This window comes from Streptomyces naganishii JCM 4654, from assembly GCF_014650575.1.
Taxonomy (GTDB): domain Bacteria; phylum Actinomycetota; class Actinomycetes; order Streptomycetales; family Streptomycetaceae; genus Streptomyces; species Streptomyces naganishii.
This window is the reverse complement of record NZ_BMVF01000017.1, coordinates 114,255-155,260: the sequence shown is the minus strand read 5'-3', so window position 1 is coordinate 155,260 and position 41,006 is coordinate 114,255. Positions and strand designations below refer to the sequence as shown.

38 protein-coding genes and 1 riboswitch (1 of these 39 only partly in view) are annotated in these 41,006 nt (G+C 73.3%); of the genes, 13 read left to right on the top strand and 25 right to left on the bottom strand.

Going from position 1 to position 41,006, the window contains the following annotated elements:
* The 4 genes from IE217_RS27155 to IE217_RS27140 form a co-directional block, all read right to left on the bottom strand.
* A partial coding sequence (locus IE217_RS27155; protein ID WP_190180576.1) for a glycosyltransferase occupies window positions 1-1,206 on the bottom strand: 1,206 nt, incomplete at its 3' end.
* Complete coding sequence (locus IE217_RS27150; RefSeq protein WP_190180575.1) at window positions 1,203-2,330, bottom strand: glycosyltransferase family 4 protein; 1,128 nt, start codon at window positions 2,328-2,330, stop codon at window positions 1,203-1,205. The genes IE217_RS27155 and IE217_RS27150, both read right to left, overlap by 4 nt.
* A 157-nt stretch (window positions 2,331-2,487) precedes the next feature.
* Window positions 2,488-3,906, bottom strand: a complete 1,419-nt coding sequence (locus IE217_RS27145; RefSeq protein WP_190180574.1) for a HEAT repeat domain-containing protein — start codon at window positions 3,904-3,906, stop codon at window positions 2,488-2,490.
* A gap of 324 nt (window positions 3,907-4,230) precedes the next feature.
* Entirely contained in the window at window positions 4,231-4,623 is a 393-nt protein-coding gene (locus tag IE217_RS27140; RefSeq protein WP_190180573.1) for an ankyrin repeat domain-containing protein, read from the bottom strand.
* Window positions 4,624-4,952: 329 nt separating this feature from the next.
* On the opposite strand from IE217_RS27140, the gene IE217_RS27135 reads away from it, so the two are divergent.
* On the top strand, window positions 4,953-5,147 hold the full coding sequence (locus IE217_RS27135) for a hypothetical protein (protein WP_190180572.1): 195 nt from the start codon (window positions 4,953-4,955) through the stop codon (window positions 5,145-5,147).
* 43 nt (window positions 5,148-5,190) lie between these two features.
* Entirely contained in the window at window positions 5,191-6,771 is a 1,581-nt protein-coding gene (locus IE217_RS27130) for a P-loop NTPase family protein (protein WP_190180571.1), read from the top strand.
* Window positions 6,772-6,790: 19 nt separating this feature from the next.
* Here IE217_RS27130 and IE217_RS27125 read toward each other — a convergent pair whose 3' ends face one another.
* A complete protein-coding gene (locus IE217_RS27125; RefSeq protein WP_190180570.1) occupies window positions 6,791-8,290 on the bottom strand; it encodes an SCO1417 family PLP biosynthesis transcription factor in 1,500 nt (499 codons plus the stop codon).
* Window positions 8,291-8,354: 64 nt separating this feature from the next.
* On the opposite strand from IE217_RS27125, the gene yczE reads away from it, so the two are divergent.
* From yczE to IE217_RS27105, 4 genes are all read left to right on the top strand, one after another.
* Window positions 8,355-9,044: a membrane protein YczE gene (gene yczE, locus IE217_RS27120; RefSeq protein ID WP_190180569.1), complete on the top strand. Its 690-nt coding sequence runs from the start codon at window positions 8,355-8,357 to the stop codon at window positions 9,042-9,044.
* Window positions 9,041-9,808 carry a glycerophosphodiester phosphodiesterase family protein gene (locus tag IE217_RS27115; protein ID WP_190180568.1) on the top strand — a complete coding sequence of 256 codons (768 nt, stop codon included), beginning with the start codon at window positions 9,041-9,043 and terminating at the stop codon, window positions 9,806-9,808. The genes yczE and IE217_RS27115 overlap by 4 nt, the downstream gene beginning before the upstream one ends.
* A 61-nt stretch (window positions 9,809-9,869) precedes the next feature.
* Window positions 9,870-11,216, top strand: coding sequence for an MFS transporter (locus IE217_RS27110; protein ID WP_190180567.1), 1,347 nt, complete (start codon window positions 9,870-9,872; stop codon window positions 11,214-11,216).
* A 279-nt stretch (window positions 11,217-11,495) separates the two neighbouring features.
* Complete coding sequence (locus IE217_RS27105; RefSeq protein WP_003977404.1) at window positions 11,496-11,870, top strand: RNA polymerase-binding protein RbpA; 375 nt, start codon at window positions 11,496-11,498, stop codon at window positions 11,868-11,870.
* 118 nt (window positions 11,871-11,988) lie between these two features.
* Here IE217_RS27105 and fxsA read toward each other — a convergent pair whose 3' ends face one another.
* The 4 genes from fxsA to IE217_RS27085 all read right to left on the bottom strand — a co-directional run bounded on the left by fxsA (window position 11,989) and on the right by IE217_RS27085 (window position 16,070).
* Window positions 11,989-12,555, bottom strand: a complete 567-nt coding sequence (fxsA, locus tag IE217_RS27100) for an FxsA family membrane protein (protein WP_190180566.1) — start codon at window positions 12,553-12,555, stop codon at window positions 11,989-11,991.
* 41 nt (window positions 12,556-12,596) lie between these two features.
* Window positions 12,597-13,397 (bottom strand): polyprenol monophosphomannose synthase, encoded by an 801-nt coding sequence (locus tag IE217_RS27095; RefSeq protein WP_190180565.1) that lies wholly within the window; start codon window positions 13,395-13,397, stop codon window positions 12,597-12,599.
* Between the two features lie 555 nt (window positions 13,398-13,952).
* The gene (locus IE217_RS27090) at window positions 13,953-15,551 is read right to left on the bottom strand and encodes an amidohydrolase (RefSeq protein ID WP_190180564.1); all 1,599 of its coding nucleotides are present in this window, start codon (window positions 15,549-15,551) and stop codon (window positions 13,953-13,955) included.
* A gap of 78 nt (window positions 15,552-15,629) precedes the next feature.
* Window positions 15,630-16,070: an Lrp/AsnC family transcriptional regulator gene (locus tag IE217_RS27085; RefSeq protein ID WP_016827147.1), complete on the bottom strand. Its 441-nt coding sequence runs from the start codon at window positions 16,068-16,070 to the stop codon at window positions 15,630-15,632.
* A 198-nt stretch (window positions 16,071-16,268) separates the two neighbouring features.
* On the opposite strand from IE217_RS27085, the gene IE217_RS27080 reads away from it, so the two are divergent.
* Together IE217_RS27080 and IE217_RS35465 are read left to right on the top strand one after the other, a co-directional pair.
* Window positions 16,269-16,703, top strand: a complete 435-nt coding sequence (locus tag IE217_RS27080) for a hypothetical protein (RefSeq protein ID WP_190180563.1) — start codon at window positions 16,269-16,271, stop codon at window positions 16,701-16,703.
* A gap of 559 nt (window positions 16,704-17,262) precedes the next feature.
* On the top strand, window positions 17,263-17,514 hold the full coding sequence (locus tag IE217_RS35465; RefSeq protein WP_373298139.1) for a hypothetical protein: 252 nt from the start codon (window positions 17,263-17,265) through the stop codon (window positions 17,512-17,514).
* On the opposite strand, the gene IE217_RS27075 is transcribed toward IE217_RS35465, so the two are convergent.
* The 5 genes from IE217_RS27075 to IE217_RS27055 form a co-directional block, all read right to left on the bottom strand.
* Window positions 17,477-18,649: an acyl-CoA dehydrogenase family protein gene (locus tag IE217_RS27075; protein WP_190180562.1), complete on the bottom strand. Its 1,173-nt coding sequence runs from the start codon at window positions 18,647-18,649 to the stop codon at window positions 17,477-17,479. The genes IE217_RS35465 and IE217_RS27075 overlap by 38 nt on opposite strands.
* A gap of 229 nt (window positions 18,650-18,878) precedes the next feature.
* The gene (locus IE217_RS27070; protein WP_190180589.1) at window positions 18,879-19,577 is read right to left on the bottom strand and encodes a TetR/AcrR family transcriptional regulator; all 699 of its coding nucleotides are present in this window, start codon (window positions 19,575-19,577) and stop codon (window positions 18,879-18,881) included.
* A gap of 123 nt (window positions 19,578-19,700) precedes the next feature.
* Entirely contained in the window at window positions 19,701-21,089 is a 1,389-nt protein-coding gene (locus IE217_RS27065; RefSeq protein WP_190180561.1) for a C39 family peptidase, read from the bottom strand.
* A 212-nt stretch (window positions 21,090-21,301) separates the two neighbouring features.
* Complete coding sequence (locus IE217_RS27060) at window positions 21,302-22,861, bottom strand: amino acid permease (RefSeq protein WP_190180560.1); 1,560 nt, start codon at window positions 22,859-22,861, stop codon at window positions 21,302-21,304.
* Between the two features lie 36 nt (window positions 22,862-22,897).
* The gene (locus tag IE217_RS27055) at window positions 22,898-23,854 is read right to left on the bottom strand and encodes a hypothetical protein (RefSeq protein WP_190180559.1); all 957 of its coding nucleotides are present in this window, start codon (window positions 23,852-23,854) and stop codon (window positions 22,898-22,900) included.
* A gap of 278 nt (window positions 23,855-24,132) precedes the next feature.
* Here IE217_RS27055 and IE217_RS27050 point away from each other — a divergent pair, with 278 nt between their 5' ends.
* Together IE217_RS27050 and IE217_RS27045 are read left to right on the top strand one after the other, a co-directional pair.
* Window positions 24,133-24,780 (top strand): uridine kinase family protein, encoded by a 648-nt coding sequence (locus IE217_RS27050; RefSeq protein WP_190180558.1) that lies wholly within the window; start codon window positions 24,133-24,135, stop codon window positions 24,778-24,780.
* 443 nt (window positions 24,781-25,223) lie between these two features.
* The gene (locus IE217_RS27045) at window positions 25,224-27,092 is read left to right on the top strand and encodes an AAA family ATPase (protein ID WP_190180557.1); all 1,869 of its coding nucleotides are present in this window, start codon (window positions 25,224-25,226) and stop codon (window positions 27,090-27,092) included.
* A 43-nt stretch (window positions 27,093-27,135) separates the two neighbouring features.
* Here the strand turns inward: IE217_RS27045 and IE217_RS27040 are convergent, their stop codons facing one another.
* The 9 genes from IE217_RS27040 to IE217_RS27000 all read right to left on the bottom strand — a co-directional run bounded on the left by IE217_RS27040 (window position 27,136) and on the right by IE217_RS27000 (window position 34,587).
* A complete protein-coding gene (locus IE217_RS27040; protein WP_190180556.1) occupies window positions 27,136-28,221 on the bottom strand; it encodes a hemolysin family protein in 1,086 nt (361 codons plus the stop codon).
* Window positions 28,218-29,564, bottom strand: a complete 1,347-nt coding sequence (locus IE217_RS27035; RefSeq protein ID WP_190180555.1) for a hemolysin family protein — start codon at window positions 29,562-29,564, stop codon at window positions 28,218-28,220. Before IE217_RS27035 ends, IE217_RS27040 begins: the two co-directional genes overlap by 4 nt.
* Before the next feature lie 282 nt (window positions 29,565-29,846).
* On the bottom strand, window positions 29,847-30,323 hold the full coding sequence (locus tag IE217_RS27030; RefSeq protein ID WP_190180554.1) for a PH domain-containing protein: 477 nt from the start codon (window positions 30,321-30,323) through the stop codon (window positions 29,847-29,849).
* 13 nt (window positions 30,324-30,336) lie between these two features.
* Entirely contained in the window at window positions 30,337-31,185 is an 849-nt protein-coding gene (gene hisG, locus IE217_RS27025) for an ATP phosphoribosyltransferase (RefSeq protein WP_190180553.1), read from the bottom strand.
* A gap of 50 nt (window positions 31,186-31,235) precedes the next feature.
* Window positions 31,236-31,508 carry a phosphoribosyl-ATP diphosphatase gene (locus IE217_RS27020; protein WP_128789165.1) on the bottom strand — a complete coding sequence of 91 codons (273 nt, stop codon included), beginning with the start codon at window positions 31,506-31,508 and terminating at the stop codon, window positions 31,236-31,238.
* Between the two features lie 34 nt (window positions 31,509-31,542).
* Window positions 31,543-32,028, bottom strand: a complete 486-nt coding sequence (ribH, locus tag IE217_RS27015; RefSeq protein ID WP_190180552.1) for a 6,7-dimethyl-8-ribityllumazine synthase — start codon at window positions 32,026-32,028, stop codon at window positions 31,543-31,545.
* Between the two features lie 23 nt (window positions 32,029-32,051).
* Window positions 32,052-33,341 (bottom strand): bifunctional 3,4-dihydroxy-2-butanone-4-phosphate synthase/GTP cyclohydrolase II, encoded by a 1,290-nt coding sequence (locus IE217_RS27010; RefSeq protein WP_190180551.1) that lies wholly within the window; start codon window positions 33,339-33,341, stop codon window positions 32,052-32,054.
* Entirely contained in the window at window positions 33,338-33,982 is a 645-nt protein-coding gene (gene pnuC / locus IE217_RS27005; protein WP_189710090.1) for a nicotinamide riboside transporter PnuC, read from the bottom strand. The genes IE217_RS27010 and pnuC overlap by 4 nt, the downstream gene beginning before the upstream one ends.
* Entirely contained in the window at window positions 33,979-34,587 is a 609-nt protein-coding gene (locus IE217_RS27000; RefSeq protein WP_190180550.1) for a riboflavin synthase, read from the bottom strand. The genes pnuC and IE217_RS27000 overlap by 4 nt, the downstream gene beginning before the upstream one ends.
* Window positions 34,588-34,742: 155 nt before the next feature.
* Window positions 34,743-34,873: riboswitch (FMN riboswitch) on the bottom strand.
* A 486-nt stretch (window positions 34,874-35,359) separates the two neighbouring features.
* On the opposite strand from IE217_RS27000, the gene IE217_RS26995 reads away from it, so the two are divergent.
* Window positions 35,360-36,106, top strand: coding sequence for an SDR family oxidoreductase (locus tag IE217_RS26995; protein WP_190180549.1), 747 nt, complete (start codon window positions 35,360-35,362; stop codon window positions 36,104-36,106).
* 257 nt (window positions 36,107-36,363) lie between these two features.
* On the opposite strand, the gene IE217_RS26990 is transcribed toward IE217_RS26995, so the two are convergent.
* On the bottom strand, window positions 36,364-37,569 hold the full coding sequence (locus IE217_RS26990; protein ID WP_190180548.1) for an ROK family transcriptional regulator: 1,206 nt from the start codon (window positions 37,567-37,569) through the stop codon (window positions 36,364-36,366).
* Window positions 37,570-37,801: 232 nt separating this feature from the next.
* Between IE217_RS26990 and IE217_RS26985 the strand changes: the two genes are divergently transcribed.
* Window positions 37,802-39,013 (top strand): MFS transporter, encoded by a 1,212-nt coding sequence (locus IE217_RS26985; RefSeq protein ID WP_190180547.1) that lies wholly within the window; start codon window positions 37,802-37,804, stop codon window positions 39,011-39,013.
* Here IE217_RS26985 and IE217_RS26980 read toward each other — a convergent pair.
* Window positions 38,973-39,431: an acyl-CoA thioesterase gene (locus IE217_RS26980; protein WP_190180546.1), complete on the bottom strand. Its 459-nt coding sequence runs from the start codon at window positions 39,429-39,431 to the stop codon at window positions 38,973-38,975. The genes IE217_RS26985 and IE217_RS26980 overlap by 41 nt on opposite strands.
* A gap of 195 nt (window positions 39,432-39,626) precedes the next feature.
* Here IE217_RS26980 and IE217_RS26975 point away from each other — a divergent pair, with 195 nt between their 5' ends.
* On the top strand, window positions 39,627-41,006 hold the 5' portion of the coding sequence (locus IE217_RS26975) for a uracil-xanthine permease family protein (RefSeq protein ID WP_190180545.1). The gene runs 21 nt beyond the window's last position; only the first 1,380 of its 1,401 coding nucleotides appear in the window; its start codon is at window positions 39,627-39,629; its stop codon lies off the right edge, out of view.

Sequence of the window (41,006 nt, the reverse complement as noted above, 5' to 3'; positions counted from 1 at the left end):
CACAGCCGGTCCCAAGACGGCCGGGTCCGGCACAGCCGGTCCCAAGACGGCCGGGTCCGGGACAGCCCGCGCGTCGTGGGCGGCCAGGAACGCCTGTACGGACGCTGACCAGCCGAAGCACTCGGCACGGGCGCGTGCCGCCTCGCGCCGCTCCCGGTGCGGGCGGGACAGCAGTCGCTCCACGGCGTCGGCGAAGGCTTCCCCGTGGTCCGCCGCGCTCGCGCCGGCCGGGCCGATGACCTCGGGCAGCGCGGAGGACGCGCTCGCCACCACGGGCGTGCCGCAGGCCATCGCCTCCAGCGCGGCGAGCCCGAACGTTTCCGCCGGTCCGGGCGCCAGGCACACGTCGGCGGAGGCCTGGAACGCGGCGAGCAGGGCCCGGTCGGTGACGTGCCCCAGGAAGGCGACCGGCAGGGCGCGCTCACGGGCCCGCTGTTCCAGCCGGGCCCGCAGCGGGCCGTCCCCGGCCACCACCAGCACCGCCCGCCTGCCCCGCCGCAGCAGCGCCTCCAGTGCGTCCAGCGCGTGGCCCGGCCGCTTCTCCACCGACAGCCGGGAGCACATCAGCAGCAGCGCCTGGTCCGCGCTCGCGTACCGGTCCCGCAGTGCCGCCGACCGCAGCACCGGGTGGCGTTCCGTCAGGTCGACGCCGAGGGGGGCGCGTACGACGTTGCGGGCGCCGATCCGGACGAACTCGCGCTCGGCGAACCCCGTGGTGCACACCACGCGCGCGTAGGTGTGCGCGGTGCGGGTGTTGAGCGAGTCGGCGGCCCGTCGGGCGAGGTCCTCGGGCAGGCCCCAGGTGCGCAGCACGCCGTAGGCCGACTCGTGGGACACCATCGCGGCGGGGATCCGGGCCCGTCTGGCCCACTTGCCGGTCCACCTCAGCGTCGTGCGGTCGGACACCTCAAGGCGGTCCGGGGCGAGCTCCTCCAGGAGGGCGGCAAGGCGGCGTGTGCCGGTCAGGACGCGGTAGCCGCCGGTGCCGGGCAGGAGCGGTCCCGGCAGGGTGATCACCCGGCCCTGCTCGGTGTCCCGGTCGGTGTGCCGTTCGCCGGGGACGACGAGGACCGGGTGGTGCCCTGCCGCCGCGTAGCCCTTGCCGAGTTCGCGCAGGGCGGTGCGCAGGCCGCCGGAGGCGGGGGCGACGAAGTTGGCGAGCCGTACGATCGTCAGCGGTCCGCCGCCGCGGGTGCCGGCGCTCATGCGGCCACCGCCGTCCGGCGGGCGGCGAGGACGTCGTCGTAGTGGCCGAGGAGACGGTCGCCGACCGCGGCCCAGGTGCGGCCCTCCACCGCGGCCCGCCCGGCGGCCCCGTACGCGGCGCGGCGCGCGGGGTCCGCGGCCAGCGTCCGCACCGCCTCGCGTACGGCGGCCGTGTCGCGCGGCGGGACCAGCAGGCCGGTGCGGCCGTGGGCGACCAGGTCGAGCGGGCCGCCGGCGGCGGGCGCGACGACGGGGACGCCGCTGGCCATGGCCTCCTGCACGGTCTGGCAGAAGGTCTCGAAGGGGCCGGTGTGCGCGAAGACGTCCAGCGAGGCGAAGATCCGGGCGAGTTCACCGCCGGTGCGGCGGCCCAGGAAGACCGCGTCCGGCAGGGCGCCGGCCAGGTGTGCCCGGCTGGGGCCGTCGCCCACCACCACGACCCGGACGCCGGGCAGGCCGTGGACGCCGGTGAGGAGTTCGACCTGCTTCTCGGGGGCGAGCCGGCCGACGTAGCCCACGATCAGCTCGCCGGCGGGGGCGAGTTCGCGGCGCAGTGCCTCGTCGCGGTGGGCGGGGTGGAAGCGGACGGTGTCCACGCCGCGCGGCCACAGGCCGACCCTGGGCACGCCGTGCGCCTCCAGGTCACGCAGGGCGGCGGTGGAGGGGGCCAGGGTGAGGTCGGCGGCGCGGTGCACGGAGCGCAGGCGCCGCCAGGCGGCGGCCTCGCCCGCGCCCATGTAGGTGCGGGCGTAGCCGGCGAGGTCGGTCTGGTAGACGGCGACGGCCGGGATGCCGAGCCGGGCCGCGGCGGCCATGCCGCGGACGCCGAGCACGAAGGGGCCGGCCAGGTGGACGAGGTCGGCGCGGTGCTCGGTGAGCGCGGCGGCGACGCGCCGGCTGGGGAGGGCGACGCGGACCTGGGGGTAGCCCGGGAGCGGGAGGGAGGGGACGCGGACCACGGGGCAGGGCGCCTCGGCGTCGGGCCCCGTCGCGGCGGCGGTGGCCGGAGCGACGACGAGGGGGGCGTGACCGCGGTCGACGAGGTGCCGGGCGGTCTGGAGCGCGCAGTGGGCCACGCCGTTCACATCGGGGGGAAAGGATTCGGTCACGATGACGACACGCATACCGGTGTTGTCGCCGCACCGGACGTGGCCCCGTCAACGTCGATCTTTCCACCCGGGGAACGCCCCGTGAGCGTTGCCCCGCACGACCGCTCAAGGGCGCCGCACCGCCGGCCGGCGCCGTCGGTTCGGGGGGCCGTCGTCCGGTCGGGCGGGTTGGTCAGGCCGCGGGGGTGTCGGGGCCGATCCGGCTGCGCACGGCTGTCTGGACCTCAGCCTCCTCGGCCGGGTCGGCGGCGAGTCTGCGCAGGCGTTCCACCACGCGTGTGTCGCCGGTCTCGGCGTGCCGGGCGGCGAGTTCTCGGGTGCTCTCCTCGCAGTCCCACAGGCATTCGACGGCGAACCCGGCCGCGAAGGAGGGGTCGGTCGCGGCGAGCGCGCGGGCCGCGCGGCCGCGCAGGTGGGACGAGGCGGTCTCACGGTAGACGTGGCGCAGGATGGGGGCGGCGCAGGTGATGCGGAGCCGGCCGACGCCGTCGACGAGGGTGCACAAGGCGGGCGCGTCGGGGCTCTCGCCGCGTACGGCCTCCCTGAGGGCCGCGAGGACCAGCTCACGGTCGCGGGTGCCGCCGCGGCAGGCCAGCATGCGGCCGGCGGCGGCGCCGAGCGCGTCGGGACGCCCGGCCCAGCGCCGGGCCCGGTCGACGGCGACGGCGCCGCGCATGCGCTCGAAGGCGCCGACGGCGGCCTCCACCACGGTCACCGAACCGTCGGACACGGCAGCCTCGATCAGGTCGAGGGCCTCGGGGTCGTCGCCGTCGGCGAGGTAGCGCAGGGCGGTGCAGCGGGCGCCGTCGGAGCCCTCACGGGCGGCCCGAAGGATCTCGGACCGGTCCTCGGGGCCGGCGACGGCGACCAGGCAGCGGGCGGCCGGCACGTGCAGCGCGGCGCCCCGCTCGAAGCCCTGCTGGGCCCACTCGAACACGGCCCGCACGCTCCAGCCGGGACGCGGCCCGGTGGGCCGCATCTGCCGCTGCCAGCGGTCGAAGCACCCGGTCTCGTGGGCGGCACGCACGCGCGTGGCGATCGATTCCCGCGGGTCCTCGGCCCACAGCCGCCAGGGCCGCGGTTCGAAGGCGTCGCGTACGGCGGCGGCGAGTTCGGCCTCGCCCTCGGCGTCGGTGGGGAAGCGCGCGAGGACGGGCGCGGCCAGGGAGCGCAGGCCGGCGTCGTCGTCCCTGAGCGCCAGCTCGTCCAGGGCCCAGGCCCAGTTGGAGCCCGTGGCCGCGTACCGCCGCAGCAGGGTGAGGGCGTCGCGCCTGCCGTACGAGGCGAGGTGCCCGAGGACGGCGAGGGCGAGCCCGGTGCGGGACTCGTCGGTGTCGAGGACGTCCTCGGGGTCGAAGAGGTGCGCCTCAAGGGCGTCCAGCTCGCCGTTCAGGTCGAGGAAGAGCCGGGCGTAGTACAGGGAGCGGTTCTCCACCTGCCAGTCGTGGCGGGGGTCGTGCAGCACGCACTGGTTCAGCGCCGCGAGCGCTTCGGCGCGCGGTGCGGTGAGCGCGTGCAGGGTGCCGTCGCCGCGGCCCCGCTGGAGCAGGCCGAGCAGCGTGCCACTGGGCGCTATGACCGGATCGAACATGGGAAACAGCCTCACATCAAGCGTCGACGCAACCGGGGAACACGCATTACCTGGCTACGCGACAACACGTCGGTGCGCCCGCCGTCTCTTGCTTGCTGTAGACCATCTTCCTCTGCCTCTCGTCGGTGGCCCATGCGGACCGCGTCACGGGCCGCGCGGTGCGGCATCACCTGCCCAGCCATCGCGTCCGTGAACCACGACGTCATGATGACCCGGCCCGCAAGCTGCCGCGACCGATATTTCCGGCGGCCCCGTACCGCCTCCCCCGTTTTCCTTGTCGTGCCTGTTCAAAGGGGTCGCGGCGGCTGTCCGCGGCCCCGGGGATCACTGCTCGCCGAACAGCCGCAGCAGCTCCGTCTTGCCGAACATCCTGGCCGTGTCGACGGCCGACGGCGTGCCCGCGCCGGGGTCCGCGCCGGCCTCGAGCAGGACCTCGATGACGTCCTGTTCGCCCTTGAAAACCGCCCCCGCGAGGGGTGTCTGGCCGCGGTCGTTGACGCGGTCGGCCTCGGCGCCGCGGGCCAGCAGGGCGCGGACGGCGTCGGCGTGGCCGTGGTAGGCGGCGAGCATGACCAGGCTGTCGCCGCGGTCGTTGGTGAGGTCGGCCGGAACGCCCGCGTCGACGTAGGCGACGAGCTCCTCGGTCCGGCCCTGCCGGGCCAGATCGAAGATCTTGGTCGCCAGCTCCACGACCTCGGGGTCGGGGGCTTCACTCATCGGACGGACCGCCTCTCACTGCGAACGTCGGCACTGCGGGAGCAAGCGTACGGGCGGTGTGCGGCCGCAGGCCGGTGCCGTCCGTACGAGTGAATCGCCAGGGTACTGGCTCGTAGGACACATGACCCGATGTGCCCGAGGCAGAGATCATCCACGCCGCGCGTGAACACGGTCGGGCGCATCCGGCCGCTCAACCACCCGGTCCGATACCGCCAGAGGAAGGAAATAGGAGGAAATTCACCCAGTTGCACCTTTTGTCATATGGATACATGCTGTGATGCTGGAAGAACTCAGGGTGACTGTCCCCTCTCGACACCAGGAGACCCCCCATGATCCTCTCCATCTCAGGCGTCGTCCTGTTCGGCACCATCGGCTTCATCTTCTTCCGCAAGGACGGACTCAAGCCCTCGCACGCGTGCGTGTCGATCCTGTTCGGGTTCTACCTCGCGAGCACGACCATCGCGCCGACCATCAGAGCCGGCGGCGAGGGCCTGGCGAGCCTGCTCGGCGGCATGAGGTTCTGACTCCGCCGCACGTCACCCCACGCAGCACACACAGGAGGCAGCAGTGGCCCGGCGTCCCCTCCCCCGCATTCTGAGCACTGGCGGCGCGCAGCTCGCCCGGAGCCGGGAGCTGGCCCGGACGGCGGCCGACAGTGCCACCGACATCCTGCACCCGCTGATCACCGTGTCCCGGGGTCTGCGCCGGCTGGCCTCGGCCGGGCGGCGCAGGTGGGCGGAGACCCCCAAGGACCGGCGCGGGCCACTGCTGTTCCTGGTGGGTTCCCTGATCCTGGTCGTGGCGTTGGTGCCGTACGGCCCCCTGCTCGCCGGCCTCGTGATCACGGCGGCGGCCGCCTGGCAGGGCCGCGAACGCACCCCGGCGCGGCCCAAGGGCCCCGACGAGGCGCGCGCGCAGCGGCTGTCCGCGCTGTACGAGGCCCTGGTGCCGTACTTCTCGGCCGCCGACGACCCGGCGCCGCTGTACGCGCACGGCGGCGAGTGGGAGAAGGCCTTCCCCTCCTACGAGTTCGACGACTCGGGCCGCGTGTCCCATCTGCTGATCCGCTACCCCGCGTACTTCACCGACGGGGAGGCGGAGTCCCGCGCGCGCGTGGAGCACCTGCTCACCGCCAAGGCCGGCCGCGGCCGGGAGTACCTGTTCGGCTGGGACGAGGAGGGCAACCAGCTCACGGTCACCGCGCTGTCCCCGCTGCCCGCCGACGTCCCCGCGCAGCGCTTCGTGACCGCGCCGGGCGAGACGGTGCTCGGGTTCACCGACCCGAGCGAGGTGCAGCGCACGGTGCCGCTCGCCTACGGCGAGGAGAAGCGCGACGTCCCGCCGGTGCTGTGGCGCACGGGGCTGCGCTCCACCGAGCCGCACCTGCTGGCGATCGGCCAGCCGGGCAGCGGCACGTCGACGCTGCTGCGCTCCATCGCGCTCCAGGCGCTGCAGAACGGCGACGTGCTGATCGTCGACGGCGGCGGCACCGGTGAGTACGCCTGCCTGACCGGGCGCGACGGGGTCCTCGCGGTGGAGTGCGGGCCGGCCGGGGTGGTGGCCAGCCTGGAGTGGGCGGCCACGGAGACCGAGCGCCGCCTGATCGCCGTCAACCGCGCGCGGCAGGCGGGGCATCCGCCGCCGGACGACACCAAGCGGCCGCTGTGGCTGCTGCTCGACCGGCCCACCGCCTTCACCCACCTCGCGGACGCGGACGGCCGCAAGGACCCGCAGTCCCTCCTCCAGGTGCCACTGCGGCACGGCCGCGCGGTCAACGTGACCGTGGTCGTGGCCGAGCAGTTCGACAACGCGGACGCGCTGGGCGACGCGGTACGGCAGCACACGCGCGCGCGTGTCGTGCTCGGCCCGGCGACGCCCGAGCAGCTCAAGGCGGTGCTCGGGGCGCCGCCGCACACCACCCCGCTCTCCGTCGTCCCGCCCGGCCGCGGATACGCCCGGCTGGGCACCGGCCCCGTGCACCGCCTCCAGGTCCCGGCGACGCCCGACCCCTACGACGACTCGGCGAACAAGGTCCACCGCGAGGCGGTACTGGACCTCCTCCCCCCGAAGACGACCCCGGCGGACGGGGAGACCGTCCCGGAGGACTCCCCCGTTCCCAGGGAGGCCGCGGTGCCGGAGCCTTCCTGACGCGCCCGGGACCGCCGGGCTACGCCACGAACGTCCTGGGCGGCTCGCCGCCGCCCGGGGCTCCCGTGGTCACCAGGTGGGCTGCTGCCGCGAGGCGGGTCGCCGCTTCCTCGGCGACTGCTCCGGACACGGTGAACGGCAGCCGGACGTAGCCCTCGAAGGCGCCGTCGACGCCGAAGCGCGGCCCGGACGGGACCCGGACGCCGACGCGTTCGCCGGCCTCGGCCAGGCGGGAGCCCGAGAGGCCGCCGGTGCGCACCCACAGGGTGAGGCCGCCCCGGGGGACCTCGAACTCCCAGTCGGGCAGCTCGCGCCGGACCGCCGCGACCAGCGCGTCCCGGTTCTCCCGGGCCTGTCCGCGCCGCACCTCGACGGCCTGCTCCCAGCCTCCGGTGCTGAACAGCCAGTTCACGGCCAGCTGCTCCAGCACCGGCGTGCCGAGGTCGGCGTAGGCACGCGCGGCGACGAGGCTGCGGATCACGTCGGGGGCGGCGCGCACCCAGCCGATGCGCATCCCGGCCCAGAACGCCTTGCTGGCGGAGCCCACGGTGATGACCGTGGAGCCGGCCGGGTCGAAGCCGCATACCCGCCGGGGCATCTCCAGCCCCGGCTCCAGGTACAGCTCGCTCATGGTCTCGTCCACGACGAGCACCGTCCCCGCCGACCGGGCGGCCTCCACCAGGCGGCGCCGCTGGTCCTCGTCGGCGAGGGCGCCGGTCGGATTGTGGAAGTCGGCGACGACGTAGGCGATCCGGGGCGCGGCCTCGCGCAGCACCTGGCGCCAGCGGTCCAGGTCCCAGCCGGTGAGCCCCTCGGCCATGGCCACCGGCACCAGCCGGGCGCCGGCCTCGCGCATGAGCTGGAGGATGTTGGCGTAGCTCGGCGACTCCACGGCGATGCGCTCGCCGCGGCCGCCGAAGAGGTGGCAGATGGCGTCGATGGCGCCCATGGCGCCGGTGGTCACCATGATCTGCTCGGGCATGGTGGGGATCCCGCGCGCGGTGTAGCGCTCGGCGATCATCGCGCGCAGGGCGGGCAGCCCGGCCGGGTAGTCGCCGTGCGTGTGGGCGTAGGGCGGCAGCTCCTCAAGGGCGCCCTGGACGGCGCGGGTGAGCCAGGGCTCGGGGGCGGGCAGCGCGGCGGTGCCCAGGTCGATCATCGAGCCGAGGGCCTCCGGCGGCAGCGGTTCGAGGCCCCGCGCGGGAAGCGGGTTGCCGGCCGGCACCGCCGTCCAGCTGCCCGCGCCGCGCCGGGACTCCAGGAAGCCCTCGGTGCGCAGCGCCTCGTAGGCGGCCGCGACCGTGGTGCGGCTGACGGACAGGGCGAGGGCCAGCTCCCGCTCGGCGGGCAGCCGGGCGGCGACCGGCACACGGCCCTCGAGCACCAGCAGCCGCACTCCGTCGGCGAGCGCCCGGTAGGCGGGCGGGCGGCGCATGCCCGGTCCCGCCGGGCGGTCCTGCTGGGAGTTGAGCAGCCGGGCGAGTTGCGCGGCGCCCACCGCCGAGGTCCACTGCGCCATGCCGATCAGTCCACCTTCCCCGGATTGGCCATGGATGGGTCCCCTCCCCACGCCACAGAGTGTCATGCACCAGGCCACTTCCACCACCAGGGGGGACACTTTGTCCACGCAGGCCCGTCTCGGGCGCCGACTGGTCCAGCTCTACACCGGTCTCGCGCTGTACGGCGCGAGTTCCGCGCTGCTCGTGAGGGCCGGCCTCGGCCTGGAACCGTGGAACGTGCTCCATCAGGGCCTGGCCGAGCTCACGGGCCTGACGATCGGCGTGGTGTCCATCGTCGTGGGCGCGGCGGTGCTGCTGCTGTGGATCCCGCTGCGTCAGAGGCCGGGCCTGGGCACGATCTCCAACGTCTTCGTGGTGGGCCTCGCCATGGACGGCACGCTCGCCGTGCTGCCGGACGCCCGCACACTGGCCGTGCGCATTCCCTTGATGCTGGCGGGCATCGTGCTCAACGGGGTGGCCACCGGCCTCTACATCGCCGCCCGCTTCGGGCCCGGCCCGCGCGACGGCCTGATGACCGGTCTGCACCGGCGCACCGGCCGCTCGATCCGCCTGATGCGCACGGTCGTCGAGGTGGCGGTCGTCGTCACCGGCTTCCTCCTCGGCGGCACCATCGGCGTCGGCACGCTGCTGTACGCGGTCGCGATCGGCCCGCTCGCCCAGCTCTTCCTGCGCGTGTTCGACGTCCCGGCTGCGGCCGCGGGCAGCGCCGTCGTTGCCGCGGGTACACCCGAAAGGGTGATACTGCGTCCGTGACCACGCACGTACGCCACCCCTACCTCGACCACCCGGGCCCCATCGCCTTCGCGCACCGCGGCGGCGCCGCCGACGGCGTGGAGAACACGGTGGCGCAGTTCGGGCGCGCGGTCGCGCTCGGCTACCGCTACATCGAGACGGATGTGCACGCCACCGCGGACGGCCGGCTGGTCGCGTTCCACGACACGACCCTGGACCGGGTCACCGACGGCTCGGGCCGGATCGCGGACCTGCCCTGGGAGGACGTGCGCCAGGCGCGCGTGGGCGGCCGGGAGCCGGTGCCGCTGTTCGAGGAGCTGCTGGAGACCTTCCCCGAGGTGCGCTGGAACATCGACGTCAAGGCGGAGCCCGCGCTGCTTCCCCTGCTGGACCTGATCGAGCGCACGGGCGCGTGGGGGCGCGTCTGCGTCGGCTCGTTCTCCGAGGCGCGGGTGGTCCGGGCGCAGCGGCTGGCCGGGCCGCGCCTGGCGACGTCGTACGGCACGCGCGGGGTGCTGGGTCTGCGGCTGCGCTCCTGGGGTGTGCCGGCCGCGCTGCGCCGCTCGGCCGTCGCCGCTCAGGTGCCGGTGTCGCAGTCGGGCGTCCCGGTGGTCGATCCGCTGTTCCTGCGCGCCGCCCACGCGCGCGGGCTGCAGGTGCACGTGTGGACGGTCAACGAGCCCGAGCGGATGCACCGGCTCCTGGACCTCGGGGTCGATGGCATCATGACCGATCACATCGACACGTTGCGCGAGGTCATGGAGGACCGGGGCGTCTGGGCCTGAGCCCGCGCCGCCGCCCTCGGCGGGCCCGCGCGGCGACTTGAGCGGGGAAGCGAGGGCACGGGTGGGCACCGACACCGTGCGGGCACAGGCGGACGACGAGACCGCCGGGCGGCGGCGCGAACAGCGCGGCTGGTACTTCTACGACTGGGCCTGCTCGGTCTACTCGACGAGCGTGCTCACCGTGTTCCTCGGCCCCTATCTCACCTCGGTGGCCCGGGCGGCCGCCGACGCGGACGGGTTCGTGCACCCGCTGGGGATACCGGTGCGGGCCGGGTCGTTCTTCGCCTACTGCGTCTCGGCGTCCGTGATCCTGGCGATCCTGGTGATGCCGCTCGCGGGCGCCGCCGCCGACCGCACCGGGCGCAAGAAGCCGCTGCTCGCGGCCGCCGCCTACACGGGCGCGGGCGCCACCACGGGCCTGTTCCTCCTCGACGGCCACCGCTATCTGCTGGGCGGCTTTCTTCTGATCGTCGCCAACGCCTCGGTGGCCGTGTCGATGGTCGTCTACAACTCCTACCTGCCCCAGATCGCCCCGCCCGAGGAGCGTGACGCGGTCTCCTCCCGGGGGTGGGCCTTCGGCTACGCGGCGGGGTCGCTGGTGCTGATCGCGAACCTGGTGCTGTTCACCGCCCACGGCTCCTTCGGCGTGTCCGGGGCGATGGCGGTGCGGATCTGCCTGGCCTCGGCCGGCCTGTGGTGGGGGCTGTTCACGCTCGTACCGCTGAAGCGGCTGCGCGACCGCCGTACGGCCGCCGTCGGGCCGCCGGTGCACGGCTGGCGTCAACTGGCCGCGACCGTCCGGGACATGCGGGGCAAACCGCTCACCCTGGCCTTCCTGCTCGCCTATCTCGTCTACAACGACGGCATCCAGACGGTGATCTCCCAGGCCTCCGTCTACGGCTCCGAGGAACTGGACCTGAGCCAGTCGACGTTGATCACGGCGGTGCTGATGGTGCAGGTGCTCGCGGTGGCGGGAGCGCTCGGCATGGGGCGCCTCGCCCGGACGTACGGGGCGAAGCGCACGATCCTCGGCTCGCTGGTGGCCTGGACGGTGACGCTGGCGGCGGGGTTCTTCCTCCCCGCCGGACGGCCGGTGTGGTTCTTCGTGCTGGCGGCCGGGATCGGACTGGTCCTCGGGGGAAGCCAGGCGCTGTCGCGGTCGCTGTTCTCGCACCTGGTGCCGCCGGGCAAGGAGGCCGAATACTTCTCGGCGTACGAGATGAGCGACCGGGGCATGAGCTGGCTGGGGCCGCTGCTGTTCGGCGTGACCTACCAGCTGACCGGGAGCTACCGGGACGCGATCGTCTCGCTGGTGGCGTTCTTCGCCATCGGGTTCGTGCTGCTCGCGCGGGTGCCGGTGGGGCGGGCGATCCACGACGCGGGCAATCCGGTCCCCGATCGGATTTAGCACTCGCGGCGAAAGGGCTGTAGTGTACGCGTTTGGCCTGCCAGGCGTACCGTTACTGCGCGTCAAAGATGCCGAAACGCTGGGTGACATCTCCTAGCAGATGTGACAAACCGGGCGCCGGTGGGTACTGCACTGGTTGACAAGGCTGCGGCTACGACGGCGACGCATGACCCGGAACGGGAGATCGGAACGGGAATCTTCACGGCCGACCGGACGTTGACCGGATGACGACGACAGCGACACCTGTCCTGTGGGCGACAAGCCCGGGAGGCACGATTCATGAGTGAGCGAGCTCTTCGCGGCACGCGCCTCGTGGTGACCAGCTACGAGACCGACCGCGGTATCGACCTGGCTCCGCGCCAGGCCGTGGAGTACGCATGCGAGAAGGGGCACCGCTTCGAGATGCCCTTCTCGGTCGAGGCGGAGATCCCGCCGGAGTGGGAGTGCAAGGTCTGCGGGGCCCAGGCACTCCTCGTGGATGGCGACGGACCTGAGGAGAAGAAGGCCAAGCCTGCGCGTACGCACTGGGACATGCTGATGGAGCGGCGCACCCGTGAGGAGCTCGAAGAGGTCCTCGAGGAGCGTCTGGCCGTGCTGCGGTCCGGTGCGATGAACATCGCCGTTCATCCTCGGGACAGCCGCAAGAGCGCGTAGTTCCCGCGGGCGGCCGGTCCGGTCCACCAGCGCACGTGAGTTGCCGAGGGCGCCGTACGTTTTCACGTACGGCGCCCTCGGCTTGTCCGGGTGACCCCCAGCGGGTCGGCGGGCACGGTCAGCGGGTCAGCGGGCGGCGCGGGTCCTGAGGGTCGTCGTCCTGCTGCTCCCTGATGACCTCGCCCGGGACGACCTTGCCGTCCGGGCGGTGGATGCGGACCTGCTGGAAGGCGTCGCCCAGGGTGCCGGGGGCGGCGACGCGCAGCTTGCGCTCCACCGTCCGCTCCGCAGAGCGGCCGACCGCGCGCTGCACCGGCGGGATCAGCAGGAGCAGACCGAGCGCGTCCGAGATCACGCCGGGGATCATCAGCAGCAGACCGGCCAGCATCAGCCAGCCGTTGCCACCGCGGCGCGAGGACGGGGTGCCGCCGCGCTGCACCGCCTCGTTCAGATTCCGGAACGCGCGGCGGCCGGCGCGCTTCATCACGGTGGCGCCGGCCACGAACCCGGCCACCAGCAGGAGGAGGACGGTCAGGCCGCCCGCCGCACCCGCGACCACCGTCAGCAGCCAGATCTCCAGCACCAGCCAGACGGCGACCGCGAGCGGCAGATACCTGCGCGCGCGGGAGCGCCGCGGCCGGGCCGGCCGGGTGGAGTGCGAAGAGGTCGGAAGGCCTGTCGTCATGCTTCCAGTGTGCCTGGGCCCCGCTCAGTGCGGGATAAGCGCTAGCGCGAGGTTCCGCCGCGGCGGCCGGTGAGCTTGCTCACCCTCTCCCCCACGCCCCAGGACGTCACCCGCCACAGCGCCTCGACGACGATGTCCCGGCTCATCTTGGAGTCGCCGAGCTCCCGCTCCACGAAGGTGATCGGCACCTCGACCACGTGGTAGCCGGCCCGGACCGCGCGGCGGGCCAGGTCCACCTGGAAGCAGTACCCCTGCGAGGCGACCTGGTCGAGCCCGAGGCCCTCCAGGGTCTCCCGCCGGAACGCCCGGTAGCCGCCGGTGACGTCACGGATCGGCACGTCCAGCATGAGCCGCGAGTAGGTGCTGCCGCCGCGCGAGAGGAACTCGCGGGAGCGCGGCCAGTTCACCACGCGGCCGCCCGGCACCCAGCGGGAGCCGAGCACCAGGTCGGCGCCCTTGAGCGCGGTCAGCAGCCGGGGCAGCTCCTCGGGCTGGTGGGAGCCGTCGGCGTCCATCTCGATCAGGACGCCGTAGTCGCGCTCCAGGCCCCAGCGGAAGCCGGCCAGGTAGGCGGCGCCGAGACCCTCCTTGCCCTTGCGGTGCAGCACGTGCACCTGCCCGTCCTCGGCGGCCAGCTCGTCGGCGAGCTTGCCGGTGCCGTCGGGGCTGTTGTCGTCGGCCACGAGGACGTGCGCCTCGGGGACGGCCTTGCGCACCCGGCCCACGATCGCCTTGATGTTCTCCGCCTCGTTGTAGGTCGGAATGATCACCAAAGCGGTGCCGAGCGGACCGAACCGCCTGTCCTGGGCCCGAGCCGCGAGGGTGCCGTCGCCGTCGTTCACTGCTGCCCCTTCATTTCCGTACGCAGGGGACCACCATAGTGGTCACGGCCTGCGAGGACGTGACACCACGTTCGTACGGGGGTGTCGGTTCCACAAGAGCGGGGTAAGAGTGCTCTCTTGGGACGATCACGAAGATGATCACCGCGAGCGGTCTGCGGATGGGGGCCCGGCGCCCTTCGGGCCGACCTGGGACCCGCTGGCTGCGGATCTACCGAAAGCCGTTGTCTACTGAGCGGCCGGGCCCCACCCGGGTCACACCTTGCCGACCGTCCGGAACGTTCCCCCGCCGACGCGGACGCTGAGCCTGGCTCCCAGTGACGGTGACCCGGTGCGGCACACCGTCCCTGACCCAGCGGCACTGCGACGCGGGTACGGAAGTTCCCCGGCCGGGCGTGGCGGTGGTGGACCCGGCAGAACCTACCGGCCCCCTGCCGTCGCCTGTCAAACACGCCGCTGACCTGCGCGGACCATGCTGCGCTCCGGGCCGGCGCCGAGGATGCGCAGGTCGTGCGACGGGGCGGCGGACGATCTTCGCCGCCGCGCCACCCCGGCAGATCACTCGCCCGGCCGTACGAACACCGTCCGTCCGCCCACCACGGTCCGCAGACAGACGGGCAGGTCACCGCCCGGGTCCAGGCCGGGCAGGCCGGGGGTGCCCGAGCGCGGGTCGGTCGACCAGCGCGCGACCCGGTCGTCGGGGGCCTGGACGACGAGCTCGCCGGTGCGCCAGACGGCGTAGTCGGCCGGGGCGCCGGGCACCAGGACGCCGGCGTCGTCGCGGCCGACGGCCCGCCAGCCCCCGCGCGTGTGCGCGGTGAACGCGGCCCGCACGGAGACGCGGTGCTCGGGTGTGTGGTGGAAGGCGGCCGCGCGCACCGTGCCCCACGGGTCGAGGGGCGTGACCGGGCTGTCGGAGCCGAAGGCGAGCGGGACGCCCGCGCGCAGCAGGGCCGCGAAGGGGTTGAGGGTGCGGGCCCGTTCCGCGCCCAGGCGCTGGGCGTACATGCCGTGCTCGCCGCCCCACAGCGCGTCGAAGGCCGGCTGCACGGACGCGGTCAGGCCCAGCTCGGCGAAGGCCGCGACGGTCTCGGGGGTGAGCATCTCGGCGTGTTCGACGCGGTGCCGGGCGGCGCGGATCCGGGGCAGGCCGACCTTCTCGGCGGCGGCGCGCACACCGTCCACGACGGCCGTGACGGCGGCGTCGCCGATGGCGTGGAAACCCGCCTGGAGGCCGGCCTCGGTGCAGGCGGTGACGTGGGCGGCGACCGCGGCCGCGTCCAGGTAGGGGGTGCCGGAGTGGTCGGCGTCGGCGTACGGGGAGTGCAGGCAGGCGGTGTGCGAGCCGATGGAGCCGTCCGCGAAGAGGTCGCCGGCCGCGCCGAGCGCGCCGAGTTGACGGACCTTGTCCACGTCCTGCTCGGCCCAGTAGCCCACCACGCGGGGGCCCGGCTCCTCGGCGGCCAGGCGCAGCAGGCCGGTGAAGTCGTCCTCGGAGGAGATGTGCGGGCCGCCGCACTCGTGCACCGAGCCGATGCCGAGGGAGGCCGCGTGGGCGAGCGCGGCGCGCTGCGCCCCGGCGCGCTGGACGGGGGTGACGGCGCCGAACGCGGCGGCGCGCACGGTGTGGTGGGCGTCACCGGTCAGCGGGCCGTCCACCGGGCCGAGTCCGGCGAGGTCCAGCAGGGCGGTGGTGACGACCGCGGAGTGGACGTCGATGCGGCTCAGGTAGAGCGGGCGGTTTCCGGTGGCCTCGTCAAGTTCGGCGCGCGCCGGGGGGCGGCCGCCGGGCCAGCGGGCCGCGTCCCAGCCGTGGCCTAGCAGCACCCGGTCGTGGGGGCGGGCGGCGGCGAACTCCCGTACGCGGGCCAGGGCCGCTTCCAGGGAGGGGGCGCCGGACAGGTCGAGGCCGGTGAGCGCGAGTCCGGTGGCCGTGGTGTGCACGTGCGCGTCGGTGAACGCCGGGGTGACCAGGGCGCCGTCCAGGTCGATCACCTCGTCGACGCCGCCCGCGAAGGCGTCGGCCGCCCCCTCGGAACCGACCCACGCCACGTGCCCCGCCTCGACGACCATGGCGGTCGCGAACGGGTCCGCGGGACTGTGGACCTCGCCACGGCGCAGGAGGACGGTCTGGGGCTCGGCGGTGTGCTCACTCATGGGCACCAGTCTCGCGCCTGCGCCGGGGCGCCCGGCACGCAGGGCGGCCGCCGCGGCGCCCCGGGCCGCCCGGACGGGTCAGATGCGGGGCGGCCGGGCCTCGTAGGGAGTGGAGAGGACGACGGTGGTGCGGGTGGAGACGCCGGCCAGGGTGCGCACCCTCGCGAGGAGTTCCTCGAGTTCGTGCGGGGTGGACACGCGGACCTTGAGGATGTAGTTCTCGTCGCCGGCGACGCTGTGGCAGGCCTCGATCTCCGGTACGCCGGCCAGGCGGTCCGCGATGTCGTCCGGGGCGCTGGGGTCGAAGGGTTTGACCGAGATGAAGGCGGTCATGGGCAGGCCCACGGCCTCGGGGTCGACGACCGCGGCGTAGCCGCGGATGACACCGCGCTGCTCCAGCCGGCGCACGCGCTGGTGCACGGCCGAGGTGGACAGGCCCGTGGCCTTGCCCAGGTCGGTGTAACTCATCCGCCCGTCCTTGACGAGCAGCTGCACGATCTGCCGGTCCAGCTCCTCCATGGCGCAAGAACCTACCGTGTGCTTGATCTCCGCGGATAGCTCGGCAGCCCGGGCACCTGCGCGCGGCATGTGACGAAGACCACAGCCCTTGGCGCCTCTGCGTGATGTTCTCGTGATTACCCCGGAGGGCGCGGGGGAAGTGCTTGCTGTGGTCGAGGCCGCAGCGCCTTCACGGCCCAGCCTTAGGGGGAGAATCCCATGCAGAGTCTCAAGCGCCCTGGTCGTTCTGTGCCCAAGCGCCGGCAGCCGGTCGTCGAGCCCGCTCCGGAGGGCGTCGAACCGGACGAGTTCGACACCGAGAGCGACGCGTACGACACCTTCGAGATGTACCGGGTGATCTGCCCGGAGTGCGCGCAGCCCATCGCCCTGCTGGCGGACGAGGACGTCCTGCCGGAGCACGCGCTGTGCGCCTCGCCGTGGAACCCGTTCGGGCTCTCGGTCTGCGCCGGTACGGGCCGCAGGGCGTCCGAGGCCCGTCCCGCGGACGAGTCGGTCGAGCCGCAGGAGCAGGACACCGCCCTGCTGCTGACGCTCCCGCAGGGGCTCGACTGGCGCACGCAGCCCTTCTCCCACGTCGGCGGCCCGGGCTCCCGCCCGATGCGGGTCCCGGCCATGCGCCGCCACGCCGCCTGAGCGACGCTTCCCTTTCCCACCCACGGCCCCCGGTCCGCGGACCGGCCCGGCACGACGCCCGGCCGTGGGCCGGGTCCTGCCTGTTCCCGCCATGCCCCGGCACGGCCCGCCCGTGAGCTGGGTGAAGCACGCGCCCGGCGATCCTGCCGTGGGCCGGGTTCGGCACGCGTGCGGCATGCGCGGCCGTGGACGGAGTGTCCGGCGCAGGGGCGGCGTGCCTCACCGCGACAGGAGGGCGTGCCGGGCGCGGTCCGCCCGTAAGCGGTTCGGCGCGGTCCGCCCGTGAGCTGGATCCAGGGGCGCGTGCGGCGCACCTGCCGTGGGCCGGGTCCCGCATGCGCCCGGCGAGCCCCGCAGTGAGCCGCGGCACGGGCCCGGCACAGCACAGGCACGGCGCGCGCGGCCGCAGGCCGGGGCTGGCACGTGCTCGCCGCGACGGCCCGCCGGGGCCCGGGCGGCACGTGTCCGGTACCGGTCGGGCGGCCGCGCGGACGGCCGGGAACTCACGCGCGATATGCGCGGGCGGTGACCTGGGGTGGCGTGGGGGCGTTGGTCGGGTATGACCCGTACCCAATCGTCACCGGCACGTCGTCGCCGGATTTTCGTGCCGGTGCCCGCAGAATCGGTTCCGCCGCCCGCGCCGCCGCAGCTTCCCGATCCGCCGATCTACCGTGCCCTGGTACGCACCTGGGCCGACCGGGGCCGCACCCTGCCGGGGCGCCACGACCCGGAGTGGGTACGGCTCGCGGCGCCCTTCCCGGGCCTCGGGCAGTTCAGCGGGTCTCGGGACCCGCGACGTGACGGGCGATGACCATCCGCTGGATCTGGTTGGTGCCCTCGACGATCTGCAGCACCTTGGCCTCGCGCATGTACCGCTCGACGGGGAAGTCCGCCGTGTAGCCGTACCCGCCGAGCACCTGGACGGCGTCGGTGGTCACCTTCATGGCCGTGTCCGTGCAGAACAGCTTGGCCATGGCCGCCTGCCGGGCGAACGGCCGGCCGGCGTCCCGCAGCCGGGCCGCCGCCAGGTACAGCGCCCGGCCCGCCTCGATCTGCGTGGCCATGTCGGCGAGCATGAAGCGCATGCCCTGGAAGTCGGAGATCGGCCGCCCGAACTGCCGGCGCCCGGTGGCGTAGGCGGCCGCCTCGTCGAGCGCGGCCTGGGCGAGTCCGATGGCGCAGGCCGCGATGCCGAGGCGTCCGGAGTCGAGCGCGGACAGCGCGATGGCGAAGCCCTGCCCCTCCTCGCCTATGCGGCGCTCGTCGCCGACGCGCACCCCGTCGAGGTGGATCTGCGCGGTCGGGGAGCCCTTGAGGCCCATCTTCTTCTCCGGCGCGGCGGCGCTCAGGCCCTCCGCGTCGCCGGGCACCAGGAAGGCCGTGATGCCGCGGGGACCCTCTTCGCCGGTGCGGGCCATGACGGTGTAGAAGTCGGCGACCCCGCCGTGCGTGATCCAGGACTTGGTACCCGTGATCACCCAGCCGTCGCCGTCGCGGACCGCCTTCGTACGCAGTGAGGCGGCGTCGGAGCCGGAGGCCGGCTCGGACAGGGCGTAGGCGCCGAGCAGGCCACCGCCGAGCATCGCGGGCAGGTGCTCGGTCTGCTGCTCCTTGGTGCCGTAAGCGGCCAGGCCGTAGGAGGCGAGCGTGTGCACGCTCAGGCCCAGGCCGACCGTGAGGCGGGCCGCGGCCAGCTCCTCGAGGACCTGGAGGTACACCTCGTACGGCTGCTCGCCGCCGCCGTACTCGGCGTCGTAGGGCAGGCCGAGCAGTCCCGAGCGGGACAGCAGGGCGAAGACCTCGCGGGGGAAGCGTCCGGCGTCCTCCTCCTCGGCCGCCTTGGGGGCGATCTCGTGCTGCGCGATGTCGCGGACGAGCGAGATCAGGTCCCGGGCCTCGTCCGTGGGCAGTTGCCGGTCCACCGGCTGCGGGGCGCGGTCGGGCATGGCGACGCTCTCCTCCCTTGTCGGGCACATCGGCGGACGTGCGCCTTGGGTGGGGCGGCTCCGCCGGAGTCTTCCTCGGGCCCAGCCGGCGCGGCAGTCCCGGGTCACGGAAGCTGCTGACCAGCGGCTGTGCGCTGTGAGTATGCCCGATCGGCGGCACGGAGTCACCGGTTAACGACCGCTTACTTCAAGAAAGGGTACGTGCTCCCGCGCGGGCCCGCATCCCTGCTCAGCCGTCGCGGCGGGCGGGGCCCGGGGCCGGGTGGGCGGGGTCGAGCTCCTCGATGGCGCGCAGCGCCCCGCCGAGGGTCTTCACCAGCAGCTCGCGCATGGTGTCGCGGCTGAGCCCGGGCCGGCCGATCCAGTCGAGGGTGGCGCCCTCGACGCCGCACACCCAGGCGAGCAGGCCCATCCGGGCCAGCGGGGCGATCGTACGGCGGCCGTAGGCGCCCTCCGCGATGGTGGCGACGATCGCCTCGCGCACGCCGTCCCGGATGGCGTGCACCTCGGTGTCGAAGCCGACGCCGCCGCTGACGATGGTGCGGTACGCGGCCTGGTTGTGCTCGGCGTAGCGCAGATAGCCGTCGATCGTGCGGTGCACGCGGTCCACGGCCGGCCGCTGCGGGCCGCCGGCCGCGGAGGTGACCAGGTCGGCGACCGAGTCCTCGACGATCGCGAGGTAGTAGCCGCGCTTGGACTGGAAGTAGTAGTAGATCAGGCCCTTGGCCACGTGGGCCTGCCGGGCGATGTCGTCCATCGACAGGGCGTCGTAGGAGGTGTCGGCGAACAGCCGGCGTCCGATGGCGATGAGTTCGGCGCGGCGCGCCGAGGAGCGCTCGGTGCCGCGTGCCCGGCCGGGGGCCCTGCCCGTCCGGGGCGGTTCGGTGGCCTGGGGGTGGACGGTCTCGGGCTGCTCGCTCGTCTTCAATTCGACCCTGGTCTCCAGCCGGCGGCAGGACACCGGCAGTATGGCAGGTCGGTCACGCGCGGGCCGGGGCGTCGGCCGAAGGCCCCGGTCGCCCGGGGCCCGCGCGCCGGCGTATGACCCGGGTCAGCACACGCCCACGGCGGCAAGGGCCTTGCGCTGCCGTGGGGTCGGGTGGGTCGGGAAGTACAGGTAGCAGACGCCGCCCGAGCCGGAGACGACCTTGCCGGAGGCGTTGTGGCGCTTGGTGCGCAGCCAGATGTTCTCGAACTCCCGGCGCTGGTACACGCGTCGGACCGCCTCGTCGCTCGGTGAGGCCGGGTCGTTGGCGATGACGTCGCCTTCGGCGGTGAAGCCGATGACGGTCATCAGGTGGCCGGAGGTGCCGTAACCGGCGCCGGTCAGTTCGGACTTGAGGAAGGACTGGGACGTTATGGCCGGGATGCCGGCGGCGATCAGCGTCTCGAGGTCGGTGAGGGAGCCGAGGCGGGTGATTACGCCCTGGAGGTCCTCGAAGGTGGCCGCGTAGGCCGCGTTGAAGGGCCAGTTGCCGCAGCCCGCGTACTGGTAGTCGTACGTGGAGCGGGCCGCGTGGCAGACCTGCGGGTCGGCGTAGGAGGGGTCGACCCAGGAGAGCTGCCCGGGGGTCAGCCGGCCGCCCCAGTACTCGATGATCATCTGCGAGGAGGTGGGGCTGCACCAGGCCTCGCCGCCGTTGTCGTACTGGGGGTACTGGCCCGCGTGGATCTCCTGGGAGTAGCGCGGGACGACCAGTTCCCTCGCGGGGTGCGCGGGGGTGGAGGCGGGGACCGTGAAGCGGTCGGGGACGTCGGAGCCCATGGCGCCGATCCGCCACACCGTGGGGGTGAGCCGCGTGCTGGGGCGGCGGTGGAGCGTGAGCCGCAGGCGGTAGGAGGCCAGGCGCAGGCCGGAGGCGGGGTCGTCGACGGCGAAGGTGTCGGTCCAGATGGTGCTCCTGCCGTCGGTCTGGCCGTCGACGGAGGTCCGTTTGATGTCCTCGTCACCGGCCGCCCAGCGGCCCATGACGTACCAGGGGGTCCGCGTGCCGTCCGAGTACGTGCCCTGGAGCTCGGTCTGGATCCAGGTGCCGGTCGGGGTGTGGGCGTTCCAGGAGGCGACCGCCTCGGTGGCGGGGACGCACAGGCGGTGCACGGGGGAGGTCCAGGTGGCGTACTCCCAGGTGGCGGTGGTGCCGGTGTGGGGGTCGGTGTAGTCGGTGGTGCCGGCCGGGGCGGCGATCACGATGCCGGGGCGCGGGCCGGCGAGGGCGCGGGTGCCGAGCGCCGTGCCGGTGCGCCATTCGGCGTACGTGGTCCAGGCCCGGTAGTCGACCTGGCGGGCCGGGGCGGTGTCCCCGGGCGCGGTGCCGCTGGGCGCGGTGGTGTTGCGCGCGGTGGCGGGGGCGGCGGTCGCCGGTGACGTGCCGCCCGCCACCGCGGTGACCACGGCGGCGGCCAGGACGGATCTGCGGGACGGCGGTCCGGATCTGCTCATGGGTGTGAGACCCCCAGGTGTCCGAGTCGGGGCGGGCAGCGGGTCCGTGCACGGCAATGCGCCCACTATGACGTCGCCCCCGGCCCCCGACCAGCACTTCGACACACGCCACGCCCACCAATATTGGTCTCCACCACTGGCGTGACCTGGGCGCGGGCGTACCCCGGGCGCCGGGCGCGGGTCCCGGCCCGGCAGGACACCCCATCCGACGGTCAGATGAGGTCCATGGCCGCCACCTCGTCCGGGCCGCCGTAGCTGACCGGGCCCTGGAAGTGGCGGCGGGCTGTGGTGAACCACCAGACGGTGGCCACCAGCAGGACCGCGGCCAGGGCGATGGGGGCGTAGTTGAAAGAGTCGACGGTGATCGGCGAGGCCTGGGGCAGCATGAACAGCACGCTGCTCAGGGCGATCCAGGTGACGGCCACCACGCCGACCGGGCGCCCCCAGCGGCCGAGGTGCCAGGGCCCGGCCTGGAACTCCGCGCCGAGGCGCAGCCGCAGCAGGATCGGGACGGCGTAGGCGAGGAAGAGGCCCACGACGTTGACGCTGACGATGGCCGTGAAGGCCGTGTGGGACCACCAGCCGGGCAGGACCAGCGCGAGCGAGCAGGCCACCGCGAGCCACACCGCCTTGACGGGGGTGCGGGTGCGCGGCGAGACCGAGTGCCACCAGCGGGAGCCGGGCATGGCGCCGTCCCGGGAGAAGGCGAAGATCTGCCGGGTGTTGCTGGTCAGGTTGGCCAGCCCGCAGAAGAGCATGGCCCCGATCACGATGAGCAGCAGCGCCTTGGCGGTGCCGAGCCCGAGGGCGTCGATGAGGATCTGGACGGGCGGTGCGGACGCGCTAGCCACGCTGTCGTAGTCGCCAATGCTGTAGACGAGGGCCAGCATGAGGATCAGACCGGTGACGGCGGAATAGGCTATCGAACGGGTGATGCCCTTGGGGGCGTTGACGGTGGCCTGGACGGTTTCCTCGGACATGTGGAAGCTGCCGTCGAAGCCGGTGAACGTCCAGCTGGTGACGAGCAGGCCGAGCATGCCGCCGTAAAGCCCGCTGGTGAAACCGGTGTTGTTCGCGAAATGCGTGATGAAGGAAGCCGGGCGGTGGTGGTCGGGCACGGCGACCAGCGCGGTCACGATGACGACCAGGCCGACCAGCAGCCACCACACGGAGATCCGGTTCAGGACGGCGACGAGCTGGACGGTGTAGGTGTTGGCCAGCCCCTGAAGGACGATGATCAGCGCGGTGATCAGTACGGTCTGGTGGGCCGTCGGACGGTAGGACGGCCACTGGAGGGCCACGAACGCCTGGATGAAGGTGGCCGCGGCGTACCCGGTCGCGGCGGTGCCGCCCACCTGCCCGACGAAGTTCAGCCACCCGGTGTACCACGACCAGGCGCCCTTGTGCTTTTTGGCGAGTTTCCCGGCCGAGAAATACAGCGCCCCGCTCGTCGGATAAGCGGAGGCCACTTCCGCCATGGCCGCCCCGACGAAGAGGACCATCACGGATACACCGATCCAGCCGAATACGAGAATGCGGGGACCGCCCGCGTTCATGCCGAATCCGAAGGACGAGAAAATACCCGAGATGATGTTGATGATGGTGAATGAGATGGCGAAGTTGTCGAACGCCTGGAATCTGCGCGTGAGTTTCCTCGGGTAACCCATCGCGTGCAGGGTCGCGTCGTCGTCGAGCGCGCTCTGGTCCGCCTTGGGGCGGCCGCTGTGCGCGCCGCGCGCACGGGCGCGCGGAGCCGGTATGCGTTCCGTCACGGGTGGGCCTTTCTCTCGGTGGGGGTCGGAAGAGGGTCAGACAGACGGCGGGACGGGCAGCCCGCAGGCGCGCCGGGCCCGGGACAGCTGTTCCACCGGGTCGCCGAAGGCGCACCACGGCATCCGTGAGGCGTAGGGGCCCATGGCGGTGAGCACCGCTCGGGCCTCGAACTCGCGCTTGGCCATGAGCAGGGCGTGCCCGAGGTAGGCCAGGTCCAGCACCGGGGTGAAGCGGTAACCGGCCACCGTGGGCAGCCAGTTCTGGTAGGCCGCGAGTGCGGCGGAGCGCCACTGGGGCTCCTCCCAGACCCGCTCGGCGAGCAGTTGGGTGGGGTTGTAGCTCTCCACCAGCGCGACCAGCGGCAGCAGCCGCAGCGCGGAGTCGGCGGGGGCGCGCTGGCTCAGGAAGGCGGCGACGTCCCAGGCGGCGTTGACCGAGCCGCCGTGGCGGGCGAAGAAGAAGGCCAGGAAGCGGTGGTGGGCCTCGCGGTGCCACGGGTCGAGGGAGAGGACGTGCGCGAAGAGCCGCCAGGGCCCGGGCGGCGCGGTCAGCAGCCCCTGCGGCGCGGGGTCGCGCGGCCGGTGCAGCCGGGCCATGGCCAGCTTGGCGACCCACGGGGTGGGGTCGGCGGGACTCATGGCCGAGGCGCGCTCGCAGGCGGAGAGCGCGATGCGCTCGAGGGCCTCGGCGCGCCCGTCGCCGGCGTCGGCCGCGCGCAGCGCCCGGTGCACCGCCACCCGCGCCCACACCAGCGCGGCCTCGGGCACGGGCTCCTCGGCCAGCCAGCGTTCGGCGAGGTCGGAGTCGGCGGCCTCGGAGGCCACCACCAGGGAGCGGTGGGCGCGCAGGGAGAAGTCGCCGCGCGCCTCGGTGAGGGCGGCCCGGGCGCTCGCCCAGCGCCCCGCCCGGATGTCGACGCAGACACTCGCCAGCACGCGGTCGTCGGCCGCCGGGTGCCACACATACTGCCCTTCGAATAACCCGGCCGCCATCGTCCCCCGTCCGCTTCGTGCACCGTCTTCACGTATCGTCGCATCCCCGTATCGCACCGGGTACTTTACTCAGCGCCGAGCGCAACCGGAACGCCGATTTCGACATCTCGGGCCGTTGGATTCCCCCGGCACGCGTGGGAGACCGGTGAAGAACGACCGCGACTGACGGGTAATCAGCCGGGGGCGACCCCGAGGCCGCCTGTTTGTTCAACGGAACACTATTTCGGGCGGCCGGATGTGTGCATGCCGTGCCGGACCGTAGAATGTTCCCCGGAAATATGCCAGCGCATACCAGCACCCTCCGTCCGGGAACCGCCATTCACGCCCTCGCCTCACTCCTGCGCCGCCTCCCGCCGTCCTGCGGCCCGGTCCGCCTGGTCGGTGTCGACGGGCACGCCGGCTCCGGGAAGTCCACGTTCGCCGGGGAGTTGGCCCGCGCGCTGGACGGTGCGCCCGTCGTGCACCTCGACGACGTGTCCGGCCACGACGAGCTGTTCGCGTGGGAGGGACGGCTGCTGGCCGAGGTGATCGAACCCCTCGCCCACGGCCGGACCGCGCACTGCCCCGTCTACGACTGGCACGCCCGGCGCTTCGGCCCCCCGCGCCCGGTGCCCCCGGCGCCGGTGGTCCTGGTCGAGGGGGTGGGCGCCGGCCGCCGCGCCCTGCGCCCGTACCTGGCGCACCTGCTGTGGATGGAGCTGCCCCGCGAGACGGCCTGGAGGCGGGGGCGGTCCAGGGACGGCGAGGAGCAGCGGGAGTTCTGGGACGGGTGGGTCGAGGCGGAGCTCCGGCACTTCGGCGAGGACCCTTCCAGGCCCCATGCCGATCTTCTGATACGGCAGTTGACCACGGGGTATGAGCTCGCTCCCGGGCCTGGGGTGACCGTTGGACCGGACCAGGATGTCACTCTCGGTGAGGGACTGTAGGCAATGTGCTGAACCCGTGAAGATCGCGCCCCGGCAACTTGCGGGAGTGCCCCAACTCCGCTTGACCCGGGGGCCGTACAGGTCTTACGTTCTCAATGTGCGGTCATTGCGGACCGCTCGCAGACGCGAAGCCCCCGGTTGTTCCCCCGTGACCGGGGGCTTCGTTCTGCCCTCGTGCCGTTCTCCGGGCGCTGCGTGACGCCGCCCGCTCACCCTCGGTCACCGCACGCGGGGCCCGTGTCCCGCTCCCACCTCGTCGAACGGCCCGTGCGGCACCCTTCGGCGGGCGGCGGCCCCGCAGGTACGATGCCCTCGGTGCGACCTTCGAACGACTGCTTCGCGCACTTGCAACTCCGGTCCGCGGCACAGCGGTTCGACCAGAGGCAGCCGCCGGGTGGATTCCCGGAGGCGAACCTACGGGGGCACGGTTTGTGGGGGACGTGATGGACTTCGGCACGCAGGGCCCCAAGGCCCCGGCCGACCTCGCCTGGCTGCGGGGTGTGGACGCCTACACCATGGGCGCCTATCCGCAGGCCGAGGAGGAGTTCCGGGCCGCGGTGCGAATGGATCCCGGGATGGCCGACGGGTGGCTCGGGCTGCACGCGTTGCGCATCGACACGACGACGGCGCTGCTGAGGATGTTCCGGCACCGCGACCGCTTCGGCGAGCAGCGCGCCCGGCACCGCCGCACCCTCAACTCCTGGTACTGGCTGGGCTGGTGGGTGCAGCCGGTGCTGGAGAACCCGCGCGATCTGCTGCTCGCGCACGCCTCGCACTGGCTGGACGGGCGCCATGTGCCCGAGCTGGACCGGGCGCTGGCGAGCCTGCCGCCGGTGGACACCGACGCCCAGGTCCGCTTCCTGCACGCCTGCCGCGCCTACCTCGTCAAGGACTGGGACCAGCTCGTCCGGCACACCGACCCGCTCCTGGACGACGCCATGCTGGGCATCGAGGCCGGGCTGTTCGGCGGGATGGCCCGGGTCCGGCTGGAGATGTACGGGCAGGCCGAGCCGCTGCTGTCGGCGGCGCTCATGCGGTGCCGCAGCGAGCAGCCGCAGCGCAAGGAGCTGCGGTACTGGCTGGCCCGGGCCCACGAGGGCACCGGCCGCAGCGCGGCCGCGCTCCCGCTGTACCGGGCGGTGCACCGGGTCGACCCGGCCTTCATGGACACCTCGGCGCGGCTCGCGGCGATCGCCGAGGGCGACGGGTACGACGACGTCGGCGACTTCGCGGCGATCACCCTGACCGGTGTCGGGCAGGACACGGCCGACGGGCCGGACGTGCTGGACCCGCTGTTCGGCACCGAGGGCCGCGAGCTGAAGTTCGGCGAGGCGGACCTGCCGGCCGGCCCTCCCCTGCCCCCGGCGGCCGATCCGGCGGTGCGCGAGCGGATCTCGCCGGCCGCCGGGCCGCTGCTGCCGGCCGGGCCGGCCGACCCCGCGTTACTCGAGGAGGCGCTCGCCGAGCTCGAGCGCATGGTGGGCTTGGAGCCCGTGAAACGCCAGGTCAAGGCGCTGTCCGCGCAGTTGAACATGGCCCGGTTGCGTGCCGGGCAGGGGCTGCCCGTGCAGCCGCCCAAACGCCACTTCGTCTTCTCCGGTCCCTCCGGCACCGGCAAGACCACCGTCGCCCGCATACTCGGCCGTGTCTTCTACGCGCTCGGCCTGCTCGGCGGCGACCACCTCGTGGAGGCCCAGCGGGCCGACCTGGTCGGCGAGTACCTGGGGCAGACCGCCGTGAAGGCCAACGAGCTCATCGACTCCGCGATCGGCGGGGTCCTCTTCGTCGACGAGGCCTACTCGCTGTCCAACTCCGGCTACGGCAAGGGCGACGCCTACGGCGACGAGGCGCTCCAGGTGCTGCTCAAGCGCGCCGAGGACAACCGCGACCACCTGGTGGTGATACTCGCCGGCTACCCCGAGGGCATGGACCGGCTGCTCGCCGCCAACCCCGGGCTGTCGTCGCGCTTCACCACCCGCGTGGACTTCCCCTCGTACCGGCCCGCGGAGCTCACCGAGATCGGCAAGGTGCTCGCCGCGGAGAACGGCGACCAGTGGGACGAGGAGGCGCTGGAGGAGCTCCGCTCGATCGCCGGGCACGTCGTCGACCAGGGCTGGATCGACGAACTGGGCAACGGGCGGTTCCTGCGCACCCTCTACGAGAAGAGCTGCGCGTACCGCGACCTGCGCCTGTCGGTCTACCCGGGCACCCTCACCCGCGACGACCTCGCGACCCTGCGCCTGCCGGACCTGATGCAGGCCTACGGCGAGGTCCTCTCGGGCCGCGGCCCCCACGACCCGTCGGCCCTGTGAGGCCGGCCCCGGGACCGTGCGCGGACCCGGGGCGGGCCGGGCGTCACGTCGCCAGGACCTGGTCCGCTTCGCCGCTCGGGCGGGGTTCCGTCAGGCGGACCTCCGCCGTGCGGCGGTGGGCCGGGTCGCGCACCTCGCCCACCAGGAGTTCCAGTACGTCCTCCAGGGCGACCACGCCCTGCACCCTGCCGGAGGCGTCCGCGACCTGGGCCAGGTGGGTGGCGGCCCGGCGCATGACGGTGAGGGCGTCGTCGAGCGGCAGCTCGGACCTGAGCGTGGTCATCGGGCGCCATATGCGCTGGGGCACCGCCCGGTCGGAGTCCTCCAGGTCGAGTACGTCCTTGACGTGCAGATAGCCCATGAAGGCGCCGTTCTCGGCGGCGACCGGAAAGCGGGAGTAGCCGGTGCGGGCGGTGAGCGCGACGATCTCGCCCGGGGTGACCGACGGGCTGACCGTGACCAGCGTCTCGCGCCGCAGCAGCACGTCGCTCACCGGGCGGGAACCCAGTTCGAGCGCGTCCTCCAGCCGCTCCTGCTCCTCGGGGTCCAGCAGCCCGGCCAGGCCGGAGTCCTCGACCAGCCGGCCCAGCTGCACGCTGGTGAAGGCGGCCTCGACCTCGTCCTTGGGCTCGACGCGGAACAGCAGCAGGACACCCCGCGCGCAGGCCCCGAGCGCGACGGTGATCGGCTTGCACAGGCGGGCGAAGGCGACCAGGCCGGGGCCGAGCCACAGCGCGGCCTTCTCCGGCGCGGCCATCGCCAGGTTCTTCGGCACCATCTCGCCGATGACGAGGTGGAAGAAGACCACCGCGGCGAGCGCGATGACGTAACCGAGCGGGTGCACCATGCCGTCGGGCAGGCGCAGCCAGGCGAACACGGGCTCCAGCAGGTGCGCCACGGTCGGCTCGGCGACCGCGCCCAGGGTCAGCGAGCAGACGGTGATGCCGAACTGGGCGGCGGCCATCATCTGCGGCAGCCGTTCCAGACCGTGCAGCACCTGGCGGGCGCGCGCGGTGCCGAGCGGTTCGATCTGGCTGCGGCGCACCGACACCAGCGCGAACTCCGCGCCGACGAAGAAGCCGTTGGCGAGCACCAGCAGCGCCGCGAGGGCGAGTTGGAGGACGCTCATCGGGCGGCCTCCACCACGGCGGCGACGACGTCCGTCACGGGGGCGGTGCGGACCAGGCGGACCCGCTCGGCGCGGTAGTGGCCGACCTGCCGCACGGACAGCCGCCAGCCGGGCAGCTCCGCCCGGTCGCCGGGCGCCGGGATCCGGCCGAGCAGGTCGGCGACCAGGCCGGCGACCGTCTCGTAGGGGCCCTCGGGCGCCTGGAGGCCTATGCGGGCGAGCAGGTCGACGCGGCAGCTTCCGTCGACGTCCCACGCGGGCCGCCCGTCCTCGGGCGGGGCGGGGGCGAGCTCGGGCACGTCCTTGGCGTCGTGCTCGTCGCGGACCTCGCCGACGATCTCCTCGACGATGTCCTCCAGGGTGACCACGCCCGCCGTGCCGCCGTACTCGTCGACGACGACCGCGATGGGCTGCTCGCTGCGCAGCTGGGCCAGCAGCGGCTGCACCGGCAGCGTCTCGGGTACGAGCAGCGCCCGCCGGGCGATGCGGCCCACGGGGGTGCGCAGCCGGTCGCGGACCGGGACGGCCAGGGCGTCCTTGAGGTGGACCATGCCGACGACCTCGTCGATCCGCTCGTGGTAGACGGGGAAGCGGGACAGGCCGGTGGCGCGGGTCAGGTTGACCACGTCCTCGGCGGTCGCGGAGGACTGCAGGGCGCTGACCTTCACGCGCGGGGTCATGACGTGCTGCGCGGTCAGGTCGCCCAGGGACAGGGTCCGCACGAAGAGGTCGGCGGTGTCCTGTTCCAGGGCGCCGGCCTGCGCGGAGTGGCGGGCCAGCGACACCAGTTCGCCGGGGGTGCGCGCGGAGGCCAGTTCCTCGGCGGGCTCGACGCCCAGGGCGCGCACCAGCCGGTTGGCGACCGTGTTCAGCGCGGCGATGACCGGGCGGAACAGGCGGGAGAACCGGTGCTGCGGGCCGGCGACGAACCGCGCGACCTGCAGCGGGCGGGAGATCGCCCAGTTCTTGGGCACGAGCTCGCCGATCACCATCTGCAGCGCGGACGCGAGCAGCATGCCGGCGACCACGGCGACGCCGGAGACGGCCCCGTCCGGGATGCCGAGGGCGGCGAAGGGGCCGCGCAGCAGCTCGGCCAGCGCGGGCTCGGCGAGCATGCCGACGACGAGGGAGGTGATGGTGATGCCGAGCTGGGTGCCGGAGAGCTGGAAGGACAGCTCCCCCAGGGACTCGACGACCGTACGGGCGCGTTTGTCGCCGTCGGCCGCCGCCTTCTCGGCATCCGGGCGCTCCACGGTCACCAGGCCGAACTCCGCCGCGACGAAGAAGCCGTTGGCGAGGATCAGCAGGAAGGCGGCCGCCAGGAGCAGCAGGGGGATGGTCATGATGCCGCCGCCTCCGCGTTCACCCGCACCGCGCCGGGGCGGTGCGTGCTATGTCGGCAGGGGGCGGCGCAGGTACTGCAGGACGATCCGTCCATCGCCGGGGGGTGTCACTCCTCGGGTAGCAGGAACCCCTGGCACCGGTCGGAGCCCAGGGGTGCGGGCGCAGCGGTACGACGCCTCGCGTCCACCAGATTAATCAAGACTGCGGCCGATGCGTCAGGGTGGACGCTCCCTCGGGGTGCGGAAGACACCCCGGGAGGGCCTCGTGGAGGGTTTCCGGGGTCAGCCCTGGGTCTCGCCCGGGGACCGCTCGAGGTCCTGGAGGGAACGGGCCTCGACCAGGGCGCGCAGGGCGCGCGCGTCGGCGATGGCGTGCTGCTTGGCGATGCCCGGCTGGATGCCGAGCGCGGGCAGGCTGGTGCCGTCGCTGAGGTTGAGGAACACCCAGGGGTCGCCGGGGCGGAGGTTCACCTGAAGGATCTCGGGCCACTCGAGACGGCGACGGCCGGCGATGTTGACGACGGTGACGCCGGACTCGTCGGCGACGACTTTCGGCCGGGCGAGCATGAGCAGCACGCCCGAGAGCAGGGCCGCGGTGAACACGAAGCTGATCCGCTCGCCCGGGTTGAGCTGCTCCAGCAGCATCGTGACGGTGACGATCACCACGAAGATCGCCGCCGCCGCGGTGAGCAGGACGGCTCGGGTGCGGGCGGGCCGGAAGGTGACGGGCAGGTCGGGAAGAGGTTGCTGGTCGGACATCGCTCGGCGCCCCTTACAGACGGCAGGCGTGGATAGCCGTGGTCAGGATGGCCCGCGCGCCGATGGCGTACAGGTCGTCCATGATGCGCTGGGCCTCCTTGGAGGGGACCATGGCGCGCACGGCGACCCAGCCCTCGTTGTGCAGCGGGGAGACGGTCGGGGACTCCAGGCCCGGGGTCAGCGCGACGGCCTTCTCCAGCTGCTCGACCCGGCAGTCGTAGTCCATCATCACGTACGTCCTGGCGACCAGGACGCCCTGGAGGCGGCGCAGGAACTGCAGCACCTTGGGCTCCTCGGCGTCCGCGCCGGTGCGGCGGATGACGACGGCCTCGGACTTCATGATCGGCTCGCCGATGACCTCGAGGCCGGCGTTGCGCAGTGAGGTGCCGGTCTCGACGACGTCGGCGATGACCTCGGCGACGCCGAGCTCGATGGCGGTCTCGACGGCGCCGTCCAGGTGGACGACGGAGGCGTCGATGCCGTTGTCGGCGAGGTGCTTGGCGACGATGCCCTCGTAGGAGGTGGCGACCGTCATGCCGTCCAGGCCGGTGACGCCCGTGGCCGTGCCGGGCTTGGTGGCGTAGCGGAAGGTGGAGCGGGCGAAGCCCAGGGGGAGGATCTCCTCGGCGTTGGCGCCGGAGTCGACGAGCAGGTCGCGGCCGGTGATGCCGATGTCGAGGCGGCCGGAGGAGACGTAGATCGCGATGTCGCGGGGGCGGAGGTAGAAGAACTCGACCTCGTTGCCCGGGTCGACGATGCGCAGTTCCTTGGACTCGCGGCGCTGCTGGTAGCCGGCCTCATGCAGCATGTCCGCCGCAGGGCCGGAGAGTGAACCCTTGTTGGGGACGGCGATGCGCAGCATGAGGTCGGCTTCCTTCGTTCGTGCGTACGGTGGTGGGTTCGCTGGTGTGCTCAGAGGTGGGCGTAGACGTCGTCGAGGGAGATGCCGCGGGCGACCATCATCACCTGGACGTGGTACAGCAGTTGCGAGATCTCCTCGGCGGCCGCGTCCTTGCCCTCGTACTCGGCGGCCATCCAGACCTCGGCGGCCTCCTCGACGACCTTCTTGCCGATGGCATGGACGCCCTTGCCGACCAGCTCGGCGGTGCGGGAGGTGGCGGGGTCCCCGTGGGCGGCCTTGTGCTGGAGCTCGGTGAAGAGCTCCTCGAACGTCTTCTTGGACATGGTGGTGCCAACCCTACGCGCTCGGGGCCACTGCTCACCGCCAGGGTTCGGATACTGAACGCAGCGTGGCCGCGGTCGCCACCGCGGCGGTGACCGCCTCGTGGCCCTTGTCCTCGCTGGAGCCCTCCAGGCCGGCCCGGTCCAGGGCCTGCTCCTCGGTGTCGCAGGTGAGCACGCCGAAGCCGACGGGGACGCCGGTGTCGATGGAGACCTGGGTCAGGCCCTGGGTGACGCCCTGGCACACGTAGTCGAAGTGCGGGGTGCCGCCGCGGATGACGACGCCGAGGGCGACGACCGCGTCGTAGCCCCGGCCGGCCAGCACCTTGGCCACCACCGGGAGCTCGAAGCTGCCGGGGACCCTGAGCAGGGTGGGCTCGTCGATCCCCAGTTCGTGCAGGGCGCGCAGCGCGCCGTTCACCAGTCCGTCCATCACCTTCTCGTGCCACTGCGCCGCCACGACGGCGACCCTGAGGTCCCCGACGTTGCGGACGGACAGTTCCGGTGCACCCTTGCCGCTCACGTGTCTCCTCGCGTTTTTTGTGCTTACTGGTTGCCGCAGGTGGACACGGCGCCGGTGTCCAGCCAGGGCAGGTCGTGCCCCATCCGGTCCCGCTTGGTGCGCAGGTAGCGGAGGTTGTGCTCGCCGGCCTGGACGGGCATCGGCTCGCGGCCGGTGACCTTCAGGCCGTGACGCAGCAGCGCGTCGGTCTTGTCGGGGTTGTTGGTCATCAGGCGGACGCTGCCGACGCCGAGGTCCTTGAGGATCTGGGCGCCGGCGCCGTAGTCGCGGGCGTCGGCGGGCAGGCCGAGTTCGAGGTTGGCGTCCAGGGTGTCGCGGCCGCGCTCCTGGAGCTCGTACGCGCGCAGCTTGGACATCAGCCCGATGCCGCGGCCCTCGTGGCCGCGCAGGTAGACCACCACTCCCCTGCCCTCCTGCTGGATGCGCTCCATCGAGGCGTCCAGCTGGGGGCCGCAGTCGCAGCGCAGGGAGGAGAAGACGTCGCCGGTCAGGCACTCGGAGTGGACGCGGACCAGGACGTCCTCGCCGTCGCCGATCTCGCCGTGCACGAGGGCGACGTGCTCGACGCCGTCGACGGTGGAGCGGTAGCCGTAGGCCGTGAAGGCGCCGTGCGCGGTGGGCAGGTGAACCTCGGCCTCACGGCGGACGGTGGGCTCGCTGTGACGGCGGTAGGCGATGAGGTCCTCGATGGAGATGATCGTCAGGCCGTGCTTGCGGGCGAAGACGATCAGCTCGGGCAGGCGCAGCATCCGGCCGTCCTCGCCGGCGATCTCGACGATGGCCCCGGCCGGGCGCAGTCCGGCGAGGCGGGCGAGGTCGACGGCGGCCTCGGTGTGGCCGTCGCGCACCAGCACCCCGCCGGACCTGGCGCGCAGCGGGAAGACGTGGCCGGGGCGGACGAGGTCGGCGGGCTCGGCGGTGCCGCTCGCCAGCAACTGGAGCGTGGTCGCCCGGTCGGCGGCACAGATGCCGGTGGTGACGCCGTGGGCGGCGGAGGCGTCGACGGAGACCGTGAAGGCGGTCCTCATCGACTCGGTGTTCTCCTCGACCATCTGCGGGAGCTGAAGCCGGTCGAGTTCGGCGCCCTCCATGGGGGCGCAGATCAGGCCGCGGCATTCGCTCATCATGAAGGCGACGATCTCGGGGGTCGCCTTCTCGGCGGCGATGACGAGGTCGCCCTCGTTCTCGCGGTCCTCGTCGTCGACGACCACGACCGGGCGGCCGGCCGCGATGTCGGCGACGGCCCGCTCGATGGGGTCGAGCGCGAAGTCCTCGATGTTGTCGGTGCTGTAGAGGACGGGTGCCGCACTCATGCGGGCGCTCCTTCCAGGACCGGCTGCGCGGCCCGGCGGGAGCGCAGCCACCAGTCGCGCATGCCCCACAGGACGAGCGCGCCGTAGATGACGTAGACGAAACCGGAGAAGGCGAAGCCGTTGGCGAAGTTCAGCGGGACGCCGACGGCGTCCACGAGCAGCCAGGCGAACCAGAACTCGACCATGCCGCGCGCCTGGGCGTACATGGCGACGACGGTGCCGACGAAGATGTAGGCGTCGGGCCAGGGGTCCCAGGACAGCGACGGGTAGGCCTTGAAGAGAGCGGCGACGGCGACGGTGCCGAGCGCCGCGGCGGCGAGCAGGACGGCCCGCTCGCGCCAGGTGGCGAACCGTACGGCGATGTGGCCGTCGCCCGCCCGGTCCTTGCCGCGGTTCCACTGCCACCAGCCGTAGACCGCGACGACCATGACGACGACCTGCTTGCCCGCGCTGCCGGACAGGTGGGCGGTGGCGAAGGCGGCGAAGAGGATCAGGCCGGAGAGGAACTGGGTGGGCCAGCTCCAGATGGAGCGGCGCCAGCCGAAGGCGAGGGCGATCAGGCCGACGACGTTGCCGATCATGTCCGACCACTTGATGTGCTGGCCGAGCAGGGCGAAGGCCTCGGAGTTCAGCCAGTTCACTTGGCGGCCCCCCGCACACGGTCGCCGAGCATCCGCTCGACGTACTTGGCGACGACGTCCACCTCGAGGTTGACCGGGTCGCCGGGCTGCTTCAGTCCGAGGGTGGTCAGGGCGAGGGTGGTGGGGATGAGGCTGACGGTGAAGTGGTCGGCGCCGGCGTCGACGACGGTGAGGCTGATGCCGTCGACGGTGATGGAACCCTTCTCGACGACGTAGCGCGCGAGTTCGGCCGGCAGCGAGATCCTGACGATCTCCCAGTGCTCGGAGGGCGTGCGCTCGAGGACCGTGCCGGTGCCGTCGACGTGCCCCTGCACGATGTGCCCGCCGAGACGCGCGCCGACGGCCGTGGGCCGTTCGAGGTTGACGCGGGAGCCGGTGGTGAGGGCGCCGAGGCTGGAACGCTTGAGGGTCTCCGCCATGACGTCGGCGGTGAACTCGTCGCCCTCGTGCTCGACGACGGTGAGACAGACCCCGTTCACGGCGATGGAGTCGCCGTGCCGCGCGCCCTCGGTCACCACGGGGCCGCGGAGCCGGAAGCGGGCGGCGTCGCCGAGGTTCTCGACGGCGGTGACCTCGCCCAGCTCTTCGACGATTCCGGTGAACACTTCCCGGGTCCTCCTGCCTCTTCGGGCACGGACTCCGGGGCTGTCGATGACGACAGAAGTACGAGCGGGAACACCGGGGCGACGCGACGCCGGAGGGATCCCACCCTCGCGGGCGAGCCCTCGGTCGGCGGCGCACACACAGGGGTGTCCGCTCGCCGCGCACTGCCTCCCATCCGGACTTTAACCGTCGGTCCAGGAATTTCACCTGGTCAACCGGCCGCTGGAAGCGACCGGGTCGCGGACTGTAACCGCCGGTTCGGACTTTCACCGACCCCGGAGTGCGCTGCTACTGGTACAGGGCCAGTGTGCCACGCCCGTCCGGCATCCATACGGACGATCGGTGTGGGCTCGCTCACAGAGCGCAGTCCCGGGGCGCGACTGGAGGTCCGGCGGCGGGCAAGGGCCGTCGTCACCGCCGCCGGACCGGTCTGCGATCGAGGGATCGACGGGTCGACGGTAAGTGGACTAGACCACACCCGTCAACAGGTATGTACCAGCCCGGGCGTTCGGCTCCGCCGAGGCGAACCGGCAAAAACGCGCGAGGAGTTCGAGGGCGGCCCAGCTGCCCTGCGGGTGCGCGTGCGAGCGGATCACAACCGGGACAAACTGACCGGGCAGGCCTCGACCGAAGCACCCTGGGACCAGCGGAACGAGCGGCAACCGGCGGACCCAGTGGACCGCATGTCACATTTCGCGGGCCCCGGCCGGTCTCACATCCGGCGAGGGCACTCCGTCCGGGAGCGCCCGCCGTCCTCGGAAGGGACTGAACAGCATGACCACCATCCTGGTGACCGGCGGCACCGGAACGCTGGGCCGGCTCGTCGTCGAGCGGCTGCGCGCGGACGGCCACGAGGTGCGGGTGCTCAGCCGGCACACCCCGCCCTACGCCGTCGACCTGCGCGAGGGCGGCCCCGGCCTGGACGCGGCGGTCGCGGGCGTGGACACGGTCGTGCACTGCGCGAGCTCACCGCGCGGCGGCGACGAGGAGGCCGCCGCACACCTGATCGCGGCGGCGCGCAAGGCGGGCGTACGGCACCTGGTCTACATCTCGATCGTCGGCGTCGACCGGGTGCCCTTCGGGTACTACCGCACCAAGCACGCGGTCGAGCGCCTGGTGGAGGAGTCGGGCCTGGGCTGGACGGTACTGCGCGCGACGCAGTTCCACGACCTGGTGGTGACCGTGCTGAGCGCGCTCGCCAAGTCCCCGGTCCTGCTGCTCCCCGCCGGGGTGAGCGACCAGCCGATCGAGGTGGGCGAGGTGGCCGACCGCCTGGCCGAGCTGGCGGTGTCCGCCCCGGCGGGCAGGGTCCCCGACATGGGCGGCCCGGAGATCCGCACCTTCGAGTCCCTGGCCCGCGCCTACCTCAAGTCCACGTCCCGCCACCGCCCGCTCCTGAACCTCCCCCTCCTGGGCCGCACCTACCAAGCCTTCCGAGCAGGCGGCCACCTCACGCCGTCCAACAGGACGGGGAAGCGCACGTTCGAGGAGTACTTGGGAAGTCGCTTCGGCGACAGGTGAGGTAGGCGGACGGGGGCCCCGGGCGGGACACGCGGGCGGGGCCCCGGACGGGGGTGCAGGGGGCGGAGCCCCCGCCGGGGTCCGGGGCGGAGCCCCGTGGCGGGACTTCCTGTCCCACCGAGACGGGTGGGCGGGTGGGAAACGGGGGGTGCAGGGGGCGCAGCCCCCGCGTGGGGTCCGGGGCGGAGCCCCGCGGCGGGACCTGCTGTCCCACCGAGACGGGCGGGCGGGCGGGAAACAAGCAGCCCCGAGGACGGTCACCCCGCGACCGACGGGCCGACAGGCGAGTACAGATCCTCCTGAGCCCGCTCACGAGCCATGAGCACGGCCCCCCGCAACACCCCACCCCCACCCAACTCCCCCGCCACGACCTCGGTCACCAGCGGTGACATCCCCCGCACCCGCTCAGCGACACGCCCCGCCAGCACGCTCCCACCCGCCTGCCCCACTTCCCCGCCCAGCACCACGCACCCGGGATCCAGCACGGCGACCGCCGAGGCCACCCCCAGCACCACCCGGTCGGCCAACGCGTCCAGGAACCGCGCGGCCGCCCCGGCCGGGGAGCCGCCCGCCACCGCCCCCCGCACCACCTCAGCGGCGGCCAGCTCCGCCCCGCCCCCCTCGCCCACCAGCCCGTACTGCCCCGCCAGTTCCACCACCGCGGCCGCCCCGGCCAGCGAGTGGAACCCGCCCGCGCAGTCCGTCGCCGACGGCAGCCCCGCCGTGCCCGGCACCGGCAGGAAGCCGATCTCCCCGGCACCTCCGGAGGCACCGCGCCGCAGCACGCCGTCCAGGACGACCGCCGCCCCCGTCCCGTGACCGAGCCACAGCAGGACGAAGGTGTCCCGGCCCCGCGCGGCCCCGTCCCGCTGCTCGGCCAGCGCCGCGAGGTTGGTCTCGTTCTCGAGGATCAAGCGCGCCCGCGGCAGCCGCTCCTGCAGCGCCGCCACCAGCCGCCGGTGCCACTCGGGCAGACCCGTGGAGTCCCGCAGCTCACCGCTGACCGGGTCGATCAGCCCGGGCGCGCCGATGCCGACCGTGTGCAGCAGCCGGGCCCCCGCCTCCTTCGCCACCCGCTCCACCAGCGCGACCGCCTGCTCCACGGCGGGCCCGGTGCCGGTGTCGCCGCCGATCGGCACGGACGCCCGCGCCACCTCCCGGCCGAGCAGGTCGGACACGGTCACGGCGACACCTTCGGTACGCACGTCGAGCGCGGCGAGGTGGGCGCGGTCGGCGACGATGCCGTAAAGCCGGGCGTTCGGACCGCGCCGCTGCTCCCCGGACTCGCCGACGACGGTGATCAGCCCGGAGGCGGTGAGGCGTTCGACGAGATCGGCCACGGTGGGCCGGGACAGTCCGGTGAGCTGCTTCAACTGCCCGGCCGTCAGCGGTCCTTCCTCCTGGAGGAGCCGCAGGGCGGACCGGTCGTTGATGGCCCGGGCGGTGCTCGGGGATGCGGGCATGCCGGGAATCCTCCCAGATCGGCGGGCCGCGCCGGGCGGCCGTATATCCCCTATCTATCAGGCAGGGTCCCTGATAGTTTACGCCCGCGACCGTCTCCGCGACCGTGGGAGAACCACGGCGAACCGCGCCACGGAGGAGCCACCGGCGACCCACGCCACGGAGGACCCACCGGCGACCCATGCCACGGACACGACGCACCACGCCACGGACAAGCCAGGAGGGGCCGACCCCATGACCGCAGTGGTCTACGAGCAGCGCGACGTCAGACGCGCCCGGTACGCCGTGGCGGCCGTCTTCGCCGTGCACGGCGCCGTGACGGGCTCGTTCGCGACCCGGGTGCCGTGGATCCAGGACCACGCCTCGGTCAGCGCGGGCCAGTTGGGCCTCGCCCTGGCGTTCCCGGCGCTCGGCGCGTCGCTGGCGATGCCGCTCGCCGGCGGGATCAGTCACCGCTTCGGCGCCCGCGCCGCGCTGCGCGGTCTGCTCGCGCTGTGGACGCTCTCCCTCGTCCTGCCCGCGCTCGCCCCGAACCTGCTCACCCTCTGCCTGGCCCTGTTCTTCTACGGCGCCTCGGCGGGCATGGCGGACGTCGCGATGAACGCCCTCGGCGTGGAGGTGGAGAACCGGCTCGGCCGTTCGATCATGTCCGGCCTGCACGGGATGTGGAGCGTGGGCGCCCTGGTCGGCTCGGCGGCCGGCACCCTCGCCGCGCACGTCGGCTCGGACGCCCGGCTGCACCACGCCCTGGCGGCGGCGGTGCTGACGGTCCTCGGTCTGGTCGCCTGCTCCTGGGTGCTGGACATCCAGCCGGCCGAGGACGAGGAGCCGCCGCCCCGGTTCGCGCTGCCGCCGAAGTCGGCGCTGCTGATCGGCGCGATCGGGTTTTGCGCGGTGTTCGCCGAGGGCGCGAGCCTGGACTGGTCGGCCGTCTACCTGCGGCACCAGCTGGAGACCTCGGCCGGACTCGCGGCGGCCTGCACGACCGGGTTCACGCTGACGATGGCGGTCGCGCGGCTCGCGGGCGACCGCGTGGTGGACCGGTTCGGCTCCGTGCGCACGGTGCGGGCGAGCGGTGTCCTGGCGGTCCTGGGCGGCGTGCTCATCGTGACCGGGGGGCATCCGGCGGTGGCGATGACCGGGTTCGCGCTGATGGGCCTCGGCATCGCGGTCGTGGTGCCGCTGTGCTTCGCCGCGGCCGGCCGCAGCGGCCCGAACCCCAGCCAGGCCATCGCGGGCGTGGCGACGATCACGTACACCTCGGGGCTGGTCGCGCCGAGCGCGATCGGCGGGCTCGCCCAGGCGACGAGCCTGGTGGTGTCGTTCGGCCTGGTGACGCTGCTGGCGTGCGGCCTGGCCGCGTTCGCCGGGGTGCTGCGCGCGGGCGACCGCGGCCGCCCGCGGGTCAGCCGGCCGGCCGAAGCAGTGCCCGGCCCGCGGTCCTGAACTCCTCGCTCCAGGGCGCGGGCCGCAGCGTCGCCGGGTCCAGCCGGACCAGGACCCGGGTGCCGTGCGCGTAGGTCAGCGCGCCGTCGGCCGAGCAGAAGCGGAAGCCGTAGGTCAGGCCGGTGGTGCCGAGCCGTTCCAGCCAGAGGTGGACGGCGTACTCGCCGGGCCGGGTGACCGGGGCCTCGTAGGTGATGCGCAGTTCCTTGACGGCGTTGCAGGCGTCGCCGGCGGCCACCCAGTCGCCCTCGAAGTGGAAGCCGTGCTCGCGCCACAGCTCGGCCCAGGCGCGCTCGGCCATCAGCGGGTAGCGCGCGTTGTGCAGCAGCCCGAGCGCGTCCAGGTCGTCGAAGTGGACGGCGACGGGGATCAGCCGTCCGAACGACAGGGCGGGGGCGGCGGGTGCTTCGGCGGTCACGGCGGGGCTCCTGGACGTACGGGTGGGACGGTGGGACGGCCACCATCCTAAGCGGACGCTCAGCACACTGCGCCGGCCCCACGGGTCATGTGCGTGAACGCACGTCAGGCACCGGACCGTGTGGCCTGAGGACCCCCAGGCACCCCCGACAATGGTTTGGACACTCTTCACGTACAGAGAAAGCGAAACCCCACCATGGACCTCGGCGTGCGCTGGAAGCTGCACGGTGACGGGCGTACGCCCGCACCGGGAGCGGTGGTCCGGCCCGACGAACGGCTCTCCTGGCCCCGCACGGTCGGGCTCGGCGCCCAGCACGTCGTGGCCATGTTCGGCGCGTCCTTCGTGGCCCCCGTGCTCATGGGCCTCGACCCCAACCTCGCGATCATGATGTCGGGCGTCGCGACCGTGATCTTCCTGCTCGCCACCCGGGGCCGGGTGCCCAGCTATCTGGGCTGCTCGCTCTCCTTCGTCGGCGTGGCCGCGGTGATCCGGGCGCAGGGAGGCACGAGCGCGACCGTGACCGGCGCGGTCCTCGTCGTCGGCGTGGCGCTGTTCCTGGTCGGTCTCGCCGTGCAGCGCTTCGGGGCGCGGATCATCCACGCCGCGATGCCTCCGATCGTCACCGGCGCGGTGGTGATGCTGATCGGCTTCAACCTCGCGCCCGTCACCGCCTCCACCTACTGGCCGCAGGACCAGTGGACGGCCCTGCTGGTGATGCTGTTCACCGGCCTGGCCATCGTCTGCCTGCGTGGCTTCTGGTCCCGTATCGCCATCTTCCTGGGCCTGGTCTTCGGGTACGGCGTCTCCTGGGCCTCCGACCGGATCTTCGGCAGGATCCACTCGATGGACGGCGGCGGCAAGGTCACCGACCACTGGCGCCTGGACCTCTCCGGCGTCGGCAGGGCCGACTGGATCGGGCTGCCGTCCTTCCACGGGCCGAGCTTCCAGTGGTCGGCGATCCTGGTGGCGCTGCCCGTGGTGATCGCGCTGGTCGCCGAGAACGCCGGGCACGTGAAGGCGGTCGGCGAGATGACCGGCGACCCGCTGGACGACAAGCTGGGCACCGCGATCTCGGCGGACGGCGTTGCCTCGGTGCTGTCCACGGCGGTGGGCGGCCCGCCCAACACCACGTACTCCGAGAACATCGGCGTGATGGCCGCCACCCGCGTGTACTCGACCGCCGCCTACTGGGCTGCCGCAGGCTTCGCCCTGCTGTTCGGCGTCTGCCCGAAGTTCGGCGCGGTCGTGGCCGCGATCCCGGGCGGCGTCCTCGGCGGCATCACAGTCATCCTCTACGGCATGATCGGCCTGCTCGGCGCGCAGATCTGGACCAACGCCCGGGTCGACCTGCGCAACCCGCTGAACCTGGTGCCGGCCGCCGCGGGAATCATCATCGGCGTCGGCAACGTCAGCATGAAGTTCAGCAGCACCTTCTCCCTGAGCGGCATCGCGCTCGGCACCCTGGTGGTCATCACCGGCTACCACGCGCTGCGCGCCTTCGCCCCCGCCCACCTCAAGGGCCAGGAGCCGCTGCTGGACGAGGGCACGTCGTCGTACGACGAGAGCGCGGAGCAG

Coding starts and splice junctions, on each gene's coding strand:
- IE217_RS27150 (WP_190180575.1), bottom strand. CDS start 2,330: ATGCGTGTCGTCATCGTGACCGAATCCTTTCCCCCCGATGTGAACGGC.
- IE217_RS27145 (WP_190180574.1), bottom strand. CDS start 3,906: ATGTTCGATCCGGTCATAGCGCCCAGTGGCACGCTGCTCGGCCTGCTC.
- IE217_RS27140 (WP_190180573.1), bottom strand. CDS start 4,623: ATGAGTGAAGCCCCCGACCCCGAGGTCGTGGAGCTGGCGACCAAGATC.
- IE217_RS27135 (WP_190180572.1), top strand. CDS start 4,953: ATGATCCTCTCCATCTCAGGCGTCGTCCTGTTCGGCACCATCGGCTTC.
- IE217_RS27125 (WP_190180570.1), bottom strand. CDS start 8,290: ATGGCGCAGTGGACCTCGGCGGTGGGCGCCGCGCAACTCGCCCGGCTG.
- yczE (WP_190180569.1), top strand. CDS start 8,355: ATGCACCAGGCCACTTCCACCACCAGGGGGGACACTTTGTCCACGCAG.
- IE217_RS27105 (WP_003977404.1), top strand. CDS start 11,496: ATGAGTGAGCGAGCTCTTCGCGGCACGCGCCTCGTGGTGACCAGCTAC.
- fxsA (WP_190180566.1), bottom strand. CDS start 12,555: ATGACGACAGGCCTTCCGACCTCTTCGCACTCCACCCGGCCGGCCCGG.
- IE217_RS27090 (WP_190180564.1), bottom strand. CDS start 15,551: ATGAGTGAGCACACCGCCGAGCCCCAGACCGTCCTCCTGCGCCGTGGC.
- IE217_RS27085 (WP_016827147.1), bottom strand. CDS start 16,070: ATGGAGGAGCTGGACCGGCAGATCGTGCAGCTGCTCGTCAAGGACGGG.
- IE217_RS27080 (WP_190180563.1), top strand. CDS start 16,269: ATGCAGAGTCTCAAGCGCCCTGGTCGTTCTGTGCCCAAGCGCCGGCAG.
- IE217_RS35465 (WP_373298139.1), top strand. CDS start 17,263: ATGACCCGTACCCAATCGTCACCGGCACGTCGTCGCCGGATTTTCGTG.
- IE217_RS27075 (WP_190180562.1), bottom strand. CDS start 18,649: ATGCCCGACCGCGCCCCGCAGCCGGTGGACCGGCAACTGCCCACGGAC.
- IE217_RS27065 (WP_190180561.1), bottom strand. CDS start 21,089: ATGAGCAGATCCGGACCGCCGTCCCGCAGATCCGTCCTGGCCGCCGCC.
- IE217_RS27055 (WP_190180559.1), bottom strand. CDS start 23,854: ATGGCGGCCGGGTTATTCGAAGGGCAGTATGTGTGGCACCCGGCGGCC.
- IE217_RS27050 (WP_190180558.1), top strand. CDS start 24,133: ATGCCAGCGCATACCAGCACCCTCCGTCCGGGAACCGCCATTCACGCC.
- IE217_RS27045 (WP_190180557.1), top strand. CDS start 25,224: ATGGACTTCGGCACGCAGGGCCCCAAGGCCCCGGCCGACCTCGCCTGG.
- IE217_RS27040 (WP_190180556.1), bottom strand. CDS start 28,221: ATGAGCGTCCTCCAACTCGCCCTCGCGGCGCTGCTGGTGCTCGCCAAC.
- IE217_RS27035 (WP_190180555.1), bottom strand. CDS start 29,564: ATGACCATCCCCCTGCTGCTCCTGGCGGCCGCCTTCCTGCTGATCCTC.
- IE217_RS27030 (WP_190180554.1), bottom strand. CDS start 30,323: ATGTCCGACCAGCAACCTCTTCCCGACCTGCCCGTCACCTTCCGGCCC.
- hisG (WP_190180553.1), bottom strand. CDS start 31,185: ATGCTGCGCATCGCCGTCCCCAACAAGGGTTCACTCTCCGGCCCTGCG.
- IE217_RS27020 (WP_128789165.1), bottom strand. CDS start 31,508: ATGTCCAAGAAGACGTTCGAGGAGCTCTTCACCGAGCTCCAGCACAAG.
- IE217_RS27010 (WP_190180551.1), bottom strand. CDS start 33,341: ATGAGTGCGGCACCCGTCCTCTACAGCACCGACAACATCGAGGACTTC.
- IE217_RS26995 (WP_190180549.1), top strand. CDS start 35,360: ATGACCACCATCCTGGTGACCGGCGGCACCGGAACGCTGGGCCGGCTC.
- IE217_RS26990 (WP_190180548.1), bottom strand. CDS start 37,569: ATGCCCGCATCCCCGAGCACCGCCCGGGCCATCAACGACCGGTCCGCC.
- IE217_RS26985 (WP_190180547.1), top strand. CDS start 37,802: ATGACCGCAGTGGTCTACGAGCAGCGCGACGTCAGACGCGCCCGGTAC.